This is a genomic window from Moritella sp. PE36, from assembly GCF_000170855.1.
GTDB lineage: Bacteria > Pseudomonadota > Gammaproteobacteria > Enterobacterales > Moritellaceae > Moritella.
Window position 1 is genome coordinate 1 of record NZ_ABCQ01000039.1, and the last position, 41,858, is coordinate 41,858.

The 41,858-nt window shown below is 41.7% G+C and carries 33 protein-coding genes and 8 tRNA genes; 7 read left to right on the plus strand and 34 right to left on the minus strand.

The annotated features are described in order from the left end of the window. Both PE36_RS24775 and PE36_RS17295 read left to right on the plus strand, forming a co-directional pair. The coding region (locus PE36_RS24775) for a hypothetical protein (protein ID WP_232286604.1) at positions 1 to 195 on the plus strand (195 nt) is incomplete at its 5' end. Positions 196 to 2,343: 2,148 nt separating this feature from the next. Further along, positions 2,344 to 3,372, plus strand: coding sequence for a nitronate monooxygenase family protein (locus PE36_RS17295; protein ID WP_006033355.1), 1,029 nt, complete (start codon positions 2,344 to 2,346; stop codon positions 3,370 to 3,372). 65 nt (positions 3,373 to 3,437) lie between these two features. Here the strand turns inward: PE36_RS17295 and PE36_RS17300 are convergent, their stop codons facing one another. Continuing rightward, the gene (locus PE36_RS17300) at positions 3,438 to 4,094 is read right to left on the minus strand and encodes a general secretion pathway protein GspB (protein ID WP_006033356.1); all 657 of its coding nucleotides are present in this window, start codon (positions 4,092 to 4,094) and stop codon (positions 3,438 to 3,440) included. After that, positions 4,091 to 5,731 (minus strand): ExeA family protein, encoded by a 1,641-nt coding sequence (locus tag PE36_RS17305; RefSeq protein ID WP_006033357.1) that lies wholly within the window; start codon positions 5,729 to 5,731, stop codon positions 4,091 to 4,093. The genes PE36_RS17300 and PE36_RS17305 overlap by 4 nt, the downstream gene beginning before the upstream one ends. Positions 5,732 to 6,037: 306 nt before the next feature. Here PE36_RS17305 and PE36_RS17310 point away from each other — a divergent pair, with 306 nt between their 5' ends. Beyond that, entirely contained in the window at positions 6,038 to 7,198 is a 1,161-nt protein-coding gene (locus PE36_RS17310; protein ID WP_006033358.1) for a multifunctional CCA addition/repair protein, read from the plus strand. A 139-nt stretch (positions 7,199 to 7,337) separates the two neighbouring features. Here the strand turns inward: PE36_RS17310 and PE36_RS17315 are convergent, their stop codons facing one another. The 3 genes from PE36_RS17315 to folB form a co-directional block, all read right to left on the minus strand. Further along, positions 7,338 to 8,192, minus strand: a complete 855-nt coding sequence (locus PE36_RS17315; protein ID WP_006033359.1) for an undecaprenyl-diphosphate phosphatase — start codon at positions 8,190 to 8,192, stop codon at positions 7,338 to 7,340. Positions 8,193 to 8,302: 110 nt separating this feature from the next. After that, positions 8,303 to 8,809 (minus strand): 2-amino-4-hydroxy-6-hydroxymethyldihydropteridine diphosphokinase, encoded by a 507-nt coding sequence (folK, locus tag PE36_RS17320; RefSeq protein ID WP_006033360.1) that lies wholly within the window; start codon positions 8,807 to 8,809, stop codon positions 8,303 to 8,305. Then, positions 8,809 to 9,177 carry a dihydroneopterin aldolase gene (gene folB, locus PE36_RS17325; protein ID WP_006033361.1) on the minus strand — a complete coding sequence of 123 codons (369 nt, stop codon included), beginning with the start codon at positions 9,175 to 9,177 and terminating at the stop codon, positions 8,809 to 8,811. The genes folK and folB overlap by 1 nt, the downstream gene beginning before the upstream one ends. 189 nt (positions 9,178 to 9,366) lie before the next feature. Between folB and plsY the strand changes: the two genes are divergently transcribed. The 3 genes from plsY to purD all read left to right on the plus strand — a co-directional run bounded on the left by plsY (position 9,367) and on the right by purD (position 13,358). Continuing rightward, entirely contained in the window at positions 9,367 to 9,966 is a 600-nt protein-coding gene (gene plsY, locus PE36_RS17330; RefSeq protein ID WP_006033362.1) for a glycerol-3-phosphate 1-O-acyltransferase PlsY, read from the plus strand. Between the two features lie 372 nt (positions 9,967 to 10,338). Then, positions 10,339 to 11,931: a bifunctional phosphoribosylaminoimidazolecarboxamide formyltransferase/IMP cyclohydrolase gene (purH, locus tag PE36_RS17335; RefSeq protein ID WP_006033363.1), complete on the plus strand. Its 1,593-nt coding sequence runs from the start codon at positions 10,339 to 10,341 to the stop codon at positions 11,929 to 11,931. Between the two features lie 137 nt (positions 11,932 to 12,068). Then, positions 12,069 to 13,358: a phosphoribosylamine--glycine ligase gene (gene purD / locus PE36_RS17340; RefSeq protein WP_006033364.1), complete on the plus strand. Its 1,290-nt coding sequence runs from the start codon at positions 12,069 to 12,071 to the stop codon at positions 13,356 to 13,358. 139 nt (positions 13,359 to 13,497) lie between these two features. Here purD and PE36_RS17345 read toward each other — a convergent pair whose 3' ends face one another. The 5 genes from PE36_RS17345 to PE36_RS17365 form a co-directional block, all read right to left on the minus strand. Continuing rightward, entirely contained in the window at positions 13,498 to 14,097 is a 600-nt protein-coding gene (locus PE36_RS17345; protein ID WP_006033365.1) for a DUF4136 domain-containing protein, read from the minus strand. Between the two features lie 144 nt (positions 14,098 to 14,241). Next, positions 14,242 to 14,751, minus strand: coding sequence for an S-ribosylhomocysteine lyase (luxS, locus tag PE36_RS17350; protein WP_006033366.1), 510 nt, complete (start codon positions 14,749 to 14,751; stop codon positions 14,242 to 14,244). A gap of 247 nt (positions 14,752 to 14,998) precedes the next feature. Then, positions 14,999 to 16,591, minus strand: coding sequence for a glutamate--cysteine ligase (gene gshA, locus PE36_RS17355; RefSeq protein ID WP_006033367.1), 1,593 nt, complete (start codon positions 16,589 to 16,591; stop codon positions 14,999 to 15,001). Positions 16,592 to 16,678: 87 nt separating this feature from the next. Further along, positions 16,679 to 19,555, minus strand: a complete 2,877-nt coding sequence (locus PE36_RS17360; protein WP_006033368.1) for a pitrilysin family protein — start codon at positions 19,553 to 19,555, stop codon at positions 16,679 to 16,681. A gap of 51 nt (positions 19,556 to 19,606) precedes the next feature. Further along, entirely contained in the window at positions 19,607 to 20,026 is a 420-nt protein-coding gene (locus PE36_RS17365; protein ID WP_006033369.1) for a YqaA family protein, read from the minus strand. Between the two features lie 238 nt (positions 20,027 to 20,264). On the opposite strand from PE36_RS17365, the gene PE36_RS24625 reads away from it, so the two are divergent. Beyond that, positions 20,265 to 20,432 carry a hypothetical protein gene (locus tag PE36_RS24625; RefSeq protein WP_006033370.1) on the plus strand — a complete coding sequence of 56 codons (168 nt, stop codon included), beginning with the start codon at positions 20,265 to 20,267 and terminating at the stop codon, positions 20,430 to 20,432. Between the two features lie 33 nt (positions 20,433 to 20,465). Here PE36_RS24625 and PE36_RS17375 read toward each other — a convergent pair whose 3' ends face one another. The 24 genes from PE36_RS17375 to murJ all read right to left on the minus strand — a co-directional run bounded on the left by PE36_RS17375 (position 20,466) and on the right by murJ (position 41,690). After that, on the minus strand, positions 20,466 to 20,861 hold the full coding sequence (locus PE36_RS17375) for a DoxX family protein (RefSeq protein WP_006033371.1): 396 nt from the start codon (positions 20,859 to 20,861) through the stop codon (positions 20,466 to 20,468). Positions 20,862 to 20,983: 122 nt separating this feature from the next. Beyond that, positions 20,984 to 21,075: transfer RNA gene (locus PE36_RS17380), tRNA-Ser, on the minus strand. A 76-nt stretch (positions 21,076 to 21,151) separates the two neighbouring features. Next, a tRNA-Arg gene (locus PE36_RS17385) sits at positions 21,152 to 21,228 on the minus strand. 24 nt (positions 21,229 to 21,252) lie between these two features. Beyond that, positions 21,253 to 21,329, minus strand: a tRNA-Arg gene (locus tag PE36_RS17390). 80 nt (positions 21,330 to 21,409) lie between these two features. Then, positions 21,410 to 21,486, minus strand: a tRNA-Arg gene (locus PE36_RS17395). A 69-nt stretch (positions 21,487 to 21,555) separates the two neighbouring features. Further along, positions 21,556 to 21,632: transfer RNA gene (locus PE36_RS17400), tRNA-Arg, on the minus strand. A 48-nt stretch (positions 21,633 to 21,680) separates the two neighbouring features. After that, a tRNA-Arg gene (locus PE36_RS17405) sits at positions 21,681 to 21,757 on the minus strand. A 90-nt stretch (positions 21,758 to 21,847) separates the two neighbouring features. Then, positions 21,848 to 21,924, minus strand: a tRNA-Arg gene (locus PE36_RS17410). Positions 21,925 to 22,009: 85 nt separating this feature from the next. Then, positions 22,010 to 22,101, minus strand: a tRNA-Ser gene (locus PE36_RS17415). Positions 22,102 to 22,304: 203 nt separating this feature from the next. Next, positions 22,305 to 22,496: a carbon storage regulator CsrA gene (csrA, locus tag PE36_RS17420; protein WP_006033372.1), complete on the minus strand. Its 192-nt coding sequence runs from the start codon at positions 22,494 to 22,496 to the stop codon at positions 22,305 to 22,307. A 119-nt stretch (positions 22,497 to 22,615) separates the two neighbouring features. Beyond that, positions 22,616 to 23,839 (minus strand): aspartate kinase, encoded by a 1,224-nt coding sequence (locus tag PE36_RS17425; RefSeq protein WP_006033373.1) that lies wholly within the window; start codon positions 23,837 to 23,839, stop codon positions 22,616 to 22,618. Positions 23,840 to 24,013: 174 nt separating this feature from the next. Then, positions 24,014 to 26,635: an alanine--tRNA ligase gene (gene alaS, locus PE36_RS17430; RefSeq protein WP_006033374.1), complete on the minus strand. Its 2,622-nt coding sequence runs from the start codon at positions 26,633 to 26,635 to the stop codon at positions 24,014 to 24,016. Between the two features lie 511 nt (positions 26,636 to 27,146). Then, positions 27,147 to 27,485, minus strand: a complete 339-nt coding sequence (gene glnB, locus PE36_RS17435; RefSeq protein WP_006033375.1) for a nitrogen regulatory protein P-II — start codon at positions 27,483 to 27,485, stop codon at positions 27,147 to 27,149. A 115-nt stretch (positions 27,486 to 27,600) separates the two neighbouring features. Further along, complete coding sequence (locus PE36_RS17440; protein WP_006033376.1) at positions 27,601 to 28,035, minus strand: type IV pilin protein; 435 nt, start codon at positions 28,033 to 28,035, stop codon at positions 27,601 to 27,603. After that, positions 28,035 to 31,976 (minus strand): pilus assembly protein, encoded by a 3,942-nt coding sequence (locus tag PE36_RS17445; protein WP_006033377.1) that lies wholly within the window; start codon positions 31,974 to 31,976, stop codon positions 28,035 to 28,037. Before PE36_RS17445 ends, PE36_RS17440 begins: the two co-directional genes overlap by 1 nt. Before the next feature lie 9 nt (positions 31,977 to 31,985). Continuing rightward, positions 31,986 to 32,426: a hypothetical protein gene (locus PE36_RS17450; RefSeq protein WP_006033378.1), complete on the minus strand. Its 441-nt coding sequence runs from the start codon at positions 32,424 to 32,426 to the stop codon at positions 31,986 to 31,988. Further along, on the minus strand, positions 32,423 to 33,403 hold the full coding sequence (locus tag PE36_RS17455) for a PilW family protein (protein ID WP_006033379.1): 981 nt from the start codon (positions 33,401 to 33,403) through the stop codon (positions 32,423 to 32,425). Before PE36_RS17455 ends, PE36_RS17450 begins: the two co-directional genes overlap by 4 nt. Continuing rightward, positions 33,400 to 33,867, minus strand: coding sequence for a prepilin-type N-terminal cleavage/methylation domain-containing protein (locus PE36_RS17460; protein ID WP_006033380.1), 468 nt, complete (start codon positions 33,865 to 33,867; stop codon positions 33,400 to 33,402). Before PE36_RS17460 ends, PE36_RS17455 begins: the two co-directional genes overlap by 4 nt. A 232-nt stretch (positions 33,868 to 34,099) precedes the next feature. Further along, complete coding sequence (gene ispH, locus PE36_RS17465) at positions 34,100 to 35,044, minus strand: 4-hydroxy-3-methylbut-2-enyl diphosphate reductase (protein WP_006033381.1); 945 nt, start codon at positions 35,042 to 35,044, stop codon at positions 34,100 to 34,102. A 12-nt stretch (positions 35,045 to 35,056) separates the two neighbouring features. Then, positions 35,057 to 35,503: an FKBP-type peptidyl-prolyl cis-trans isomerase gene (fkpB, locus tag PE36_RS17470; RefSeq protein ID WP_006033382.1), complete on the minus strand. Its 447-nt coding sequence runs from the start codon at positions 35,501 to 35,503 to the stop codon at positions 35,057 to 35,059. Next, complete coding sequence (gene lspA / locus PE36_RS17475; protein ID WP_006033383.1) at positions 35,493 to 36,005, minus strand: signal peptidase II; 513 nt, start codon at positions 36,003 to 36,005, stop codon at positions 35,493 to 35,495. Before lspA ends, fkpB begins: the two co-directional genes overlap by 11 nt. 267 nt (positions 36,006 to 36,272) lie before the next feature. Further along, complete coding sequence (gene ileS, locus PE36_RS17480; RefSeq protein ID WP_006033384.1) at positions 36,273 to 39,092, minus strand: isoleucine--tRNA ligase; 2,820 nt, start codon at positions 39,090 to 39,092, stop codon at positions 36,273 to 36,275. Between the two features lie 33 nt (positions 39,093 to 39,125). Then, on the minus strand, positions 39,126 to 40,058 hold the full coding sequence (gene ribF, locus PE36_RS17485; protein WP_006033385.1) for a bifunctional riboflavin kinase/FAD synthetase: 933 nt from the start codon (positions 40,056 to 40,058) through the stop codon (positions 39,126 to 39,128). A gap of 72 nt (positions 40,059 to 40,130) precedes the next feature. Beyond that, positions 40,131 to 41,690, minus strand: a complete 1,560-nt coding sequence (murJ, locus tag PE36_RS17490; RefSeq protein ID WP_043994703.1) for a murein biosynthesis integral membrane protein MurJ — start codon at positions 41,688 to 41,690, stop codon at positions 40,131 to 40,133. Positions 41,691 to 41,858 lie beyond the last annotated feature (168 nt).

Genomic DNA, 41,858 nt, shown 5'->3' on the forward strand with positions numbered 1-41,858 from the left:
TCCTTTGGTCTTCTTCCTGAGCTGTCCGTGTGTCGCATCCTGCAACTTAATCCTTTAGTCTTCTTCCTGAAGATGTTCCCGCCTCGTCCTTGTGCTTATAAATATACGTCATTAACCCTGCGCAACAAGCGCGTAAATTCAATTAAATTACACAAATTGACAAGAGACAAAACACATAAAACAGTAAGCCATTGATAGAAATGAATATAACAATGAATCACGAGTGTAATACTAGGTCTAATACCGAGATAAACACCGTGATGTAACGACTATCTCCCTCACCATAAATAGTCGATGTCTTACACGTCGAAATCTAGCCACTCAGTAGATAATATTGTGAATATAAAATACACAGCATATACCCAAACTAAAGTTGTAAAACTTAAAATTTAACGATAAATAATGTTGTTAAAAACAAACATACCATCAACATCTATAAGTAGATCTAAAGGTAAAGAACCAAGGAAGTAAGTTTATATAAGATGAGATGAGTTATGCCAGAAAATTAGTTGGTGGAAAATCGTAATAAAGCGTTTATTAAATCCCAGATATAGAAAAGGCGGCACAGTGTGCCGCCCTAAAGTCTATACTTTCAATCCATGAAACTTGTAGCAACCCTGCTAAAATCCTGACTCTATTTATTCCGTTAAATTTCCACTTTCCAATCCGTCGGAGTGTCCTTTTGCCTTCCTAGCACAATAAATCGATCCTGATTTATTTCTGTGTTACATCCTGTAACGTAATCCTTTGTCTTCTTCCTGAAGCTGTCCGTGTGTCGCGTCCTGCAACTTAATCCTTTGGTCTTCTTCCTGAAGCTGTCCGTGTGTCGCATCCTGCAACTTAATCCTTTAGTCTTCTTCCTGAAGATGTTCCCGCCTCGTCCTTGTGCTTATAAATATACGTCATTAACCCTGCGCAACAAGCGCGTAAATTCAATTAAATTACACAAATTGACAAGAGACAAAACACATAAAACAGTAAGCCATTGATAGAAATGAATATAACAATGAATCACGAGTGTAATACTAGGTCTAATACCGAGATAAACACCGTGATGTAACGACTATCTCCCTCACCATAAATAGTCGATGTCTTACACGTCGAAATCTAGCCACTCAGTAGATAATATTGTGAATATAAAATACACAGCATATACCCAAACTAAAGTTGTAAAACTTAAAATTTAACGATAAATAATGTTGTTAAAAACAAACATACCATCAACATCTATAAGTAGATCTAAAGGTAAAGAACCAAGGAAGTAAGTTTATATAAGATGAGATGAGTTATGCCAGAAAATTAGTTGGTGGAAAATCGTAATAAAGCGTTTATTAAATCCCAGATATAGAAAAGGCGGCACAGTGTGCCGCCCTAAAGTCTATACTTTCAATCCATGAAACTTGTAGCAACCCTGCTAAAATCCTGACTCTATTTATTCCGTTAAATTTCCACTTCCCAATCCGTCGGAGTGTCCTTTTGCCTTCCTAGCACAATAAATCGATCCTGATTTATTTCTGTGTTACATCCTGCAACTTAATCCTTTGGTCTTCTTCCTGAAGCTGTCCTTGTGTCGCATCCTGCAACTTAATCCTTTGGTCTTCTTCCTGAAGCTGTCCTTGTGTCGCATCCTGCAACGTAATCCTTTGGTCTTCTTCCTGAAGCTGTCCTGTGTCGCGTCCTGCAACTTAATCCTTTGTCTTCTTCCTGAAGATGTTCCTTGTGTCGCATCCTGCAACGTAATCCTTTGGTCTTCTTCCTGAAGCTGTCCTGTGTCGCGTCCTGCAACGTAATCCTTTAGTCTTCTCCCTGAAGATGTTCCTTGTGTCGCATCCTGCAACGTAATCCTTTAGTCTTCTTCCTGAAGATGTTCCTTGTGTCGCATCCTGCAACGTAATCCTTTAGTCTTCTTCCTGAAGATGTTCCCGCTCCGTCCTTGTGCTTATAAATATACGTCATTAACCCTGAGCAACAAGCGCGTAAATTCAATTAAATGACACAAATTTACAAGCGATAAAACACATTAAACAGTAAGTGATTGATAATGCTGCACATAACAATAAATCACGAGTGTAAGACTAGGTCTAATACCGAGATAAACACCACGACGTAACGACTATGTCTCGGTATCCACATAGTCGATGTCTTACACATGGAGATCTATCTACCCAGCAGATAATATCGTGAATACAAAACACACAGAACATACCCAAACTAAAATTGTAAAACTTAAAATTTAACGATAAATAATTTTGTTAAAAACAAACATACCATTAACATCTGTATATATTAGTGTATTTATGCTAGTTTATTTTCCAACCTTTTTTTGCATCTTGAGATAAAGTGATGAAAACACGGATTACAGAATTATTAGGGATTGAACATCCTATCATCTTGCCTGGTATGAGTTGGATATCAAAACCAGAACTTGTGGCTGCGGTTTCCAATGCCGGTGGTTTAGGTATTTTAGCAACTGGGCCATTGAGCCAGGAAGAAACCCGCGCTGCAATTAGAAAGATCCGTGAACTCACCGATAAACCCTTTGGCATTGGCGCAACGCTGCTTATGCCCGGTGCAAAAGAGAATGCGAAAGTCGGTATTGAAGAACAAGTACCTGTGATTAACTTTTCACTAGGTAAAGGTACGTGGATCGTTGAGCAGGTACATGCTTATGGCGGTAAAGTCATTGCGACAGTCGTTAACGAAAAACACGCAAAGTCAGCACAATCAATTGGTGCTGATGCCTTGATGGTCACAGGCCATGAAGCGGCTGCACATGGTGGTGACGTAACCTCACTGGTACTTGTACCTGCGATTGCCAGTGCTGTTGATATACCTGTGATCGCAACGGGTGGCTTTGCTGATGGACGAGGCTTAGTTGCGGCGCTTGCTTTAGGCGCTGACGGTGTGGCCATGGGGTCCCGTTTTGCCACCAGCGAAGAAAGTGCATTGCACAATGACGTTAAACAAGTCATCACCACTAAATCAGAAAACGATACTATTTACTCGAAGAATTTTGATGGTCTTTATGCCCGCGTGCTAAAAACGCCTGCTTCTATTAAAGCAACCAAGAAACCAATGAACTTCGCTTTAGCACTATTTAAATCGGTGAAGGCCGCGAAAATGGTTGATCTACCATTTTGGAAGCTTGTTGCAGGGGTATTTGTGCAGTTCGACAAGATCAAGCAACTATCTTATTTTGGTGCCGCAACAGAGAAACTAGAAGCAGCAACGATTGCAGGTAACCTCACAACAGGCGTGCAATTTATTGGTCAATCGCAAGGTTTGATCAACGATGTACCGAGTGTAGCAGTGATCGTAGAACGTATTATGTCTGAAGCTGATGATGTGATTAGTAAATTAGCCAAGCAGTAAGATGATAATGAGCAAGAGTGTAGTCAACGACACCCTTGCTCATTTAAACTATCCGCGCAATGAGATTATGCTGACCAGTCAGATAACGCTTGTATACTGAAACTTTGCGCTCCAATACGCATAATCACCTCATTTTGTAATATCTCTAAGATCTCCACATCATCACTTAACCAACTACCTTCACGCAAGTCTCGATTATTAAGACGCACACTGCGACTTGTAGCTTTCGACGAATATATATGAGAACTATAATTAATGTCCGGTATTTGCGCGCGTAAATACTCTGGTAAGTCTGCGATGGGTACGGCATTATAACTTTCTGCAACCGCGTTTACAGGGATATTATCGTTATCACTTGTTGCTGTTAACGCACGATTGAACTTAGCCAGTAATTCTGCAGACACCTGCTCATTGGCTAATTCTTCATTCATGGTTAATAGTTCAGAGCGGCTATCCATCTTGGCTTTCGATTGGTTGCTCGGTATCACGATAGTCTCTGAGTGCTTTGCTGAATATGCAGGTGTGACCACTTGTACCGGTATCTTAACCACTGACAGCGGATGTTCAAATTGTATATCCGCTAACTTCAAAATAACAAGTGGATCCGTTTGCTCAACGCCCGTTGAAATATTGCTATTAGCGAGTAAGGTTGGGCTCCATAATGAACTAACGACCAAGCTGACAGTCAATCTGCGTAATTTTTTACTCACTATAAGATTCATTTATCCTCCGCAAGATGTGTTGCCACATTCAATTTAGGCACAGTACTGTCAGCATAATGCACCACAGTCATCATAGTTTGAGGCCCCACAATACCATCGGCACTTAAGCCAGACTGCTGCTGAAAGCGCATCACTTTTTTCATTAATGGCCAATCAAATTTCGCCCCTGACGCCGCTTTCTCACCGAGTACAGCACTGATGTTACGATCTAACCAACGAATTAATTCACCTTTATCGTTTTGCTTTAAGCTATTTTTAAAACGACTTGGCGCTGTCCAAAATAAGGTGAAATCACCACTCCAGTATTGTTCAAACCAGGCTTGGCTCACCAGTATATGACTGCTGCTTAATTGTAGTTCCACCCCCAATGGCGTAATACTCAGTAAGGTCGCGTAATAACCTTCCCCTAAATTATCTAACAGACGTACCACCGCAGGTAAATTATATTGCACTAACTGAGCATAATTACCTTGGCGCTGCAAACAGCGCAAGCTGGCATATTTGGCATTACGGCAAGTGGCATCGTTCAAGGCAATGTCGTAACCCCACTCTTTATATAAAAATTGTGTTGCAGTGCTGCGTTGTCGCGCCGATTTAATATCGCTGAATAAGGCTTTGTCAGACATCACCTTATTACTAGCACGCGCTAACTGAGTCTCTGCGTTGGTCGTGGCGATAATAGGGGTTACCTTGTCGGCTTGTGTGGTGGAACTGTCATCCTCAACAAAATTAAACAGCCCAAACTGAAAACCTGTGATCACTAGTCCAAGACATACAGTGACGGCAAGTGCAGCTAAACTCTGCGCGTATTTATTGGCTTTAACTGGCGTGGTGATAGCAACGGCTGCAACCGCGGATTGAACATGCTGAGAGGTAATTTTATCGTCTCTGGTTTTGAACGCATAATAAAGTGCTTTATCACAAACAAGGTTCACTAAACGGGGAACCCCAGCGGTATGTCGGTGAATGAGTTTTAATATTTTACGACTAAATAGCCCCGGATTACCCGATGCAATACTTAACCGATAAGCCACATAACTGGCCAGTTCTAATTCTGTTAAAGGCAATAAATGATAACGAGCGGTAATACGTTGCGCGAGTTGGCGTAACTCTGGTAGTTTTAGTTTTTGCTGTAATTCTGGCTGACCAATGAGGACGATATGTAACAGTTTTTTGTGTTCCACATCGAGATTGGTTAATAATCGTAATTGCTCTAAGGCCGCTGTTGATAATAACTGTGCTTCATCAATGATAACCACACAGGCTTTATCTTGCTGACAATTATCTAACAGAAAATGATGCAATAAATCGAACAACACTTTTAAACTCAAATTATGCTGATCATAATCAAGTTTAAATTCATCACACAAGGTCGCTAATAATTCTAATTCACTGACTGCTGGATTATGGATATAACCCACAACAGTCGTATTGGTGAGTTCTTGTATCAAGGCGCGCGATACTGTTGTTTTCCCCGTACCAACTTCACCAGTCAACATGATAAAACCACCCGCACCTTGTAACCCATAGGTCAGGTGTGTCAGTGCTTCTTTATGCCTGTCACTCATATAAAAAAAACGGGGATCGGGCGCGATAGAGAAAGGCATTTCTTTTAAATGAAAAAACTCAGTATACATCTATGATTATCATCCTATGATTGATACTTCACGTTAATAGCTAGACAACAAAATGTCAAAAATAGGCGATAAAAATACCACTTTATTCATGAATAAGTCACCAAAGTACCATTAACCACGAACTCAAGCGCCATTACGGTAAATAAAGTAGAAAATAATAATCACCATCAACAGCACAGTTCGAGTTTCTAAACCGTTAAGGTATAATAAGCAAATACCAACAGTTATCTTCAAGTCGTAGTTAAAATCATCATTAAAGTAAATATCTTCAAGCCATTATTAAAGTAAAGTAACAGGGGTTGTTTAGTGCAAATATATTTAGTCGGCGGCGCGGTTCGTGACAAGTTATTATCGCTACCAGTAAAAGATAAAGATTTTGTTGTGGTGGGTGCAACGCCTGCAGAAATGCTTGCGCAAGGTTACCAGCAAGTTGGTAAAGATTTCCCGGTGTTTTTACACCCTAACAGTAAACAAGAATATGCACTGGCACGTACCGAACGTAAAAGCGGTTCAGGTTATACCGGTTTCACTTGTTATGCTGCGCCAGATGTCACCCTGGAACAAGACCTAGTACGTCGAGATCTAACCATTAACGCCATGGTTGAAGATGAGCATGGTCACGTTATCGACCCACTCAATGCCCGATTAGATTTAGATAATCGTCTATTACGTCATATTTCTGAGAGCTTCAGTGAAGATCCATTACGCGTTTTACGTGTTGCCCGTTTTGCCGCGCGTTTTCATCAGCTTGGTTTTACCATTGCCAAAGAAACACTGACATTGATGCAAGAGATGACACAAGCGGGTGATCTTGCCGAGTTAACCCCGGAGCGCGTATGGCAAGAAGTAGAAAAAACCTTATCCGCCGATAATCCAGAGGTGTTTTTTCAAGTACTCAGAGAGATTGGCGCATTGGCCGTTATTCTACCAGAGCTCGATGCGCTCTTTAACTTAGCGGTAAAGAATAGCGAGAATGACAGTACGAGTATCGGCCAGCAAGCATTAACCCAGCTAAAACAATCAGCATCACTATCGACTGATTTAGCAGTCCGCTTTGCGGCGTTAATGCAGCAGCTAGATCACCACCAAATCAGTATTAAAGCACTCGCCAAACGCTGTAAAGTACCTAATGAACATCGGGATTTAGCACTGCAAGTAAGTGCACAACAAGAAAATATTCATAACGCGCGGTCTTTAGATCCCGCAGATATTATCAGACTCTTCGACAATACCGATGCATGGCGAAAACCAGCTCGTTTTCAGCAGATATTGTTGACTTGTGCAAGTAGCCAAGTCAGTAAATTAGTCGATGACTATCAACCGACCCAATACCTGACAACAATGCTTAATGCAGCTTGTGATATTGCAGTACAACCTATCATTGCTGCAGGGTTCCGTGGCGCAGAGATAAAACAGCAATTAACAACGCAACGTATTGCGGCATTAACCCTGTTACGATCTCAATAAGCACTTGTCATAAATGCTAATTAACATGCAAGATCAAAAAAGGCTGCTACTAACAGGTAACAGCCTTTCCACTTTATTCTACTGCTATTTATCGCACTTAACCTCATTTGGCATTGCGGCCATAAGGCGAGTTAAAAAGCTACAGCGCTTGGGTATAGATTAAATAGAACAGACCCGTGCCTAACAGTAAACGATAGATAACAAACGGCAACATGCCGACTTTTTCCAATACTTTCAAAAATACATGGATACAAGCAACCGCACTGAAGAAAGACACCACAACGCCTAAGCCCATAGCAAACCAATCAACAGCGCGAATAGTGGTAATGATCTCCCCCGCTTGCAGGGTTTCAACCACATCACCATGTAAAACCAGTTTAAGTGTTAAATAACCACCCGCCATGGCAATAATCGGGATCGACATTAAGAATGAAAAACGCGCCGCCGCACTACGGCTCAGTCCTAACATCAAGCCAGCCGTAATTGTCACACCCGAACGAGATGTCCCCGGGATCAGTGCTAACATTTGTGCAAAACCTATGATTAATGCGCCTTTCCAACCGGTTTTGTACTCGTCTTTTATCTGCGTCGCATTGGCATCAGCCCACCATAATAACAAGCCAAAGATGATCGTTGTCGTGGCTATCACCGTAGTACTGCGTAGATATAACTCAATCAAATCTTTACCAAAGAAGCCAAAGAAGGCCGCCGGAATAGTTGCTAATAGAATGCACCATGCCAACTGACTGTCTTTACTGTGTTGCTGTTTACATACTGAGTGTACCCAAGCAACGGCCATCGTGCCGACTTCGTCACGGAAATAAATAAGTACCGCTAATAATGTGCCTATGTGTACGGCCACATCAAAAGCAAGACCTTGATCTTCCCAGCCTAATAATTGCGACGGTAAGATAAGGTGAGCAGAACTTGATACCGGTAAAAATTCAGTTAACCCTTGAATTAATGCCAGAACGATCACTTCCAACGTACTCATTCATATTTCCTTTATGGTGATAATTAAAATAAATTAGTTTAAATAAAATTAATGCTTATCAGTAATATTAACCTTACTGATAAGCGATTAACAATTAACAATTAATATAGTTAAGCTAGCTCAGTTATTTTCGGCCATTGCCACTCCGCTAGCTTTAATACCTGTGTTGACTTGTCAAAATCACGCCACAATTCAGCCATGGATAATCCAGACACAGGATGACGTAAATCGGGGGCGAGCGCAGAGAGAGGCCATAACACAAATGCGTGATAAAGAATTTCAGGGCGCGGTAAAACAGGAGGGCCAGATTGGATGATATTATCGAATAACAAGAGATCCAGATCTAACGTTCTCGGTGCATAACGACGATCAGTGGCTTTACGTCCATGTGTGATCTCCAGATCTTTTAAACACTGCATTAATTCGTGAATAGATAACGATGTGGTAAATTCCACCACTAAATTGTAATAATCATCACCAGTGCAATTAACCGCAGCACTTTCGAAAATAGGTGAAACACGACAATCATCAAACCGTTTATCCAGATCTTGCAGCGCATTCGCAACATGATATTCTTTATCAATGTTACTACCGATGCCGATATACACTAAGGCCATTACGCTAACGTTCCATCACGCTGACCACGTTCAATATACACACCGACAGTAGCAGCATTAGCCACCGCACCCGGCTTACTGAGTTTTAAGCTGATCCAAGGGATACCAAACGTCGTCATTAATAGCTCCGCAACTTGCTCAGCCATTGTTTCGACTAACTCAAAAATATTGTTTTGTGCAAAATCTGTGACTAATTTAGCCACAGCAGAATAATCCAATGCTTTAGTAATATCGTCGGTCAATGCTGAAGGGCGATTATCGTGGCCCATTTTTAAATCAAAGACTAATCGTTGAATGATTTCTTTTTCCCAATCATATACACCGATCGTAGTAAAAACTTCCAATTTTTCAATAAATACAATGTCCATGAACTCGTCCGTAATAAACTTGATAGAGGTCGGATACCCTAGCGAATAAAAAACGCGTATGATAGGTTTCTCAATTTTTATTTATATCCAAGATAAACTGCATAATTGTAAGCGGTATGGCAGTACGCAATTTATTAATCGATATAATAATGCAATAATACAGCAAACCTAGAGAAGAATTAATCAGTAATGACCCTATTGAGCTTAATCTTTATCATTTCCGCCTATCTGCTAGGTTCTATTTCTTCAGCAATTCTGATTTGCCGCCTTTTTCGCTTACCTGATCCTCGGAAATACGGCTCATTGAATCCCGGCGCGACAAACGTATTACGGTCAGGAAATAAAGTGGCCGCTGGTTTAGTGTTATTTTTTGATATGCTCAAAGGCGCATTACCGGTTTGGGTCGCTTGGTATTTTAATATGACACCCTTTTATCTCGGACTGATTGCAATAGCAGCCTGTCTTGGTCATATTTATCCCATTTTTTTCCATTTTCAAGGTGGTAAAGGTGTGGCAACCGCATTTGGCGCACTACTGACGATTGGATTTGATTTGGGCGCATCGATTGTCGCTAGCTGGTTATTATCCTTAGCTGTCACAGGGTATTCTTCCGCTGCAGCTATTTTCACAGCCCTCTTCGCCCCTATTTATACCTTAATGTTCAAAGCCCAATATACCCTACCTGTCGCCATGTTATCTTGCCTTATTATTTTACGTCACTACGACAATATCATGCGTTTGCTGCGCGGCGAAGAAACTAAAATTTGGCATAAAAAGAAAAAACGTTAAAATTACAATGTAATAACGAACGTCTATAACGCATTATCATAAAATTATAATCCATAAATATAGCTCGATTGCACTGACTGTATTGCTTGGTTGCACTGAGTTTATAGATTGATTGTACTAACGAAGTTAAATTCAAAGTATAAAAATACTGTTCGTAAATTTTTTATGAAAAATTCGACACAATTAATTAATTTTCAGTTAGAATGCCCCCCATCTGCGGTACGTTATATATCGAAAACTCTTTAACAAGCAAATTGCTTCGTCAAGTGAGTCGGTATAGAAGGGATATAGTGCAGGATGTTTCCGTAAAAGGCCCAGCCGACCTTTTCCGAAAACATCCTTCTATAAAATGTACTTTGAGGTAATCGTAAAATGGACAACGCTCGACCTATTCGCCGTGCACTTATCAGTGTGTCTGATAAAACTGGTATTGTAGAATTTTCTCGCGGCCTAGTAGAACAAGGCGTCGAATTATTATCTACTGGCGGGACAGCTAAACTGCTAGCTGAAAATGACATCCCAGTAATAGAAGTTTCTGACTATACCGGGCATCCAGAAATGATGGATGGTCGTGTTAAAACACTGCATCCTAAAGTACATGGTGGCATTCTTGGCCGTCGTGATATTGATGTTGAAGTAATGTCAGAGCACGGTATCAACCCGATTGATATTGTAGTTGTTAACCTTTACCCATTTGCCAACACTGTTGCCAATCCAGATTGCAGCCTTGCTGACGCCGTTGAGAATATCGACATCGGTGGTCCAACAATGGTTCGCTCTGCAGCTAAAAACCACAAAGACGTGACTATCGTCGTTAACGCGAGCGATTATGACCGCGTATTAAGTGAAATGTCTGCAAACAATACCTCACTGACTCATAAAACCCGTTTCGATCTTGCGATTGCAGCATTTGAGCACACAGCTGCTTATGATGGCATGATCGCAAACTACTTCGGTACTATGGTTCCGAGTTATGGCGACAATACTGAAGGTGATGAAGAATCTAAATTCCCACGCACATTCAACGCTCAGTTCATCAAAAAACAAGATATGCGTTACGGTGAAAACAGCCACCAAAAAGCCGCATTCTATGTTGAAAAGCATACCACTGAAGCATCTGTTGCAACAGCAACACAGCTGCAAGGTAAAGCATTATCTTATAACAACATCGCCGATACAGACGCGGCACTCGAATGTGTTAAAGAATTCGATGCACCTGCCTGTGTGATTGTAAAACACGCTAACCCATGTGGTGTTGCGATTGGTGAAGATATCCTAAGTGCTTACGACAGTGCATTTAAAACCGACCCAACATCCGCATTCGGTGGCATCATTGCGTTCAACCGTGAGCTTGACGCAGTCACTGCACAAGCAATCGTTGACCGTCAATTCACCGAAGTGATCATTGCGCCATCAGTTAGCGCTGAAGCAAGCGTGATCGTGGCAAGCAAGAAAAATGTACGTTTACTTGAATGTGGTAAATGGACAGCTAAAAACGGCGAGTTCGATATTAAACGTGTTAACGGCGGTATCTTAGTACAAGATCGTGACCGTGGCATGGTCGGTCTAGACGACTTAACGGTTGTATCTGAGCGTCAACCAACTGAACAAGAACTCACTGACCTACTATTCTGCTGGAAAGTAGCTAAGTTCGTTAAATCAAACGCTATTGTTTACGCAAAAGATGGCGTTACGGTCGGTGTTGGCGCAGGTCAAATGAGCCGCGTTTACAGTGCGAAAGTTGCTGGTATTAAAGCGGCTGACGAAGGTCTAGTCGTTGAAGGTTCAGTAATGGCATCTGATGCATTCTTCCCATTCCGTGACGGCATTGATGCTGCAGCGGCGGCGGGTATTAAATGTGTGATCCAACCAGGTGGTTCAATCCGTGATAATGAAATTATCGATGCGGCTAACGAACACGGTATGACCATGGTCTTCACCGGCATGCGTCACTTCCGTCACTAAGCACATAAGCTAAACATACAATAAGAGTGGTGACACACCCCGCTCTTATTGTACTGCTCTCATTCAATTATAAATCTTGCTAAGTATCGTAGAGTACCGCCAAGATTAGCGCATAAAGTAAAAGGAATAACAGCATTATGAACGTATTAATTATTGGTGGCGGTGGTCGTGAACACGCCCTAGGTTGGAAAGCGGCTCAGTCTAAACATGTTGAAACGGTATTTATCGCACCGGGTAATATTGGTTCTTCGCTAGAAAACAAATGTAAAAATGTACCAATCCAAGTGGAAGATATTCCTGCATTAGTTGCATTCGCACAAGAAAACAAAATTGAACTAACGATTGTTGGCCCTGAAGTACCATTAGTACTTGGCGTTGTTGATGCGTTCCAAGCTGAAGGTTTGGCTATCTTTGGTCCAACCCAAGGTGCGGCACAATTAGAAGGCTCAAAAGCATTCTCGAAAGACTTCTTTGCACGTCACAATATTCCAACCGCGGCATACCAAAACTTCACTGAGATCGCACCTGCAAAAGCGTATGTAAGTGAAATGGGTTGCCCAATTGTAATTAAAGCTGACGGTCTAGCCGCAGGTAAAGGCGTGATCATCGCTGAAACTGAAGCACAAGCATTTTCGGCAATTGATGACATGCTTGAAGGTAACAAATTTGGTGATGCCGGTGCCCGTGTTGTTATCGAAGAATTTTTAGTCGGTGAAGAAGCAAGCTTCATTGTGATGGTTGATGGCGAGAATATTCTGGCACTAGCAACAAGCCAAGATCATAAAGCGCGTGACAATGGCGATAAAGGTCCAAACACAGGTGGCATGGGTGCTTACTCACCAGCACCAGTGGTAACACAAGCTGTGCATGACTTTGCAATGAATGAAGTAATTCGCCCGACGGTGGATGGCATGAAAGCGGAAGGTAATACTTACACAGGTTTCCTTTATGCAGGTCTGATGATTGCACCAGATGGCACCGCGAAAGTATTAGAATATAACTGTCGCTTTGGTGATCCAGAAACACAACCTATCATGATGCGTTTAAAATCTGATCTTGTTGAGCTTTGTCTTGCTGCGGTTGCAGGTAAACTTGATACTGTGACTGCAGATTATGACGAACGTGCTGCAGTTGGTGTAGTCATTGCGGCTGGCGGTTACCCTGCTGATTACGCAAAAGGCGACATCATTACAGGTCTACCGAAAACTGACTCAACAGAAAGCAAAGTATTCCACGCTGGTACGGCACTGCAAGGTGACAACATTGTGACTAACGGTGGTCGTGTTCTTTGTGCAACGGCACTGGGTAACACAGTGACTGAAGCGCAAGAAAATGCCTATAAACTGGCTGCTCAAATCAGTTGGGAAGGTGCTTTCTACCGTACCGATATTGGTTACCGTGCTATCGCGCGTGAAAACCAAAAGTAGCACAAATAGTCAGACACTATTTTGATGTTATAAAAAAATGAGCAGCCAGAGGTTGCTCATTTTTATGTCTGCAATCACGATTTATGTCTGCAATAACGATTTTTCTACAATACCCAATACGATGACCACTTAGTCAGGACTATTTGTCTACTTTAGGTGGGAATTTACTTAAGATACTTTTCACCACATCTGCAACTAACTTATCCATTTCAGCCGCATCTGTCGACTCAGGTAGACGTTTACTCCCTATGCCTCGCCAAATTAGCTCTAAGCTTGTTGGGTCAATCACATCGATAACGAGACTACCTTGCTGGTATTCATCAATACGGGTTTCTGTGTGCGCGCTCAGTGACATACCTCGGTGCCCATACCCAACACCCCAACCCCAACTTGGTCCGTAACCGGAATAATTATCGTAGCTGCGAATATCGGTTTTCTTTTCCGAGGTAATACTGTAATTGACATAAAAATCAGCGGCAGTCGAAAATTTAAAACCTTGAGCGACCAATTGCTTATCAATGGTCTTAGTAATACGCACATCCATAATACGATTATTCAAATAAGTATTTTCTTTCTCAACTTGTGCCGACTCAGGTAACCAATTAAAGCCTTTTAGCGCGGTGAAATCAGCACTTTTATCGTAATCCGTACTGACTTTAACCGTGGAGCATGCTGTTAAGACTAAGCTAAACAACACCACCAAATAAGCTTTTTTATTAACCAACTGTCTTGCTTTCATAAACCCTCCTCGAGACCCAATACTCTCTATGATTAACGCGTGTTTATTGTTACTAATATGGTTCATTAACAGATAACGATAATAAAAAAGGCGACTCAACCGTCGCCTCTACTGTTATTACTTATTTAGATGCTCTGGTAAATATTATAGTTTATTTAAAATTTCATCCGCTAGCAGTAAATCATCATTTTTATTCACGCCAATACCAGCAGTAATAATCGCCTGTGCAATTTGTTTTGCTTCATCTAACGAATGCATGTGGTAAGTACCACACTGATATTCGTTTAACTCAGGGATCGCGTTTTGATCTTTAACCGTCAACACATCTTGCATCGCCGCTAACCAAGCATCAGCAACTTGTAGCTCAGTCGGGGCGCCAATCAAACTCATGTAAAAACCAGTACGACAGCCCATCGGTGAAAGATCAATAATTTCTACCGTTGCTGAATTAAGGTGGTCACGCATAAAGCCAGCGTAAAGATGTTCTAAGGTATGAATACCCTTTTCACTTAAAATATCTTTATTTGGTACACAAAAACGCAGATCAAAGACAGTGATGGTATCTTTGCTTGGCGTCGCCATGGTCTTAGCGATACGTACTGCAGGTGCATTCATGATGGTATGGTCAACCGTAAAACTATCCAGTAATGGCATTATTAACACTCCGTTGAAATAATTTAATAAACAAATAATAATTTTATGAACCATTGCTTAATGCTGACGTCAGATTAAGTGCAAGAGTTGTTTTTTCATTTTTTGGGAGCCTTATTAAGGCTCCTTTTTTTTATCTATTGCACAACTTTTACAATTATTTATGAACCATAGCTTCATCCTGTAGTCTGATTCATTGCAAGAGTTGTTTTTTCATTATTTGGAGCCTTATTAAGGCTCTTTTTTTTAGCTATTTTTTAGTCTCTGAAAAATATGCATTTAAAAACGCATCAAAATCAAGCGTATCATCAGCTTCAATCTGCTGTTGTTGTGCAACAGACTGCTGCTGCATCTGCGCAAAGTAAACATCATCCCAATGTCCATAATCCGTTGCTAATAATTCTGTTTTATACTTATTGGCTAAGTTTAAAATAAAATCATTGTGCTCTAAACCTTGTTCTTTCATTATAGTCAGAACTTGGCCAGACAACAGCGCTTGCGGATCACAGATCAGCGCTTGCTGTTCACTAACCGCTTTAGCAAAATTACTAGCTGCAGTATCGGTGGCGAGTTGCGCACCATCTAATAACTGTGCAACTTGTTGAACTTGCGCTAATACATCGCTAGCAACATCGGTAAGTACCTGCTGTTTACCTTTTAATTCTAATGTTAAACCTGGTTTACGCCCTTCCATCACCACTTTGGTACTGTTATCACGACATACCGCCATTTCATCAGCCGTCATCGGCGCTGAAGGTTGTAGCGCCATCCAAACTAGTAGACTGTCTAATACCGACATTTGTGCCGTCGTAATACCCGTCGCTGTAAATGGGTTAACATCCAAAGAACGGATCTCAATATACTCAATACCCCGAGCAGCTAATGCTTCCGAAGGTTTTTCATTGGATTTAGCCACACGCTTAGGTCGGATCGGCGCATACAGTTCGTTTTCGATCTGCAGAACATTGTCATTAAGCTGACGATATTCCCCATCAACTTTAATACCAATATTGGCAAACTCAGGTGCCTTGGTTTTAATCGCTTTTTTCAAACTGTCGGTATAGTTATCTAAGGTATTATGGCAAATAACCAGATCGTCTTGGGCATTATTGGTATAACCTAAATCACTCATACGCAATGATGTGGCATACGGCATATATAACGTATCTTCACCCAGAGATGAAAATGGCGTTTGCTTTTCTACCGGTAAGAATGAACGGTTTAATGCTGGCGACGCACCAAATAAATAAGGTACTAACCAACCAAAGCGGTAAAAATTACGGATCAATCCCATATAACTATGAGAAATGAAATCTTGCAGTTCGCCGGTTTCACCTTTTAGATCATAAAGCGTTTGCCAAAATGGAATAGGCAATGACACGTTATAATGCAGACCAGAAATGATTTGCATACTACTGCCATAACGGTGCTTTAGACCGATGCGGTAAGTGTGCTTCATTTTCCCGGTATTTGAGGTACCGTATTTAGCTAATGGGATTGCATCTACATCATTAACCTGACACGGCATGCTTGACGGCCAGAATAGCTCACCATCAAGGTTTTTTACGACGTGACGATGAATATCACTCAACTGCTGCTGGGCTGTCGCGGCGCTATCGCTAACCGGGGTAATAAATTCGAGTAAGCTTTCAGAATAGTCTGTGGTAATGTGCTGATGACTTAATGCCGAACCAAACGCTGCAGGATGGTCATTCTGAGATAAATCCCCTGCTTCATTGACGCGTAAACACTCTCGTTCTATGCCACGAGTAATACCGTTTAAGGACTGTATATTGCTTGGCTCTGATAATTTCGAAATCAGAGATTCAAATGTAACGTTCAAATTAAATCCACCAATGAACTATATAAAAGTAGCACCTTAAAAATTGCGCGATCTGTGAGGCAATCTTTAAGGTTAATTTCAAGTCTATTATTTATCTAACAGATCAAAAACTTGAATATCTAAACCAAAGTCTTGAACCTGTTTTTCAATCAACTGACGATCACCGACCACAATAACAGAAAATTTATCGCTAGATAAGTAAGTCTTTGCCAATGCCTGAATTTCAGACTTATCCATGGCTTGAATAATATCAGCTTGCTGCTCAACAAAATCCGGAGATAAGTCCAATAACAACAGCTGCATTAAGAAGTTAGACTTCTGTGCAGGCGTTTCATAAGACAGTGCTTCCTGTTGTGATACGGCACTCTTCATATAATCTAACTCAGAATCTGTAATACCATTTTCGGTATAATTTTTTAATTCTGTTAGTGTTTCTTTAATGGCATCACCAGTCACTTCCGCCCGAACATCTGCCGAAGCAGAGAAATAGCCGAATTCACGATCAGCATAAAATCCTGTGCTGGCGCCGTATGTATACCCCTTATCTTCACGCAAGTTCTGATTTAAGCGGCTATTAAAATTACCGCCTAAGTTAAAGTTCATCAGGTTAGCTTTAAAGAAATCCCCAGTTACATCATAAGAGATAGCTGGTGATACGACTTTAATTACCGATTGCACTGCATCGGGCTTATCCACAATATACAAGGTATTTGGTTGCCATAACGGTGCTTTTGCCAGAGAAGGATAAGTCACGGCAGGTAATCGCGCGCCTTGTTGTAAGAAACCTAACGACTTCGTTATTGCCACTTCACTGACATCACCAACCACCACGATCTTCGCTGCCGCCGAATTATAATACTGCTGATAATAAGCAAGTACATCATCGGGGGTTAACGTTGCTTGGTTTTTTAACGTACCCGACGATGGGTTACCAGTAACACGCTCTTCGCCGTACAAGATACGCTGCGTAGCTAACTGCCCCAACCAACCCACACGTTGTTGATTTTGTAATGATGCCTGTCTTGATTGTGCTTTAATCCGAGTGAAATCGGCATCAACAAAACCTGGTTTAAATAATTTTTCTTCTAATATAGCCAGTGTTGCTGGCAAGTTTTTAGATAAACTATTTACACTGATAGTCGTGCCATACAAGCCTGCAGAGAAGTTAATACTACTGCCTAATGATTGCAGCTGATCATTGAGTTCTGCCGAGCTATGTAACGCTGTCGATTGATTCATCATTGCCGCCGTTAACTTAGCAATACCGAGCTTATCTAAGCTTTCAACACGGCGCCCGCCTTTCAAGTTGATCTGTATACTCACGGTTGGGGTTTCATCGTATACTGTACCAAGTACTTGAATGTCATTCGCAAGTGATTGACGCCATAACGTCGGTAATGTTTGCTGTGGGTTGCTACCCACCTTTGGCATAACCGAGCGATCAAAGTCATCTTGGGTAATACGCTCAGCCAGTATTTCAGCTGGCAGAAGCGTGAGCTTATCTATATTACGCGGCGCAGGACTGAATGTCGGCTCGTGGGCGATATATTGTAATTGCCCTTTTGGTACCACACTCATAATTACTTTAGGCTTGTTTTCGAGGTATTTCTTGTACCCTGCCACCCCTTCTTCAGCACTCATATGCTTAAAGACCGACAACCCTTTGGTTAAATAATTAGGATCATTCATTAAGGTTTCCCCTAACGCCAGTTCCTTGGCTTTACCTGCTACGCTCTGCATACCAAATATCGTTGAGCTTTCAATAATCGAGCGCAAGCGGGTCACTTCAGAGTCCGCAATACCTTGTTCTGCTAACGCTTTAATCGACGTATTGATCTTATCTAGCAGCGGAGCAAGTTCCATGCCTTTGGCCGGATTAGGCTGAGTATAGATATCAAAGGTACAGCTCAGTTCACTGCAACTGTGGTAAGCCGCAACACTGGTGGCATAGCCAGTTTCGACCAGATCTTTATATAACACCGAGTTTTTACCACCGCCCAGCGCGTAGGCAAATAAATCCAGTGGTGCTTCATCTTCATGCCCCATGTATACCGTTGGGTAGCTCATATACAGCATTGGCTGAGGCACGTTATCTTCTAGGGTGATATAACGATCATTATCAAGACTCACAGGCACAGGAACGACGTCTTTCACCTCTGGTCCTTTAGGTATACTGGCAAAATATTTATTCACCCAGGCTAAGGTATCTGTTTTATTAAATTTACCCGCGATCGTTAATGTGGCGTTGTTTGGGCCATACCAACGTAAGAAAAACTGTTTTAAATCGTTTACATCAACACGGTCCAAATCTTCAATATAACCAATCGGTTGCCAAGAGTAAGGGTGATCCCGTGGATATAAAGCTTCACCAACGCGTTCGCCAAGTAAACCATAAGGGCGATTATCAACACGTTGTGAGCGCTCGTTTTTAACGGTTGCACGTTGAATTTCAAACTTACGCTGATCAACCGCATCTAATAAAAATCCCATGCGATCGGCTTCTAGCCATAGCATCTTTTCTAATTGATTCGCCGGCACCGTTTGATAATAATTAGTCCGGTCTTGATTGGTACTGCCATTCATCGACCCGCCAGCTTCATTGACGATTTTAAAATGCTGCTGATCGCCAACATTTTTACTGCCTTGGAACATCATATGCTCGAAGAAATGCGCAAATCCTGATTTCCCCAGTTCTTCACGTGCCGATCCGACATGATAAGTCATATCAATATAAGTCAAAGGATCGGAATTATCTTCATGTAAGATAACCGTAAGACCATTGCTTAACTGATATTTTTCATAAGGAATTAACAAGCTACCCGGTGTTTTATCTTGCTTATCAACGAGGGTGATGCCTGCTGGTAATACCGCGACATCAGTATCTTTATCTAATAATGAACACCCACTCAGCAGCACTATTGCAGAGCTCAGCACTACTGCACTATAAAAAGCATTAACACGCATCAAAAATTCCCCGTCCGTTTAAAATTAAATATAAATATAAATATAAAGTCACTAGCTAACTGCACTCATAAACCAGATCAAAATGGCATAACGAATTGATTTTCCAAACATGATTGCCATAAAAGCAAGTAGCGGATTTACACGTAACCAACCCGCTAATAAGCAAAGAATATCACCAAAAATAGGCAACCAACTAAATAATAAACTACTCCAACCCCAACGCTGGATCACATCATGCACACGCTGGTAGTGCTTATTGGCTGAAAAATCGATTGGTTTTTTCGCATGAATGAAATACCCCATATAAAAAGTGAGGATAGACCCTAAAACATTGCCACTGGTGGCCATCACAAAAAGTTGCCAATATGACCATGAACCTTCAATCAGCATCGCGGTTAATAATATTTCCGAACTACCAGGTAAAATGGTCGCTGACGTAAAACTACTGAAAAATAATAACCAAAGACCCATTTAATCCTCTAAATTCATTCACTCACAGCATGTCCAGCAAGAGTATTAAGTCACACTATATATTGAAGTTAGACGTATAATCAAAGTTAGGCATGTTAATATCATGGCTTAATGGACTTAACGACGCATTTAATATCGAACAAAAACGCCAATATTAACAGTCTCATTAAAAGTGGTAGGACAGTTTAGCCACTATATAATTCAATAAACAGTGATAAATCGCTACATTGGGGAACTTATGTTTAAATTTTTTCTATTACCTTTACTGCTAAGCATCTTATGGTTTGCTTTCCTGCAATACAATGACTGGACCATTCAGCAAGGTAAAAAGGGCTTTATCTATATTATTGGCGGCACAACGGCCATAATCGCATTTTTCAGCTTGATGATGTACCTTACCCGCTAAGCTGGTGAGCGCTACAGCCGCCTATATGCATTATCATTTCACTTTATTATCTAGCGAGAAAGCCCCAGCGCCGTGGGCGACTAACAATAAAAAACCACCGGCCAGCGCCATGTTTTTGGAAAACATGATTATCTGCATGGTATCACTAAAATCGACATGGAATATCACCGCAGTTAATACACAAAAACCAGCTAAGGCAAAAGCCGCAATCCGGGTATGATAACCCAGGATAACCGCCAAACCACCACCAAACTCGGTAATGATAACCAAAGGTAGCAATATACCCGGTACGCCCATGGCGACCATATAGTCAGCCGTGCCCGCATAAGAAAATATCTTTCCTAATCCAGCTTGTACGAATAAGATACCAATTAGAAAGCGACCAAGCGGCGCTGCAAACTTTTGAATGGTGAGTGTGAATTGAAGCATGATAGACCGACCAATAAAACAGGGTGTTTTCTAAGTCTAGCTCAATAATAGCAAGTGAAAATAATTGATGGGGTAAATTTCAGGTATAAAAAAACCGCTATTAAGCGGTTTTTTTATGTTAATGGCGGAGAGGGAGAGATTCGAACTCTCGATGGGATTTAAAGCCCATACTCCCTTAGCAGGGGAGCGCCTTCGGCCACTCGGCCACCTCTCCACACAAACCCTATTATCATGAAAAACATCGACAATGTAAAGACTTACATCGGAACAATTCATAATAATATAATAAATGGTGCGGATGGGAGGATTCGAACCTCCGACCGCCTGGTTCGTAGCCAGGTACTCTATCCAGCTGAGCTACATCCGCACAAAAAATTATATTTAAAATAGATGGTGCGGATGGGAGGATTCGAACCTCCGACCGCCTGGTTCGTAGCCAGGTACTCTATCCAGCTGAGCTACATCCGCACATATTCTATTTTAAGAACTTGTTTTATTTTACCGTTTAACGAATTAAACAATAAAAATTAAATTGTGGTTTGAACAAATGGTGCGGATGGGAGGATTCGAACCTCCGACCGCCTGGTTCGTAGCCAGGTACTCTATCCAGCTGAGCTACATCCGCACATAATTTGTTCTGTTAGGTTTTCGTTCTACAACGTCTAGTTTAAAATCTCTAGTTGATTTGAATAAATGGTGCGGATGGGAGGATTCGAACCTCCGACCGCCTGGTTCGTAGCCAGGTACTCTATCCAGCTGAGCTACATCCGCGCATAATTTATTCTGTTGTTTGCCGAGCAAACGTTGTGTTAAAACCAATGGTGCGGATGGGAGGATTCGAACCTCCGACCGCCTGGTTCGTAGCCAGGTACTCTATCCAGCTGAGCTACATCCGCACATATTTGGTCTAACGTATAATTTTTTATAACTAGATTAAGTATTTTCAACTTCTACTAATTACTTAGAATTAATTCTAATCGAAATAATGGTGCGGATGGGAGGATTCGAACCTCCGACCGCCTGGTTCGTAGCCAGGTACTCTATCCAGCTGAGCTACATCCGCATACAATTATTTCTTCCAACGACCAAAAAGCTGACCAAAACACTATAACACATTTTTCAACATGAGATAGAAGCTAGGACAACAATGGCGGAGAGGGAGGGATTCGAACCCTCGATGGGATTTAAAGCCCATACTCCCTTAGCAGGGGAGCGCCTTCGGCCACTCGGCCACCTCTCCGTGTTGTTGGCGCTCATAATACGGATACTGGAAAATAAGTCAAATGTTAATTAACCGCACCCAAGCAACTGTTTAAGTTTCAAACAATAAACCCACTATTACAGCAAAGGCGTGATAAAAAGCTTAAAAATAGCGAATAACTAGGTAAAAAAAAGGGCTTAGCATCGCTAAACCCAATCTGAAATAATGTTTATTATTCTACTTTAGAAGTTGCCTTCAGGGCTTTCGCCTTTTTCTGCTTGAATTCGCATGTAGATCTCTTCACGGTGAACAGATACTTCTTTAGGCGCATTAACACCGATACGAACTTGATTTCCTTTCACACCTAGAACTGTAACAGTAACTTCATCACCAATCATAAGCGTTTCGCCAACACGGCGCGTCAATATTAGCATTAATTTATTCCTCAACTAATTCATTATTTTTTGTTAAGCCGCTTATTATTCTATTAAAAGCTTCAATATAAAACAAGAAAAGAATAAATAAGACTTAATTTGTTGTTAATTCACTCAGTTCAAGCGACATCTAAGTTGAATGCAGCGTGCAGTGCACGAACACCAAGCTCTAAATATTTCTCATCAACGATCACTGAAATTTTAATTTCAGAGGTCGAAATCAACTGCATGTTGATCCCTTCACTACCTAATACTTCAAACATTGTTTTAGCGACGCCTGGATGATTCCACATGCCGACTCCTACTATTGAAATTTTAGCAATACGATCGTTACCTTGCACATTTTTTCCAGATAATTCTTCACAAGTCTTTTCCAAGAGTACTCTCGCGGCTTGGTAATCGTCACGATGTACAGTAAAAGTGAAGTCAACAAGGCCATCTTTACCATGTGCATTTTGGACGATAACGTCAACATCAATACCGGCATCACCAATTGGCGTTAAGATATTGGCTGCGACTAAAGGTTCATCAGGAATACCTGATATTGTTAAACTTGCTTCATCGCGGTTAAACGCAATGCCAGATATGATTGCTGATTCCATTTTTTTTACGTCCTCGTAAGTAATCAATGTCCCTTCACCCTCTTCAAATGAAGATAGTACACGTAAAGGTACATTGTATTTCCCTGCAAATTCGACCGAACGAATTTGTAATACTTTGGCACCTAAGCTCGCCATTTCAAGCATCTCTTCGAAAGTGATGCGATCTAATTTCCGTGCGCGCGGTTCAACCCGAGGGTCGGTGGTATAGACGCCATTAACGTCAGTATAAATCTGACATTCATCAGCTTTCAGTACAGCTGCAATTGCAACTGCGGTAGTGTCCGAGCCGCCGCGCCCTAACGTCGTGATATTATTATCTTCATCACGACCTTGGAAACCTGCAACTACGACCACTTTACCTGCATCTAGATGACGTTGTAAGTTTTCTGTTTCAACAGTTTTGATGCGCGCCTTACCATGGCTGTTATCGGTTTTCAGTTGAACCTGATCACCCGTCATTGATATCGCATCAACACCTGCTTTTTGCAGGGCGATGGTTAACAACGCGATAGTGACCTGTTCACCTGTTGAAACTAATACATCCATTTCTCTGCGAGCTGCGTGCTCATCAAGCGCTTTTGCCATGCCCAGTAAACGGTTAGTTTCACCAGACATTGCCGACACGACCACAACTATTTGATTACCCTGTTCACAAGATTTTTTCACTCGCTGGGCAACAGCTTCAATTCGCTCAATTGAACCAACTGAAGTACCCCCATATTTTTGTACATACAACGCCACAACAACTTCCTTTAATAACCTTTAAATTTATCACCGCCTGTGCTCAGAACAAGAAGTAGTACCGTCTACTTCTTGTCATTACACTGTTTATTTAGACTTAGTTAACCACCATTAACGATTCGTTAATCATTGCTAACTAACTATTTCTAATTAATAGTACTCACTAGTACTGACTTACAGTTTTTCAGTTAACCAAGGCGTCACTGATTCAAGCGCAGCAGCTAGTGCTTCAGGGTTTGAACCACCCGCTTGCGCCATATCTGGACGACCGCCACCTTTACCACCAACTTGAACGGCAAGGAAGCTGACTAGCTCACCCGCTTTCACTTTACCGATTAGGTCTTTAGTTACACCCGTGATCAGGTTAACTTTACCTTCGCCTGGAATACCAAGCACAATAATACCGCTTTGCAGTTTGTTCTTCAGTTCATCCATCGAGCTACGTAGCGACTTAGGATCAGCACCTTTTAGGTTAGCAACAAGTACTTTAACACCGTTAATCACTTGTACCTGGTCGATCAAGTTAGCATTCGCAGCACTGGCGACTTGTACGTTTAACTTCTCAACTTCTTTTTCTAGGCTACGGTTACGGTCGAGTACTTGACTCACTTTTGCCACAACTGTGTTTTGGTCCGCTTTCACTAAGCTTGCAGTTTCTTGCATTTTAGCAACAAGATCGTGCACATAAGCCAGTGCAGAATCACCGGTTACCGCTTCAACACGACGTACACCGGCGGCAATACCGCTCTCAGATAAGATCTTGAAGAAACCAATGTCACCAGTACGTTTAACATGCGTACCACCACATAGTTCAATTGAGAAGTCACCCATGCGTACTACACGCACTTCATCATCGTATTTCTCACCGAATAACGCCATAGCACCCGCTTCACGCGCCGCATCAATGTCCATGACTTCCGTTACAACTTCATGGTTAGCACGAATTTGAGCGTTAACAAGGCGTTCAACTTCAATCAGTTGCGCAGGCGTTACCCCTTCAAAATGTGAGAAGTCAAAACGTAAACGTTCAGGTAATACTAATGAACCTTTCTGTTGTACATTATCACCAACAACTTTACGTAATGCGGCGTGTGCTAAGTGAGTAACAGAGTGATTAAGGCCAATCGCTTTACGACGACTTACATCAACATCGGCGATAACCTGGCTATTTACTTCGATCACACCTGAAACTGACCCGAAGTGAATCGTTGCATTACCCGCTTTCTTGGTATCTGTTACCGTAAAGACAGCATCACCAATTTTGATCACACCTTGGTCACCAGATTGGCCACCCGCTTCTGCGTAGAATGGTGTTTTGTTTAATACAATCGCACCTTCTTGACCGTCATTTAACAGCTCAACTTCAGCGTTATCTTTAATTAATGCCACTATTTGTGCATCAGATGTCAGCGTTTGGTAACCCAAGAATTCAGTTTTTGCATCAATTTTTAGCATTTCGTTATAATCAGTGCCAAAGTTAGAACCTTGACGCGCACGATTACGTTGCGCTTCCATTGCTGTTTTAAAGCCGTCTTCGTCAATGGTTAGCTCACGTTCACGGGCAATATCAGCAGTTAAATCTGATGGGAAGCCGTAGGTATCGTAAAGTTTGAATACCACATCACCCGGAACAACCTTACCGTCTAGTTGTGACAGTTCGTTGTCTAAAATGTTCAGACCACGCTCTAGTGTTTTACCAAACTGCTCTTCTTCGATAAGTAAGATTTTTTCAACAATTGCTTGTTGTTTTACCAGATCGTCAGAAATGTCGCCCATGAGTTCAACCATCTTCGCAACAAGTTTGTTGAAGAATGGACCTTTAGCGCCAAGCTTATTACCGTGACGTACTGCACGACGGATAATACGACGTAGCACATAACCACGGCCTTCATTTGATGGCATCACACCGTCAGAGATCAGGAAGCTACATGCACGGATGTGATCGGCAATAACGCGTAATGATTTGTGTTCTAAATCTGTGGTACCGATAAGTTCTGCAACATGCTTGATTAAGCTTTGGAAGATATCGATTTCGTAGTTTGAGTGTACATTTTGCATAATTGCAGCAATACGCTCAAGACCCATACCTGTATCCACAGATGGTTTTGGTAATTCTTCCATGGTGCCGTCAGCTTGACGGTTAAACTGCATGAATACTAAGTTCCAGATCTCAATAAAACGGTCACCGTCTTCTTCTGGAGAGCCAGGAACGCCGCCCCAAATGTCTTCGCCGTGATCGTAGAAGATTTCAGAACATGGTCCACATGGACCGGTATCACCCATTGACCAGAAGTTATCTGACTCGAATTTCTTCTCCGGGGATTTATCACCAATACGAATAATTTTATCTTCTGGCACGCCTACTTTGTTCGCCCAGAATGAAAATGCTTCATTATCACTTTCATACACAGTAACAAGTAACTTTTCTTTTGGTATTTTCAGAACAACGGTTAAGAATTCCCATGCAAATAAGATCGCATCTTCTTTAAAGTAATCACCAAAGCTGAAGTTACCTAACATTTCAAAGAATGTATGGTGACGCGCAGTGTAACCTACGTTATCTAAGTCATTGTGTTTACCACCAGCACGTACACAGCGTTGCGACGTTGTGGCACGTGTATATGAACGTTGTTCTGCACCGAGGAATACGTCTTTAAATTGGTTCATGCCCGCATTTGTAAATAACAAAGTTGGATCATTAGCAGGAACAAGTGAGCTACTTGTGCCTTTGTTGTGCCCTTTACTGGCAAAATAATCAAGAAACGCGTTGCGGATCTCAGCTGTAGACATAGTCATGTAATTGTCCTGGGTGCTTGAAATATGAGCGATTGTTTAGATTTAATAATATAAACGGATCTGTTAATGAAGTGATTATACCCAAACCGCGTCAAAATGCTAACTCAGAGACGCCCTTGAGGCTGTATTTTACCTGTGTTGTTAATCCAATCAGTAAAGATATACCCAAGTTACTTCAAGATGCTATATCAGAGACGAGCAGGGATATCAGAACAAGGCACAATATGTAGATAATGGTTATTCCATTTTCAAATATTGTAACGCTGTGCTGTTATTCCTGCTCGCCTCCCGTAGGGCAAACCGAATGAAGGAATCTTCGGCGTTATGAAGCCTTGATTTAGAATAGCTAAATCCTCGACTTCATGCCTTGAACATCCTCTCCTTTCGATTTGCTGATTGTGCATCTTGAAGTAACTTGGGTATATATCAGCCAAAAAAAAGCACCGAACATAAATGCGCGGTGCTTTTCAAAAATTATATCTATTTCAGCGAGCCATCTCACTGATAATAATCAGATCGCTTCTTCGTTTTCTTCACCTGTACGAATACGGATCACACGTTCTACAGCGGTAACAAAAATCTTACCATCACCAATTTTACCCGTGTGCGCGGTTTCAACGATAGAGTCGATACAGGCATCAACGTCATCGTCTTGCACTATAAGATCAAGTTTTACTTTAGGTAAGAAATCAACCATGTACTCAGCACCACGGTAAAGTTCGGTGTGGCCTTTTTGACGGCCAAAACCTTTTACTTCAGATACAGTCATCCCTGTGATACCAATCTCGGCAAGCGCTTCGCGTACATCATCCAGCTTAAACGGTTTAATAATCGCTTCAATTTTTTTCATTGTCAGTCCCTGTTTGCCCCTAAATATAACTCTTAGCATACCTAAGCAAATTCAAATTGCCAATCAGACAAGCAATTAAATCGATGAAATTGTTAAACTTATGATTTAACGCTAATCACCAGCAATCCGCTGTGACTGTATTTGCACTATTCAACGAGGTCGTCACACCAAAATGATCAATCGTGAAAGAGGTACAATCGGTATCATTAGCCTGCGTACTTGCAGCTTCGACAGTCGCGATTATCGTATAGTTGTTTTTAGTACTGCTCGCGCCAAGTGCAAAACTGTAATAGTCACTGTCATCATGCCAGCCAGATCCAGATAAGGTATTCGTCGCGCCACTGGCTAATGACGTTGCATACTGGCCATGATCTAAATAAAACTGTTCTTGTAATAACTGCGCTTTATACAATGCCGTTTTCGCATCATTACGATTGTTACTCATAATATAAGCACTGTAAGAGGGATAACCAATACCCGCTAAGATGCCAACAATCGCCACCACGATCATCAGCTCGACCAGGGTAAAACCCGTGTGTTTATTTGCCATTATAGGGCAGCCTCATTGAAGTAACGGTAGGTTGAACGTGGCGCTAATAGCATCTTTGTATCCACAGTCCCTTTATTAATTGTGACTCCCTCAACAGTCTTACTTTCACCTTTACCCGCACCTAATAGACGTAATACAGACGCACCATTTATCGATGCAGCATGTACCGCAAGATCTTTGGCGATAACGTTAGGGAGCTTTTGGTAAAATGTTCTTGTTCCAACATTTAAATCGAGTTGATAATAATGGCTATTACCCGATTGATTAACCACACATTGGCCATTTTCAATTACATAATCAGTATCAAAAGGCGTGTAGGTATTAAAATGAACAATACCGTTAATAACAACGGCAGCGCCAAGTGACTTCTCTCCACCTAGGTTCGAACCATCTACCGAATCAGCTTGCAGCAATTCATAATGCCACCCAGATAACGTCTCACCGTCTATAACATCTGTAATTTCATCACTACTATTTGCGCTGCTATATTTAATCAAAGATAAGTTAGTTAATTTAATTGTCGAAGGCACTGGCGTTTCACCTGAGTTACTCCCCCATATTTCAGGGTAAATAAAACTATCTTTAATATTGAAGAAATAATTACGCGCAGTAAGGTTTGAGTTCGGGCTGGTAATATCACCGCTACCTAATAATAAACCATCGTAGGAGTAACCATTGATATCTCTTGCTCTGACAATTGATGGCGCACTAAAGAATCGACGATCACTCGCTGCTAAGCCTCCAAGGCTAGCCAATTTAAATAATCGCCATTTAGCGGTATCCATAATGAACTCATTTTTATCTGCATCAAATATTTTAGGCATATCGATACGATAAATATTACCCGCTGTATCTGGTGCATAAATACGATCGGCATAACTATCGCCATCACTGTCCATGACCGCTAAACGACTGGCGACACTATCACTAATACCGTCATTACGGCCAAACGATTTCAGTAAATCGCCAGTGTCTGCATCAATGATATACACGCCTCTCCCCACGGTATCAGCACAAGTAACATTGATATTATTCGCACCACAGGTATCTTTTTTTACATCATAACCAGCACCAAAAATTAATACCGGTTTATCATTAGTATTAACGTTACCTCTAAATACCTTACTGACAACTGGTGTTGACCACGTTTGCCCTAATTCAGGATATGTTTTACTCGAGTTCTTGTTTTCCATTACCCAATTTAACTGTGGGATAGTCGTATTTGTTTTACTGCTATCAAGGTTAACATCCAAAGAGAAATATTTTTCACCGCCACGACGTAAACCGAAACTAATAATATGCTTAACATTACCAGCGCTATCGAGGTATGCCGCATCAACAGCACTGCCATCAATACCATAAATACGATTTTCAGCTTTAGTGACCTGCAGATTTAATTTTAATGCATTAGCGAGGTTTTCTTTAGGAATGAACGCCCATTCTTCTTCGACGGTGCGCCCATTATCTTTAAAGGCATGAAAAAATCCAGAATTAGTACCAATAAATATACGCGCTTTCGTTAATACGGTTTGCCCATCTGAGCCTTCAACGCCAAGAGTATCTGGATATTCAACAATTAGTGGCTCTGCATGCATAGGATCGCCAAAGATATCATCACGATATTCCCCTGCTTCATTTTTGCCACTTAACCAACTAATCGCCGCATCTAACGTAGCTTCAGATACGCCAAGCGCACTTGCCAAATCAGCATCACTGGTCACTGATAAGGCACTCTTTAAATTATCTTTAGACAAGGTAAGTAACGCAGTATTATCAGTATTAGTAATATAAATATTACGTGGAATCGCTGAGTCCAAATGAGTAAATGCTTCAGCAACACCACCTGTACTTACATCATTTAAGCCTTGTTCAGTGCTCCACCCTGAATATAAATCATCATTAAAGAAGCTGCTGACATCATTGGTTAAGGCTGGCAATATCGCCGAGTTTGTTGATCCTGCATCGCTAGCGGATTGTGTCCACGCACTTAAGGTTCCATCACCAGTGACCTTAAACTTACGCAAGTTACCTTGCCATTTACTGGTTTGATTCGGCTGGAACATAGAGTAATAAACGAATTCGTTACTCTTACTTGAGTTACTGCTATTAATGGAAGTACCAACAGCGGCGGCTATCCCTTGTTGTCTGGCGATAATATCTGCAAATGCCATTTCTAATTTTTGACGTAATTCATTAGCATTCAATGCATTATAAAATTGTCCATCGCCATATTCAGCCGTTTTTTCTAACAAATTACGACGTCCGGCATCGAGATTACCAATACCTACGGTGTAAGTAACAATGCGTTCCTTCACATTCGTCGTCGTTTTATTCATATCATTATTTGCCAGCCAACCTGAGAGCACAGGGAGTAAATTCTTATCACAGGTAGTATCCGCATTATTCACTTGTACCGCTCTATCTTTAATATCTTGAGCCGTCATCCCTGGTAACTGTTCAATTAACTTATTTGCTTTACTATCATGATCATATGCATCAATACGGATTAGATCACCAAAAATACCGCCGCACTTAACAATGTCACTAAGTCTAGAACTGACATCATGGTGCCCCGTGGTCACCATAATAATATAAGCCTCTGTTTGGCAGCTATTGACCCAATCCATAGGGCTAATATAAGTACCACTAGCCTCTGCACTTTGATCGCGTTTTGGTTTTTCTCCAATTAATACATCATCCCCATACCAAACATCTTGACCATATAAATATCGATATCCTTCATACAAGCTTTCACATAAGGCTGATTTGGACATGCTAGTAGTAAAAATATCTTGCATCTTACTTTTTAGCAGGCTTTTTTTATTTACATAATCATTCGTCGACGCATCATAATCATCCTGATCATAAGAGCTAATCTTAGAAATTATTCGACCACCATTATTATTTAAAATATCAAGTTTAGTGATAGAGTTATTCGGATTGAAAATTTCCAGTCCGGTATTAATCTCGGTAGTATCAAGCATCATATCCAGTACGACTTTTTTGGCTATCTGTAAATTCGATAATTGAATCGTCGTGCCACTACTCGGTTTTAATGCCGCCCATTTTACTAAGTTATCCGAATACAAATACGCTTTATTATCGCTGTTACCATTAAATCGTCCTTGTGCCGTATCTTCATAAATGTTCCAATAGTACTCTGGTCCGTTCGATGGGAAACCTTCTCTTTTCGGGTTTTCGACATAACCATCAGCTGACCCATCATCAGATTCACCTTCAGCGTTAACCTCTTCCGCCTTAATCACACCACTGTGCTCGTAACCAGGATTTCGCTTTTCATCCGTTGCTATATCTTGGTCACAATCAACAAATTTTCGACCAATACTCGTTTTACTGCCAATGGTACGCCACTCATATGGGATCCCAACAACACCATCAAATAGTTTAATCTTGCCTGGTAACCATTGAGCGATATAATCTTGATAAGCACCGAGATCTCCCTGAAAGTCAGCGACAGCTGAATAGCAATTCATTTTAGAAAAATCGAGTTTATTACCACTTCCTCGAGCTGGAATAGTCGTAACAAAAGCGTTATATTTTTCTTGTTCAGTCCCTGTTAGTGCAGGTCCTCCCGCATAAGTATCAACCGCTTTTTCAGCAATATCACGTAATTCAGTATGATTGAGCGCTTTAGCACTAGCGCTGTTATTATAATAAAACTGTTCACCGCCATAGAACCAACGGTAAATTATATCTTCAGCATTTGTATCTGGCGTCGGCGGGTAAGCAATATGCGGATCATAGTATTTTGGATAAGGAAAATCAGCTTCCTCTTTCATATGTGCAGAAGTATCTAAAATAATAAGCACTTGGGGTTTGCCATTTAAGCTGACGGAATAAATTTCACCTTCATCAGCCCCTGCATACAAGGCCATCAGCCCTGTTAGAATGATACTGGCTTGTTTGAAAATCCTTTTCATTGCCTGTCCCTAATTATTTTTAGCCGCTAAAAATGGCTGCTCAATACCCGAAGTCATACTATTTCCCTGTACGCGTCGAGCATCATTTTGTTGATTAAAATCGATTCTGACATACCGACACTGAATTAAATTAATACTCGACGCAGTCGTACTTCGCTTGCAATATCCTTCACCACGCAGGGTCATATTTGCATTTGTATTAAATGCGCTTGCAGAAAGGCTGACGTCGTTATCACCATCCATACCCATGATGTCATCAATGAGCGTGGCATCGCTAACTATACTCTCTACACCACCTAATATTTCTTGCTCATTGGCTAATTTCTCTTGCGTCAAGCCAATCGCATTTTGTCCTAATCGTGTTTCGGTAATCACCGCGGCGGCCAAAGAGGTAACAACAACCAATATAATGATGACGATAAATAAGGTAACGCCTTGTTGAGACTTCATTGTGCTGCCACCATCATGTTGTTGTTAATAAGCACCGTTGTTGATAATAAAAAACGACGATAATTATCATCATCAGGCGGGTTGAAAGGGCTAAATTTGTCGTTAAACGTTGCATTATTGTTTAATGTTAAATCTTTATTTTTAGCACGTGCGAGCACGTATATTCGAGCAGACACAATTTGATTAGTGCGCCACATCAAATCAGTAATTCTGCTGCTAACGAGGTAACTTTCTGGTCGGCCATCACTGTTAGCGTCGACACCAAAATCAATACGAATTTGCTCAATATTATCCACGACCAAATCGTTAACAAAGTCACCATCAATGTAACTAAATCGGCTTAACCGCGTTCCTTCAGAGCCATGAGCTTGCACAATGTAGGTATGATGTAAGTAGGGATAAATATCTGCATCGTCTATATTGGTGGCACCATTGGGCGTATCACCTTTAAATATCTGTGCTTGCAGTGGTGAAACAGCGACATAATAACTTGCAGTATCAATGTCACCCTGCGCAGTAATCGTACCTTGCAGACGGGCAATAGATAACACATCACTATTTGTGGCTATGCTATATTCAGCATCAAGACAATTAGCGACAGACAATACAAGATTTGGTCCAGCACTTGAATTACGGATCCAATTTGCAGTTTTAGGTTTGTGACGGTTGGCAGATGTGGTTGAACCTATAGCAGGGATTAAACTACAACTGCCTGCTGGCGCAGTTAACACTGGAAGGGTTATATCATCTAACGACACCCCCGAAAACTCAGCCCAACTGCCAATACTACGGACATCATCCACTAATATCTGCAACGCTAGCAGTGCCTGCTGCTGTAAACTCGATACAGTTGAAGAGCGGTTAGCCGATACCTTCGTATCCACAAACATAGTTGTGATAGACACCATAAGCACTAAACCAATTACCATCGAAATCATCAGTTCAACTAAGTTAAAACCCGCTTGCTTCACTGTCATATCGCCTCCGAGATCAAACTGGTTAATACCACTTGTCGGCGATTATCGACTGCCTGACCGCAGGCTGCGCCATTAGCAGCTCCTGATGAGCTTGCTGCATTTTTAATCTGCCAACTCACCGCGAAGGTGACTGTTCCTGAGCCTAAGCCTAAGCCTAAGCCTGTAATATTACGGCATAATGCCATATTATTGAGTGAAACAGAGCTTGCTGCATTCGTGAGAATGTCGGTGATGACGGTGTTTTGGGCCGCGATGGAATTGGCAGTAAGCCAACGGGTATCCGCGCGTAATTCTTCCAACGCTGTGCGCGCAAGAAAAGAGGCTTGAATTTGCTTGTCTGTATCTGCTAATGATTTCTTCGCAATCCCTTGCAATGCCACTATGCCCAACAGGCCAACGGCAAGGATGAATGATGTGATCATCACTTCAATGAGACTGAATCCAGATTCCGTTCTAGATTGCATACTTAACTCACTTTAATAATTTGTACGCCACCATGTTACACAAATGTTTAATTTATGTAAACACAATGCACTGTCATTCTGTGAGACATAACGTTGAATTAGATAGATGGTTCAATGGACTAGAGCCAAGGAAGAATAGCCCGTGTGAGTATGAGGTATTAAGAGGGAAAAAGAGAATGGATAAACAAAGCTCATTCAGTCGATAACTAAACGAGCTGCTTCGTCATGATGATTAATTTACTTGCTTGATACGTAATTCAGCAGGCACTTCAAATATCGTGTTTTCGGCACGACCTTCAACTTCAGTCACCAACTTGCCACCACAACTTTTCAATTTTTCAACGACTTGATCGATTAAGATCTTAGGTGCAGATGCACCCGCAGTAACACCGACTTTAAGCTTACCTTCCAATAATACCGGATCAATATCACCAGCATTATCAATCAGGTAAGACGGTACACCAAGGTTTTCAGACTTTTCACGTAAACGGTTCGAGTTCGATGAATTTTTCGAACCAACCACAAACATAATATCCACCATGCCAGCTAATTTAGACACCGCATCCTGACGATTCTGTGTTGCGTAACAAATATCATCTTTACGTGGACCCTTGATCTCAGGGAAACGTTCACGCAGTGCGTCAATAATACCTGAGCAATCATCTACCGATAACGTAGTCTGTGAGCTGTAAGTTAGATTGTTCACATCTTTAACGCTTAATTCTGCAACATCAGCGATAGACTCAACCAGATACATACCACCGTCAGCATTGTCATACTGACCCATAGTGCCTTCGACTTCGGGGTGCCCTTTATGACCGATCAATACACATTCAATACCACGGCGACTGGCACGTGTTACTTCCATGTGTACTTTTGTCACTAGCGGACAAGTTGCATCAAATACCTTTAAGTCACGACGTTTAGCTTCAGCTTGCACTGCTTTTGATACCCCGTGCGCACTAAAAATAACCACACGACCATCTGGCACTTCATCAAGCTCTTCGACAAAAACAGCACCGTTCTCTTTTAGGCCATCAACCACATAACGATTATGTACAACTTCATGGCGTACATAAACAGGGGTTTCAAATAACTCAAGTGCACGTTCAACAATGCTAATAGCACGGTCAACACCAGCACAGAACCCTCGAGGATTAGCGAGTAAAATTTCCATCATCAACCTTATTTATTCTGCATTAATTTCTAAAATTTCAACTTCAAACGTCACGACTTGTCCAGCTAACGGATGATTAAAGTCGACAGTGACCGAGTCACCAATCACGTCACGGATCATACCTGGTAACTCAGCGCCATCTGGCTGAGTAAAACCAACAATTAAGCCAACTTCCGCTTTCACTTCCGTAAACTTAGCACGGTCTAAGTAGTAAATATTATCTGGATTAGGTTGTCCGAACGCATCTTCTGGTTGCAGTTCAAACTTGTTCTTATCGCCAACAGTTAAACCGAGTAAGCAACGCTCAAAATTAGGGGTTAAGCTGCCATCACCAATCACTAACTTAGCTGGTTTACCTTGTAGTTCGGTGCTATCTGCAACAGAACCGTCTGCTAAAGTAATAGTGAAATGCATGAGTACTTGGCTATCATCGCCAATTGTTGCTACGTTAACTGTCATTTGATGATTCCTTGTCATTTTTGCTTTCCATAATGGCTTCCAAGATTAACATCGCAGCGCCAATACAGATCCAAGTGTCTGCTAAATTAAAGATTGGGAAATGGCTTTTATCCCAATACACATGTAAAAAATCGATTACATAACCATGAATAATACGATCATATAAATTGCCTAATGCACCACCTAAAATGAGCGCATAAGCAATGTTGCTCCAATATTGCTTGGCTGATTGTTGCTTTAACCAATAAATCAACAAGCCAGAAACCGATACCGCGATCACGCCAAAGAACCAACGTTGCCAGCCACCTGCGTCAGCAAGCATGCTAAAGGCGGCACCATAGTTACGTGCATAGGTGAAATTGAATATAGGTAATACATTTACCGATTCACCTAATTGAAAATGACTGACTACAAAAGACTTGGTACCCAAATCAATAAAAAATGCAATAACGGCTAGCCACAGCCAAATTAATCCCGTTCTCTTATGTGCGCCTACGGTCATTATTATCCTCTGATACGTCAACGTGATGACGATAAATGTCATGTAACGACTGCATTGTTATCACTATCAACCCAGCATCTTTAAATCGATGGTTAACAATCATATCATTTTATGGCACTCGTTTAGCTTTTATCCATAAAAAAATGCCTACTGTGTTTACACTGATTAAGCTAACCAATACACAGTAGGCATTCTATGTGAACGATAATAACAACTTAATGGTTATTACCCTTCTTTACTCGCTCGGAGTGATGAACACACTAGCGATTAAGCAAATTGACGTTTCTCGCCTTCACCTTCGATGTTGTCTTCACAACGATTACAAATAGTAGGATGCGCTGCTGATTGACCAACAGTTTCGTTATGGTGCCAGCAACGCTCGCACTTCTCTGCGTCACTCTTAGCAATACTAATCCATAAACCGTCAATAGCGCTTGCTTCAACGTCTGCAGGCGCTTCTGTTACAGCAACAACTGTCGTGTTAGACGTCAGCAGTACGAAACGAAGTTCATCACCTAATTTATCAAGATCAGCCGCTAATTCTGCATTCGCATACAGCGTTACGTCAGCCTGCAGTGAACCACCGACAACAGCATTGCTACGTGCTAGTTCAACAGTCTTGTTCACTTCACTACGAACCGCTTGTAGCTTGTTCCAGTAAGCGTTGTTCAGCTCAGCATCGTCTGCAAGTGGTGCTAGACCTGTGTACCATTCTTCAGTAAATACATATTCAGCACGTTCACCAGGCATTGCATTCCAAATTTCAAACGATGTGAAACTTAGAATTGGCGCAGTCCAACGAACCATGGCTTCTAAGATATGGAACATCGCAGTTTGACAGCTACGACGTGCAACACCATCTGATTTTGCAGTGTACTGGCGATCTTTAATGATATCTAAGTAGAAACTACCTAATTCCATTGAACAGAATGTCATTAACTTTTGCGTCACACTCTGCATTTGATAGCTTTCATAATCTGCTAGGATTTCAGTTTGTAGTGCGTGTGCACGACCCACAGCCCAACGATCCAGTGCCACCATATCTTCTGTTGCGACAAGATCAGTTTCTGGGTTAAAACCTTCTAGATTCGACAGTAAGAAACGTGCCGTATTACGAATACGACGGTAAGCATCTGCACTGCGATCTAAGATCTCATCAGATACTGTCATTTCACCGGTGTAATCGGTACTCGCAACCCACCAACGTAGCACATCACCACCAAGGCGGTTCATTACGTCTTGCGGCGCCATTACGTTACCGATAGATTTAGACATCTTACGGCCTTTCGCATCGACCACGAAACCGTGTGTTAATACTTCTTTGTAAGGTGCTTTACCGTGAATAGCCGTCGAGATCATCAATGATGATTGGAACCAACCACGATGTTGATCAGAACCTTCAAGGTAAAGGTCGATCTCTGCGCCCGCGTATTCTTTACGTGCATCAACCACAGAGAAGTGCGTTGAACCCGAGTCGAACCATACATCGACGGTATCAGGTGCTTTGGTATAATTAACAGCGTCATCACCGAGGAGATCGGCCGGATCAAGATCCCACCACGCTTGAATGCCTTTCTGCTCAACTAACTTAGCAACATCTTCCATTAGCTCAGCTGAACGTGGATGCGGTTCTTGTGTTTCGTTATGCACGAATAAAGAAATTGGTACACCCCACGTACGTTGACGAGAAATACACCAGTCAGGGCGGTTAGTTACCATGCTTTCGATACGTTCTTTACCCCAAGAAGGTACCCACTCCACATTTTTAATTTCGCCCATTGCCGCATTACGCAGACCATTTAGTTCCATGCTGATAAACCATTGTGGTGTCGCACGGAAAATGATTGGCGTTTTGTGGCGCCAGCAATGTGGATAGCTGTGTTTAATTACTTGGTGGTTTAGTAACGCACCTTTTTCGGTAAGTACTTCAATCACGTTATCATTGGCTTTAAATACGTGTTGACCAGCAAATAACGGCGTATCTTCAAGGTAAACACCATTGTTACCAACAGGGTTGGCAATTTCTAGATTATAACGTAGACCAGCCACGTAATCTTCTTGACCGTGACCAGGTGCAGTATGTACCACACCAGTACCCGCGTCAGTCGTAACGTGGTCAGCTAAAATAGCCGGTACGTCGAAATCATAGAACGGGTGGTTAAAGCGTAGGTTTTCTAGCGCAGCACCAGTACAAGTACCCAGCGTAGTGAAGCTTTCTGGTGCAAATACCGCCATGCAAGATTCAACTAAGTCAGTTGCTAGGATTAACTGTTGTGAACCCGATTCAGTGACCATATTAACTAACGAGTATTCAACGCGTTCAGCAAGTGCAACCGCGCGGTTAGCAGGTAATGTCCAAGGTGTCGTGGTCCAGATAACGGTTGATACTAAGCCTTCAACATCGCTACCAAATACCGCTTTCACTGCTGCTTGATCTTGCGCAGTGAAACGTACATAGATAGCCGGTGATTTTTTATCTTCGTATTCAACTTCAGCTTCTGCTAATGCAGAACCACAGTCTGTACACCAATGAACAGGCTTAGAACCTTTTTGTAAATGACCGTTGGCAACGATTTTACTTAAAGCTCGAATAATGTTTGCTTCAGTGTTGAAATCCATTGTCAGGTACGGATTCTGCCAATCGCCTAATACACCAAGACGGATAAAATCTTGGCGTTGGCCGTTAACTTGTTTTGTCGCATATTTACGACATTCTTCGCGGAACTGTGCAGCCGTTACTTTACGACCTGGTTTGCCCACTTTCTTTTCTACCATCAATTCGATAGGCAGACCGTGACAATCCCAACCTGGGATATAGGGTGCATCAAATCCAGACAAGCCTTTGGCTTTAATAATAACGTCTTTCAGGATCTTATTAACTGAGTGACCAATGTGAATACTGCCATTCGCATAAGGAGGACCATCGTGCAAAATAAAGGTTTTTTTACCTTTCTTAGCGGCACGGATTTTTCCGTATAAATCATCAGTCGTCCACTGCTTCAACATATTTGGTTCGCGGTTCGCTAAGTTAGCGCGCATTGCGAAGCCAGTTTTTGGCAGGTTCAGCGTTTTTTTATATTCGCTCATGTATCCTAATTCCGTTATTGGTATTATTAAAAATTAAACTGACAGGCCAAAAAAGGTTTTGGCTGCAATGACATCTCGTTCTATTTGCTGGCGAAGTACATCAAAAGATGCAAATTTCTGTTCGCCGCGTAATCTTTTCTTCAGGACAACCTCAAGCTGTTTGCCGTAAAGGTCACCATCAAAATTAAATAAATTCACTTCCAGTTGGGTACGTACGCCGCCAACTGTAGGACGTTTTCCAATGTTGGCAACGCCCTGTATGGCATCATCACTGATACCTAACACTTCTACTACATAGACGCCATTAATAGGGTCTACGCAGCGTTTTAATGGGATATTAGCGGTCGGAAAACCGATAGTTCGCCCTAATTTAGCGCCGTGAGCCACCTTACCAAAAATACTGAATGGTCGGCCCAATAGTTCGGCGGCTAAATCAAGGTCGTCTTGTGCTAACGCGTCGCGGATCATGGTACTACTCACACGCGCTTGGGCAACACTAAAGGTATCCATGCTCACCACATCAAAACCATACTTGGCACCAGCGGCTTGCAGCATAGCAAAGTCACCCGTACGTTTATGGCCAAAACGGAAATCATCACCAACGACTAAATATTTAACACCTAATTTATTCACTAACAACTGGGTAATAAATTCATCCGCAGACAATGCCGCAAATTTGCTATTAAAATTAACACATAATAGCTGGTCAATATGTTGATCTTTTAATGCTGCATATTTATCACGTAACCGCGTTAATCGCGCAGGTGCTTTATCGCCAATGATCATCTCTAGTGGCTGCGGTTCAAATGTCATCACCGTTGCTGGCAAATTCAATTGTTTCGCTTTTTCGATTAACTGTCGTAATACTGATTGGTGCCCGAGATGAACGCCATCAAAGTTACCGATAGTTAAAACACACCCTTGATGGTGTGGCTTCAAATTGTGAATGCCTCGAATCAGCTCCATGTCTTTGCCAACTATTCCACTAAAATGATAAATTATAACTTAGTCAACGCACAGGTCAGCAACAATTTGTACTCAGTCAGTAATTTTAAAATGTCGCGGGCGTAAACCAAGTACCAATAAAACCATAAAATAGCTTATTACAGCCAATCCTATGAGCCCTAACAGGCATAAACTACTGTCTAACAGACCCCACTCATACCACTGCTGCATGTCGGGTTTAATATACTGCACTAAGCCAGCCATTAAGCCAGCAGACAAGAACAACTTGGCGATCACCTTGCCGGTCGCGGTATTAATCTGGTACACACCTTGTTTGTGCAACCCCCAATATAACAACCCCGCATTTAAGGTCGCAGAGCCCGCAGTCGCCAGTGCTAAACCAACATAACCAAATGGGATCGCTAAAATGATATTAAAGCCCATATTACTAATCATCGCAATAATGCCAAACTTAACTGGTGTACGGGTATCTTGGCGCGCGTAATAACCAGGGGCAAGTACCTTAATCAACATAAAACTGAGTAAACCCGAGCCATAAGCCATCAAACTCATCGAGGCCATCGATACATCATCAGCACTAAACTCACCGCGCATAAACAACACTTTAAGCATGGGACTAGCCAGTACTATCATGCCCATCATCGCCGGAGCACCTAACAATAGCACCACCCTTACGCCCCAATCCATGGTTTGCTTAAACTGGTGATCTGAATTTGCAGAATGTGTTCGAGACAGCGCGGGTAAAATAACGGTCGCGATGGCAATACCGAACAAACCAAGCGGAAATTCGAGTAACCGATCCGAGTAATATAGCCAACTAATCGAACCCGTCATTAAAAATGAGGCAATAAAGGTATCAAACAATAAATTGATTTGGCTTACTGATACCCCAAACATCGCCGGGATCATGAGTTTACGGATTTTAGTCACGCCAGGATCACGCCAGCCCCAACGTGGCTTCACTAACATCTTCTGTTTTGCTAAAAACGGGATTTGAAATAAGAACTGAATTGCACCACCGATGAATACCCCGATAGCGAGCCCTATTTCAGGTTGTTCTAGATTAGGTGCGATGAACAATGCCGCACCAATAATGGCAATATTTAAAAACACTGGGGTAAAGGCAGCAACAGCAAACTTACCCAAAGTGTTCAAAATTGCACCAGATAATGCGGTAAAAGTAATAAACCACAAATAAGGAAAAGTAATTTTTAACATAAATGAGGCAAGTTCAAACTTGTGTGCATCGGGTCCATCATTAAGCCAATCAACAAACCAACCAGCACCAAAGAGAATGGTAATTAATGGCGAACCTATTACCCCAAACAAGGTAACAATGGTCACCAAAACACCCAAGGTACCCGACACGGATGCAATGAGGTCCCGCACCTTTTGTTTATCACCAGTCTGTTGATATTCGGTCAGAACGGGCACAAAAGCCTGTGCAAATGCACCTTCAGCGAAAAGACGACGTAAAAAATTAGGGATCTTATTGGCGAAGAAGAAAACATCGGCAGCGGCACCCGCGCCCATTAAATTTGCAACGATAACATCTCGAACTAACCCTAAAATACGCGAGATCATGGTCATTGAACTGACGATAAGGCCAGATTTTATTAATTTATTACTCAAGAAATACCTTTTATGTCCATCAAGCCCTGTTCGTGGGGCGCATTTACTGCTAAAATATGTCCCACATCTTAACTGTCATTGCAGTTAGTTGCCAATATTTTGCCTGTTATTTACACAAAAATATTGACAAATTTCGTTAGGCAAGGCATATTCCTCGCCTTTATAAAA

Bases quoted from the DNA above. Each gene is read 5' to 3' on its own strand.
- PE36_RS17295 (WP_006033355.1), top strand. From the start codon at position 2,344: ATGAAAACACGGATTACAGAATTATTAGGGATTGAACATCCTATCATC.
- PE36_RS17300 (WP_006033356.1), bottom strand. From the start codon at position 4,094: ATGAATCTTATAGTGAGTAAAAAATTACGCAGATTGACTGTCAGCTTG.
- PE36_RS17305 (WP_006033357.1), bottom strand. From the start codon at position 5,731: ATGTATACTGAGTTTTTTCATTTAAAAGAAATGCCTTTCTCTATCGCG.
- PE36_RS17315 (WP_006033359.1), bottom strand. From the start codon at position 8,192: ATGAGTACGTTGGAAGTGATCGTTCTGGCATTAATTCAAGGGTTAACT.
- folK (WP_006033360.1), bottom strand. From the start codon at position 8,809: ATGGCCTTAGTGTATATCGGCATCGGTAGTAACATTGATAAAGAATAT.
- folB (WP_006033361.1), bottom strand. From the start codon at position 9,177: ATGGACATTGTATTTATTGAAAAATTGGAAGTTTTTACTACGATCGGT.
- plsY (WP_006033362.1), top strand. From the start codon at position 9,367: ATGACCCTATTGAGCTTAATCTTTATCATTTCCGCCTATCTGCTAGGT.
- purH (WP_006033363.1), top strand. From the start codon at position 10,339: ATGGACAACGCTCGACCTATTCGCCGTGCACTTATCAGTGTGTCTGAT.
- purD (WP_006033364.1), top strand. From the start codon at position 12,069: ATGAACGTATTAATTATTGGTGGCGGTGGTCGTGAACACGCCCTAGGT.
- PE36_RS17345 (WP_006033365.1), bottom strand. From the start codon at position 14,097: ATGAAAGCAAGACAGTTGGTTAATAAAAAAGCTTATTTGGTGGTGTTG.
- luxS (WP_006033366.1), bottom strand. From the start codon at position 14,751: ATGCCATTACTGGATAGTTTTACGGTTGACCATACCATCATGAATGCA.
- PE36_RS17360 (WP_006033368.1), bottom strand. From the start codon at position 19,555: ATGCGTGTTAATGCTTTTTATAGTGCAGTAGTGCTGAGCTCTGCAATA.
- PE36_RS17365 (WP_006033369.1), bottom strand. From the start codon at position 20,026: ATGGGTCTTTGGTTATTATTTTTCAGTAGTTTTACGTCAGCGACCATT.
- PE36_RS24625 (WP_006033370.1), top strand. From the start codon at position 20,265: ATGTTTAAATTTTTTCTATTACCTTTACTGCTAAGCATCTTATGGTTT.
- PE36_RS17375 (WP_006033371.1), bottom strand. From the start codon at position 20,861: ATGCTTCAATTCACACTCACCATTCAAAAGTTTGCAGCGCCGCTTGGT.
- csrA (WP_006033372.1), bottom strand. From the start codon at position 22,496: ATGCTAATATTGACGCGCCGTGTTGGCGAAACGCTTATGATTGGTGAT.
- alaS (WP_006033374.1), bottom strand. From the start codon at position 26,635: ATGACTATGTCTACAGCTGAGATCCGCAACGCGTTTCTTGATTATTTT.
- glnB (WP_006033375.1), bottom strand. From the start codon at position 27,485: ATGAAAAAAATTGAAGCGATTATTAAACCGTTTAAGCTGGATGATGTA.
- PE36_RS17440 (WP_006033376.1), bottom strand. From the start codon at position 28,035: ATGGCAAATAAACACACGGGTTTTACCCTGGTCGAGCTGATGATCGTG.
- PE36_RS17445 (WP_006033377.1), bottom strand. From the start codon at position 31,976: ATGAAAAGGATTTTCAAACAAGCCAGTATCATTCTAACAGGGCTGATG.
- PE36_RS17450 (WP_006033378.1), bottom strand. From the start codon at position 32,426: ATGAAGTCTCAACAAGGCGTTACCTTATTTATCGTCATCATTATATTG.
- PE36_RS17455 (WP_006033379.1), bottom strand. From the start codon at position 33,403: ATGACAGTGAAGCAAGCGGGTTTTAACTTAGTTGAACTGATGATTTCG.
- PE36_RS17460 (WP_006033380.1), bottom strand. From the start codon at position 33,867: ATGCAATCTAGAACGGAATCTGGATTCAGTCTCATTGAAGTGATGATC.
- ispH (WP_006033381.1), bottom strand. From the start codon at position 35,044: ATGGAAATTTTACTCGCTAATCCTCGAGGGTTCTGTGCTGGTGTTGAC.
- fkpB (WP_006033382.1), bottom strand. From the start codon at position 35,503: ATGACAGTTAACGTAGCAACAATTGGCGATGATAGCCAAGTACTCATG.
- lspA (WP_006033383.1), bottom strand. From the start codon at position 36,005: ATGACCGTAGGCGCACATAAGAGAACGGGATTAATTTGGCTGTGGCTA.
- ileS (WP_006033384.1), bottom strand. From the start codon at position 39,092: ATGAGCGAATATAAAAAAACGCTGAACCTGCCAAAAACTGGCTTCGCA.
- ribF (WP_006033385.1), bottom strand. From the start codon at position 40,058: ATGGAGCTGATTCGAGGCATTCACAATTTGAAGCCACACCATCAAGGG.